This is a genomic window from Serratia sp. OLAL2 (assembly GCF_002752475.1).
Lineage (GTDB): Bacteria > Pseudomonadota > Gammaproteobacteria > Enterobacterales > Enterobacteriaceae > Serratia > Serratia bockelmannii.
The window spans coordinates 283,109-325,316 of sequence record NZ_MSTL01000002.1 but is presented as its reverse complement, the minus strand read 5'-3'; the positions used below and the strand labels follow the sequence as shown (position 1 = coordinate 325,316).

At 57.6% G+C, this 42,208-nt stretch carries 35 protein-coding genes (1 of these 35 only partly in view); 5 read left to right on the top strand and 30 right to left on the bottom strand.

Going from position 1 to position 42,208, the window contains the following annotated elements; all coding sequences use genetic code 11:
• Positions 1-120: 120 nt before the first annotated feature.
• From BVU99_RS03565 to BVU99_RS03505, 13 genes are all read right to left on the bottom strand, one after another.
• Positions 121-1,989 (bottom strand): carbohydrate-binding protein CenC, encoded by a 1,869-nt coding sequence (locus BVU99_RS03565; protein ID WP_227255701.1) that lies wholly within the window; start codon positions 1,987-1,989, stop codon positions 121-123.
• Positions 1,990-1,991: 2 nt separating this feature from the next.
• Positions 1,992-2,735: a glycosyltransferase family 2 protein gene (locus tag BVU99_RS03560; RefSeq protein WP_038876984.1), complete on the bottom strand. Its 744-nt coding sequence runs from the start codon at positions 2,733-2,735 to the stop codon at positions 1,992-1,994.
• A 7-nt stretch (positions 2,736-2,742) separates the two neighbouring features.
• A complete protein-coding gene (locus tag BVU99_RS03555) occupies positions 2,743-3,798 on the bottom strand; it encodes a glycosyltransferase family 4 protein (protein ID WP_043138535.1) in 1,056 nt (351 codons plus the stop codon).
• A 1-nt stretch (position 3,799) separates the two neighbouring features.
• Positions 3,800-4,705, bottom strand: coding sequence for a glycosyltransferase family A protein (locus BVU99_RS03550; protein WP_025303206.1), 906 nt, complete (start codon positions 4,703-4,705; stop codon positions 3,800-3,802).
• 3 nt (positions 4,706-4,708) lie between these two features.
• Positions 4,709-5,863, bottom strand: coding sequence for a hypothetical protein (locus BVU99_RS03545; RefSeq protein WP_043138539.1), 1,155 nt, complete (start codon positions 5,861-5,863; stop codon positions 4,709-4,711).
• Between the two features lie 6 nt (positions 5,864-5,869).
• Positions 5,870-6,718 carry an ATP-grasp fold amidoligase family protein gene (locus BVU99_RS03540; protein WP_025303208.1) on the bottom strand — a complete coding sequence of 283 codons (849 nt, stop codon included), beginning with the start codon at positions 6,716-6,718 and terminating at the stop codon, positions 5,870-5,872.
• Positions 6,699-7,997, bottom strand: a complete 1,299-nt coding sequence (locus BVU99_RS03535; protein WP_043138544.1) for a flippase — start codon at positions 7,995-7,997, stop codon at positions 6,699-6,701. Before BVU99_RS03535 ends, BVU99_RS03540 begins: the two co-directional genes overlap by 20 nt.
• Positions 7,998-8,001: 4 nt before the next feature.
• Entirely contained in the window at positions 8,002-10,185 is a 2,184-nt protein-coding gene (locus BVU99_RS03530; protein ID WP_043138547.1) for a polysaccharide biosynthesis tyrosine autokinase, read from the bottom strand.
• Between the two features lie 27 nt (positions 10,186-10,212).
• The gene (locus BVU99_RS03525) at positions 10,213-11,346 is read right to left on the bottom strand and encodes a polysaccharide export protein (RefSeq protein ID WP_043138552.1); all 1,134 of its coding nucleotides are present in this window, start codon (positions 11,344-11,346) and stop codon (positions 10,213-10,215) included.
• A gap of 45 nt (positions 11,347-11,391) precedes the next feature.
• Entirely contained in the window at positions 11,392-12,441 is a 1,050-nt protein-coding gene (gene wecA / locus BVU99_RS03520) for a UDP-N-acetylglucosamine--undecaprenyl-phosphate N-acetylglucosaminephosphotransferase (protein ID WP_025303212.1), read from the bottom strand.
• A gap of 174 nt (positions 12,442-12,615) precedes the next feature.
• Positions 12,616-13,578, bottom strand: a complete 963-nt coding sequence (locus BVU99_RS03515; protein WP_025303213.1) for an NAD-dependent epimerase/dehydratase family protein — start codon at positions 13,576-13,578, stop codon at positions 12,616-12,618.
• Positions 13,579-13,758: 180 nt separating this feature from the next.
• Positions 13,759-14,658 (bottom strand): helix-turn-helix domain-containing protein, encoded by a 900-nt coding sequence (locus BVU99_RS03510; RefSeq protein WP_043138557.1) that lies wholly within the window; start codon positions 14,656-14,658, stop codon positions 13,759-13,761.
• A gap of 772 nt (positions 14,659-15,430) precedes the next feature.
• Positions 15,431-16,825 carry a NarK family nitrate/nitrite MFS transporter gene (locus tag BVU99_RS03505; RefSeq protein WP_025303214.1) on the bottom strand — a complete coding sequence of 465 codons (1,395 nt, stop codon included), beginning with the start codon at positions 16,823-16,825 and terminating at the stop codon, positions 15,431-15,433.
• A gap of 350 nt (positions 16,826-17,175) precedes the next feature.
• On the opposite strand from BVU99_RS03505, the gene narX reads away from it, so the two are divergent.
• Both narX and narL read left to right on the top strand, forming a co-directional pair.
• Positions 17,176-18,960 carry a nitrate/nitrite two-component system sensor histidine kinase NarX gene (narX, locus tag BVU99_RS03500; protein WP_043138561.1) on the top strand — a complete coding sequence of 595 codons (1,785 nt, stop codon included), beginning with the start codon at positions 17,176-17,178 and terminating at the stop codon, positions 18,958-18,960.
• 10 nt (positions 18,961-18,970) lie between these two features.
• Positions 18,971-19,621: a two-component system response regulator NarL gene (gene narL, locus BVU99_RS03495; RefSeq protein ID WP_043138564.1), complete on the top strand. Its 651-nt coding sequence runs from the start codon at positions 18,971-18,973 to the stop codon at positions 19,619-19,621.
• Here the strand turns inward: narL and BVU99_RS03490 are convergent.
• Positions 19,618-21,129 (bottom strand): YchO/YchP family invasin, encoded by a 1,512-nt coding sequence (locus BVU99_RS03490; RefSeq protein ID WP_099817148.1) that lies wholly within the window; start codon positions 21,127-21,129, stop codon positions 19,618-19,620. The genes narL and BVU99_RS03490 overlap by 4 nt on opposite strands.
• Positions 21,130-21,559: 430 nt before the next feature.
• Here BVU99_RS03490 and BVU99_RS03485 point away from each other — a divergent pair, with 430 nt between their 5' ends.
• Positions 21,560-22,228, top strand: a complete 669-nt coding sequence (locus BVU99_RS03485; protein WP_025303218.1) for an A24 family peptidase — start codon at positions 21,560-21,562, stop codon at positions 22,226-22,228.
• Here the strand turns inward: BVU99_RS03485 and BVU99_RS03480 are convergent.
• From BVU99_RS03480 to chaB, 10 genes are all read right to left on the bottom strand, one after another.
• The gene (locus BVU99_RS03480) at positions 22,225-23,835 is read right to left on the bottom strand and encodes a hypothetical protein (RefSeq protein ID WP_049204109.1); all 1,611 of its coding nucleotides are present in this window, start codon (positions 23,833-23,835) and stop codon (positions 22,225-22,227) included. The two genes, BVU99_RS03485 and BVU99_RS03480, sit on opposite strands and share 4 nt — an antisense overlap.
• A 231-nt stretch (positions 23,836-24,066) precedes the next feature.
• A complete protein-coding gene (locus BVU99_RS03475) occupies positions 24,067-25,641 on the bottom strand; it encodes an ABC transporter substrate-binding protein (RefSeq protein WP_099817147.1) in 1,575 nt (524 codons plus the stop codon).
• A gap of 132 nt (positions 25,642-25,773) precedes the next feature.
• Entirely contained in the window at positions 25,774-26,445 is a 672-nt protein-coding gene (locus tag BVU99_RS03470; RefSeq protein WP_099817146.1) for an ATP-binding cassette domain-containing protein, read from the bottom strand.
• The gene (locus BVU99_RS03465; RefSeq protein WP_025303222.1) at positions 26,442-27,284 is read right to left on the bottom strand and encodes an ABC transporter ATP-binding protein; all 843 of its coding nucleotides are present in this window, start codon (positions 27,282-27,284) and stop codon (positions 26,442-26,444) included. Before BVU99_RS03465 ends, BVU99_RS03470 begins: the two co-directional genes overlap by 4 nt.
• Positions 27,274-28,143, bottom strand: coding sequence for an ABC transporter permease (locus BVU99_RS03460; RefSeq protein ID WP_016927339.1), 870 nt, complete (start codon positions 28,141-28,143; stop codon positions 27,274-27,276). Before BVU99_RS03460 ends, BVU99_RS03465 begins: the two co-directional genes overlap by 11 nt.
• The gene (locus BVU99_RS03455; RefSeq protein WP_049204111.1) at positions 28,140-29,195 is read right to left on the bottom strand and encodes an ABC transporter permease; all 1,056 of its coding nucleotides are present in this window, start codon (positions 29,193-29,195) and stop codon (positions 28,140-28,142) included. The genes BVU99_RS03460 and BVU99_RS03455 overlap by 4 nt, the downstream gene beginning before the upstream one ends.
• Positions 29,195-30,763, bottom strand: a complete 1,569-nt coding sequence (locus BVU99_RS03450) for an ABC transporter substrate-binding protein (protein ID WP_099817145.1) — start codon at positions 30,761-30,763, stop codon at positions 29,195-29,197. Before BVU99_RS03450 ends, BVU99_RS03455 begins: the two co-directional genes overlap by 1 nt.
• A gap of 175 nt (positions 30,764-30,938) precedes the next feature.
• Positions 30,939-31,892: an HTH-type transcriptional regulator Cbl gene (gene cbl / locus BVU99_RS03445; RefSeq protein ID WP_025303225.1), complete on the bottom strand. Its 954-nt coding sequence runs from the start codon at positions 31,890-31,892 to the stop codon at positions 30,939-30,941.
• Positions 31,893-32,192: 300 nt separating this feature from the next.
• Positions 32,193-32,888 carry a gamma-glutamylcyclotransferase gene (locus tag BVU99_RS03440; protein ID WP_099817144.1) on the bottom strand — a complete coding sequence of 232 codons (696 nt, stop codon included), beginning with the start codon at positions 32,886-32,888 and terminating at the stop codon, positions 32,193-32,195.
• A 251-nt stretch (positions 32,889-33,139) separates the two neighbouring features.
• Positions 33,140-33,367: a putative cation transport regulator ChaB gene (chaB, locus tag BVU99_RS03435; protein ID WP_025303227.1), complete on the bottom strand. Its 228-nt coding sequence runs from the start codon at positions 33,365-33,367 to the stop codon at positions 33,140-33,142.
• Between the two features lie 130 nt (positions 33,368-33,497).
• Between chaB and BVU99_RS03430 the strand changes: the two genes are divergently transcribed.
• On the top strand, positions 33,498-34,316 hold the full coding sequence (locus tag BVU99_RS03430) for a siderophore-interacting protein (RefSeq protein ID WP_025303228.1): 819 nt from the start codon (positions 33,498-33,500) through the stop codon (positions 34,314-34,316).
• A 294-nt stretch (positions 34,317-34,610) separates the two neighbouring features.
• A complete protein-coding gene (gene chaA, locus BVU99_RS03425) occupies positions 34,611-35,714 on the top strand; it encodes a sodium-potassium/proton antiporter ChaA (protein WP_025303229.1) in 1,104 nt (367 codons plus the stop codon).
• A gap of 36 nt (positions 35,715-35,750) precedes the next feature.
• On the opposite strand, the gene lpxO is transcribed toward chaA, so the two are convergent.
• The 6 genes from lpxO to putP form a co-directional block, all read right to left on the bottom strand.
• A complete protein-coding gene (gene lpxO / locus BVU99_RS03420) occupies positions 35,751-36,653 on the bottom strand; it encodes a lipid A hydroxylase LpxO (RefSeq protein WP_025303230.1) in 903 nt (300 codons plus the stop codon).
• Between the two features lie 234 nt (positions 36,654-36,887).
• On the bottom strand, positions 36,888-37,676 hold the full coding sequence (phoH, locus tag BVU99_RS03415; RefSeq protein WP_015378226.1) for a phosphate starvation-inducible protein PhoH: 789 nt from the start codon (positions 37,674-37,676) through the stop codon (positions 36,888-36,890).
• Between the two features lie 716 nt (positions 37,677-38,392).
• Positions 38,393-39,691, bottom strand: a complete 1,299-nt coding sequence (gene efeB / locus BVU99_RS03410) for an iron uptake transporter deferrochelatase/peroxidase subunit (protein WP_060433341.1) — start codon at positions 39,689-39,691, stop codon at positions 38,393-38,395.
• Between the two features lie 11 nt (positions 39,692-39,702).
• The gene (efeO, locus tag BVU99_RS03405) at positions 39,703-40,839 is read right to left on the bottom strand and encodes an iron uptake system protein EfeO (protein WP_043138585.1); all 1,137 of its coding nucleotides are present in this window, start codon (positions 40,837-40,839) and stop codon (positions 39,703-39,705) included.
• Between the two features lie 20 nt (positions 40,840-40,859).
• A complete protein-coding gene (gene efeU / locus BVU99_RS03400) occupies positions 40,860-41,705 on the bottom strand; it encodes an iron uptake transporter permease EfeU (protein ID WP_049209047.1) in 846 nt (281 codons plus the stop codon).
• A 245-nt stretch (positions 41,706-41,950) separates the two neighbouring features.
• Positions 41,951-42,208: the end of a sodium/proline symporter PutP gene (gene putP / locus BVU99_RS03395; RefSeq protein WP_025303234.1), read on the bottom strand. 1,227 nt of this gene lie beyond the right edge of the window; 258 of the gene's 1,485 nt are visible here — the last part of the coding sequence; its start codon lies beyond the right edge, outside the window; its stop codon occupies positions 41,951-41,953.

The window sequence follows — 42,208 nt, the reverse complement described above, 5'->3', positions numbered from 1 at the left end:
ATCTTTGAGCACTCAAGAATTTGTACTGTCCTCTTCGTCGGCAGAGTGAGATGTGTATAAGAGACGTATTTGGGGGTAGGACGCGGGAGAAACCTCCCGCGTGATGCTAACTCGTCGCTTTCAGCGTTGAAGCCACAGCGTCGCGGTGCCCACGGCGGGCAACGCCAGCTTGACCTCCGTGCCCTCTCCCTGCTGCCGCCAGCCCGCCGGAAGGCGCAAGCGGGTGCTTCCCTCTCGATAGTAGGGGTTGGCTACCAGCAGCAAGGCGCGATCGCCCAGAATAAACATCCGCGCCGGCATTTGCGGGTCGCTTCCCGCCAGCGGCGTCGATTTTCCCGTCAGCAGATAAGGGGTGAAAGCGGCAATTTGCTGCGACACGGCAGCCACGCCACGCCAGGTGGCGTCAAACTCCCGTTGGTCGAAGCGGCCGGTTTTACGCTTGTAAAACAGATCGGTATAAGAATAAAACAACAGCCCCTTAGCGCCGCCGATCAGCGCCTGCCAGGCCTGGTTGCGGATTTCCGCCTCTGACGGCGGATGTGGCTTGCGGCGAGCGTCATAAGCGGCGTGATCCATGATTTGCATCACCACCCAGGCCCCGCGTGCCTGGCGGGCGGCCTGCACCGTCAGTTCGGTATAACGCGTAGTGCGCGTCAGATCGCGATCGTTCCCCACCGGGTAAGGGTCGGTCGCCAAAATGTCGCTGCTGTTAAAGTAGGCGTCTAACTCCCCGGTTTTGTTCAACACCTGGAAGGTGGGGTGATCGCCGTCAAGCCGCTTTATTTGCAGGTTTTTTTCCTCGATCTTATCGAGATATTCCGGCCCCAGTTCATCGTTGATGTACCAGGCGAGCAGGTTGGGCTGAGAGCGCAAGCGCTGCACGTACCAGGCCGTCATCGCCGCGTAGTCGCCACCGCGCACGGCCGGCGCGAAACGGCTGCCGCGGTACTGATCTTTGACGGAGTAAATGACCAGCAGCCCGCGCTTGCGTGCGTTGCGGAAAAAGGCGTAAGGATCTTTCTTTTCCCCATAATCATAGTTCAGCACCGTGTTGAATCCCGCCGAGGCGATACGCGCCAAATGTTCATCGGTAGCCACGTTGGCGTAAATGCCCAACGGGAAAAGCCGTTGACCATCGCGCAGGGTAAAGCCTTTGCTGTCGATCGCCACTTTGGCCGCAGGCTGGCCAACGCGAAAAGACAGCTCGCTGCCCTGTGCCGGCTGGGATTGCTGACCGGTGACCTGCTGACGCAGGCGGTACTCTCCCTGGGCCAGGCCGGTCGGCAGTGGGTATTCGATACGGCGCTGCCCTTCAACTTGATAACGGTCGCGGCTACGGTGAACAACCTGCCCCTCGGCATTAAGCAATTCGCTATCGACCTGCAAATGCTGCGGCTGCGCAGTGACTATCAGCGTGTCGACCTTTCCCTGCGCCGACGCGCCGAGCTGATACAATGCCGGCTTAGGCGCTCGAGTACACGCATAGGCGTCGTCAAACCAGACGGTACCGGTGCTCCCCTTACGCAGGTAAACGCCAAAAGTGATTCGCGCCGCCTGCGGCGGCACGGTATAGCTGGCGTTCACCTGCCGCCAACCGCTGTCGCCGGTCACGCCAGCCGGATAGCTGCCTTCCAGAAAGCGCCCCTGCGCATCAAAGCTTTGCAGATAAACCCCGGCGCCGCCGTCGCGGCTTTGCCCGCGTACGCCGCGGGTCTTGAGCCAGACGCCGAAATCGATCGTCTGCCCGGGTACAACCTGCAGCGCCTGGTTGAAGGTACGGTACTGCGCTGCATCTGCATTGTCATAACGCAGACTGCCACGGCCGCTGTGCGTATCGCCGTCGCCCTGTGCGCCCTGCGCGCGCCAGCCGCTGAGCCCCTGCTCAAAGCCGGGGTTGGCCAACAGATTGGGTTGGCAGCTCTGCGCCAGAGCCGAAGCGCTCCACAAGGCGCAACAGCCCAGAGCCACCCTCTGATACATCCCCCTCATGGTCACTTCCTTTTCACCACGGCATTGAACAGATAGGTGGCGAACAGATAGCAGGATTTCTGGTAAGACAGCCCCAAATGCTGACGGTAAATCCGCCATTGCCAATCCGCGGCGCGGATTTTGTTGCCCGACAGCGAATGGGTAGACAATCGGTAACAGGCCAGCGGTTCGGGAATGCAGTAGGCCAGGCCGTTACGCGCCTTCTGCAGCACCGCCAGCCACATCAAATAGTCCTCATGGCCCACTTTTTGCTGATACACCTTACCGATGCGCTTCTGGTTGTAGATGCCGGTGAGATTGCCAATCCAGTTGCTTTTCAACATATCCTGATAGCCAATAAGCTCATCCGCACCACGGGTGTTTTTGATCAATTTCAGGTCGTCTTCGAAGGTGTAATAATGGGAGCACACCACGTCGTAGCGGCGGGTTTGCAAAATGCTCGCCTGGCGCGACAGCTTGTTGGGCAGCCATACGTCATCACTGTCGCAGAAGGCGATATAGTCGCCTTTCGCCGCCTCAATGCCGATGTTGCGCGTTTCCGCCACGCCCTGGTTATGCTCATTACGGATATAGGTGAGGCGATCGTGGATGAACGGCCGTACCACCTCGGCAGTATCGTCGGTAGACGCATCATCGATCACATACAGGTGATAATCGGTAAATCGCTGATTCAGCACGCCTAGAATCGACTCTTTAATAGAGTTCGCAGCATTGTAGGCCGGCATTATCACGGATATCTTTTCCATTCTGTCCTCACTCGGTGAGCTGTTGCCACTGGGGATAAATACGTTCGGGAGAAAAACGACGAGACTTCTCTAACGCGGCGATAGAGAAGTGCTCGCGCAAACCCGGATCGAGCATCAGTTTGATCACCCCTTCGCTGAAGGCGGCGGCGTCGTCATCGGGCACCAGATAGCCGTTGACGCCATCGTCTATCAACTCGGCCGGGCCGGTCTTGCAGTCGTAGGCCACCAGCGGCAGGCCGAAACTCATGGCTTCGATCAGCACCATCGGCAATCCCTCATAGCGAGAGGTCATCAAATACAGGCTGGCCTGGCGATAATAGTCCGCCACGTTAGCGGTGGCCGGCAGCAGACTCACCTGCCGCTCCAGCCCGGCGTCTTCAATCTGTCGCCGCAATGCGTCGCGCTCCGGACCGTCGCCAATAATCAGCAGACGCCAATCCGGCGCCTGCGCCACCACCCCTCGCCACAGTGCGATCAGTCGATCGAAGCCTTTCTGATTGCTCAATCGCCCCACCGCCAGCGCCACCTTTTTTTGCAGCGCCGGCGTCGGCGCCTGTGCGCCGAATGGCGAAACGTTCTCGATCACCCGACATTTTCCGGCCCCCACCCAGCGAGCGATGGCGTCGCTATCTTGCCGTGTCAGGAAAATCACGCGATCGCTCAGCCGGTAAACCAGCAACTTCAGCCACTTAAATACGCGCGGATACTGGTGAAAGCTGACGTGCTCACTTAATAGCAACCGGCTGCGGGCACAGAACAAACGCAGAAAAGGCGTCATCACCACCGACAGTTTTCCCATAGAAACGGTAATGATCACGTCCGCGCGTTCACGCCGCAGCGCCAATGCCAGCCGCCATGGCCAGAACAGCGAATCGCCACCGCCGCAGCGCAACCGGACGTCACTCGCCAGCGGAAAGAAGCTCCGCTCGCCAAACAGCGAAAACACCGCCACCTCATAGCCCGGCAGACGCGCCAGCGCGTTGGCCAAACCGCTGGCGACCCGTTCAGTACCGCCCTTGCCCGCGATATTTTCGATAACGATGATTACCTTGCGTGCTTGCATATCATCTCCTGAATCCCTGGCGCACATTGCGCAGCAGCCGGCCGCCAACCGAGAACAACCCCAACCGCGCCAGACAATCGCCATACCATTTGATCACCTTGAACTTGCCGCTCAGGCTGTGCCGCACGATGCGCGACGAGTAATAATTGAACGCCTGGGCGTTTTCCGAATACAGCGAGGCCAGCAGATGCTTGCAGGCGAATCCGCTGATATGGCGATCGCTGGGGCTGAGGAAGGTATTGATAAAGCGGTCGCTGGCCTCCAGATTGAGCTTCGCCGTCATGCGCCCATAGCGCCCTACGTCGAGAAACACCCCTCCGCCGGCGTCGTGCGCCACATGCGCGCCCAAATTGGTCGCATTGACCAAAAAACCCCAGTCCTGATGCTTATTGAGGAACTCGGGAAATAAAAAGCGGCGATCGCTTTTTTTACGGATGCTGATGGTGGATGAACGAATATCGCCCATTTCCAGAAAAAGAAAATCCTCGCCGGAGGAACCGGATTTATAATGGAAGTTGAAATCACGCACCGAATCGCCGCTCACCTCCGCATAGTTGCCGAAGATAATATCAATATGGCGATCCTCATGTTTATTCATGCGACGAATAATATAGTTGGTCGTGAAGTAATCATCAGAGTCGAGGAAAAACACGATCTCCGATTGCGCTAACTTGGTACCTAAGTTGCGCGACACCGCCGCATTGCTCTTCTGTTTTTTCTCATGCAGCATCACATTGCTATTCGTCGCCGCTATCTGACGAATATACTTGATATCATCCTCGTCAGAGCAATCATCAACCAAAATCACCTGATAGTCGAAGCCTTGGCAAGCGTTGAAAATCCGCTTCAGCGTTTTCGGCAGGTAGCGTGCACTATTATAAATAGGGATAACGATCGAGAAATCCATTTCTTAACCCTCCAACTTAGAATTTATCATTTCTTTTCCACGGCAAAGCAACAATAACGACACGTTAAATACCGGGACCAAAAAATAGGTTTCCGTAAAGGTTGTCAGCAGGAAAACAACCACCACCCAGCGCATGAACCGACTCAGCCTGCGCATATTGCCCAACAGGTGAAAATAACAAAAAAGCATGACGACAGAAGCGATGCCACCGGCCGAATAAAACATGGCGATGAAGAAGAAATCGACGGGCTTATAAGGCTCTATATTCATGCCGAACAGCGGATTGGGTAGCCCCACCGCCTGAAACATCTGCCAGGAGAACCAGATTCGCCCGGTCAACGCCTGGTTCAAGAGGACGTCCAAGGCCGGATTACTCCCCCAGCGTATAACGCTGGCGAATTGAAAGCCTACAATGGCCAACGTCAGCGCGATGCAGACTTTTCTGTTCGGCGCGACACGCAGCAGCGGCGCCAGCCAAAACAGCAACAACATCAACAGCGCCAACATAAAACAGGTGCGAGAATAGGAATACATCAGCACCGGGAGAATTAACGCCGATACCGCCAGCGAAGCGATATTTTTCACTCCTCGCGTTAATTTCGCATGGTCGATCAGGCACAGCAGTGTGGCGAACAAGGCAAAAGAATAATACGCCAGGGTATTCGGATTATCGAACCCCAGCGTTAATCGATTGCCGTAACGCTCATCAAGGTAAACAAACCCATCGGTGTAAAAGATATAGGGAATAACCACCAGTAACCCTGCCACCACAAAGGTGATGGCAAACATTTCAGCGCCACGCCCCATGTCTATGCGGCGAAATAAAATGATCACCGCCGTGCTGAATACCGCACCAAACAGATAATCACCATGACCGGTGGCAATATTAACAAGAAACAGCAGAACCAAAAAACCCGCAACCGCCTTTTCCGCCAGCGTAGCGATAAAAAATGCATAGCCAACATAGAGCAACATCAAGCCATTAAGCCCCATGACCGCTTTATTAATCAGCTCGCTATTGAACGATCCCGAGGTCAGGAACGTTTTCACGAAAAACATCAGCAGGAAGGTCAATACAATTGATTGATTGACTAAATCTCGCGACTGATTATAACCCGCATTGGCATGCATTTGAAAATTGGAGGCGACTCTTTGCATAAGCGTTTACTCAGTAAAATAACTGCCCCATTCCTGCTCAATGTTTTTCGGCATCAGCTTGCTTAACCCCGCGCCAGGCGTAAACGTCAACTCACCGAAATACACCTTCTCACCGACCTGGTAGAAATCCACACGGACATAAGAGAACTGCTGCGCGGTCTGGCGAGCCAAACGTATCATTTCCTCCAGCCGTGTAGGACGCGGCATCGGTTCGTCTGCATTCGGCAAGTTGATACGAATTTCGGTGCGGTTCCAGTCGATATCAAAAATATCGCGCCGATGGGTGCCGAAACGCTGGTAATCCACCTGGATGAACATACGAATTTCATGATTGTCGTTGAAACAATGAAACTTGATATCGTTCGGCACCTGTTCGCCATCCAGCAACAGGCGCTCCACCATGATGCAGGGTTCGATATCCAGATAATGCTTTTCGCGGCTCTGCTCATAAAAGTTGCTGCGCATCCACGCGTTGCTGAGATCGTACAACTCCGCGTAGCTAATCTGCTGCTTGTCGAACACCAAGCGGTTATAGCCGCTGCCGTGGTTGGCCTTCAGCACAAAGGCGTTAGGCAATTGCCTGAACATGTCGTAGCTAAGTTCAGTGCCATGCGCATACAGCTCCACCAGATACTCCTCGCCCCACAGGCCGGCGATAAATTCACGCACCTTGAACTTGTCCGACAAAGTGGTGTAGATGCTGCGCGGATAAATTTTGCGGCGCATGATCTTTTCGCTGAAGCCGGTCGGTTTTGACAGGTGCGGCAGCTTCTTGAAATAGAGCGCGTATTTAACCTGATGGTGCCAGGCATCGGGCAGGCGCTTGGAAATATTTTTAACCAGGATGTTTAACATGCTCTCTCCTTAATTTGCTGACAAGACGCGGCAGGCAGTAAAAACAGGTCAGCTGCAGTCGGGTAATTTTTCCGCCACGGAATAAACTGTTCAGCACGAAGAACGAAATGAACTCCGCCAACAGCGTAGATACCGCCGCACCGATCAGGCCGTAGCGCGGGATCAGCAGCAGATTCATCACCACGTTCGCCACCGCCACCAACGGCATCTTGATGGCGATAAAACGATAGCCGGCGAACAGCACGATGCTGCGGTACGAAACCGTCCCCATTACCGAGAACAGCGAGGTCAGCGTGCAAATAGCCAGGATATTGGCGGCCGGTTGGAAAGCGGCGCCGTACAGCAGCGCAATCGCCGGGTGGGCGAACCACCATAGGCCCAGCAACACCGGCAACGACAGGCCCAAGACCACCAGATAAAGCACCCGAATACGGTACTCCTGCTCCAACGGATCGCGACAGCTAGCAATGCCCGGCATCAACGAAGTGATCAGCGCCATCGGCACGAAAACCCAGCCTTGGCTGAGGGTGGTGGCGGCACTGAACCAGCCTACCGCCTGCTCGCCGACCAGATTGCCCAGCATGATTTGATCGATGCGGGTATAGATCACTATCGACAGGCTGGAGATGGCCAACGGCAGGCCCACCTTTAGCAAATAACGGCCATAGCGCCTGGCCTGGCGCGGCGTAACCCGCGGCGAGGCCGCCGCTTCCGCACGGAATAACCAGAGGCGCGCCAGGTAAGGTACGGCGCTGCTGAGGATGTAGGGTATCGCGAACCACACCAGCGGCAGCGCCGCGCTCACCAGCGCCAGCCGCAGCCCGATCGACAGCAGCAGCGCCAGGTTGTTGATCAGCGTATTGCGTTTCGACTGCAGGCGGGCATCGTAATAAATTTTGTACACGTCCTGAATCGAGAAATAGGCGCTGATAAGCAGCAACAGCGTCATCAGTTGGCTGGCGGGCGATTGGCTGAAATAGCTCCATATCAGCATCGGCAGCGCCACCACCAGGAACAGCCAACGACGCAGGCGTATTGACGCCAGCATCAGGCGAATGCCGCTCGGCTGTCGGCGGGCGACGCGGTTGAAAATGATGCTGTCGGCGCCCAATTGCACCAGTGGCACTACGATGGCGATCGTCGCCAACAGATAGTTGAGGGTGCCAAACTGCGCGGGCCCCAGATAGCGCGCAACGTAAATGGAGACGAAGATGCCGGACAGGCTGAGCGAAACGCGTTCAAGCATCAGCCACAGGGCATTGGTGATAATGGCCTTCACCCGCTTATTCCCCTGCCTGCGGGTGATCTTCCCGATGGCTTGGGTAGGCGAAGTTGTAATAGCTCATGTCGGTTGCCGCCTTCTTCACCATCCCGTTGAGGATCACGCCCTTGATCGCCACGCCATTCTGTTCGAAACGACGCATGCTGGTTTCGATCTGCTTGACGGTATTCACCTCAAAGCGCACCACCAGCAGTGAGGTACCCGCGTGATTGCCGACGATCGCCGCGTCCGTCACCGCCAGAATCGGCGGCGTGTCGATCAGCACCAGATCGTAGTTCTGCCCGGCCCAGCGCAGGAAGTCGGCGAAGCGGCGGTGCATCAGCAGTTCGGACGGGTTCGGCGGCACCTGACCGCGCGGCACGAAGTCCAGATTGGCGATGGCGGTTTTCCGCACCGCCTGTTCCGCCATCACGTTGCCCACCAGCATGTCGGACAGCCCCTGATGCCCATCATCCGCCAGCCAGCGGTGCAGGAAGCCTTTGCGCATATCGGCGTCGATCAACAGCACCCGCTGCCCGGCCTGCGCCACCACCACCGCCAGGTTGGTGCTGGTAAAGCTCTTGCCGCTTTCCGGGCTGGCGCCGGAGACCATCAGAATGTTGTTCTTGGCCTCCATCATGGCGAAATGCAGGCTGGTGCGCAGGCTGCGGATCGCTTCCACCGACAGGTCCGTCGGTTCGGCCACCGCCAGGATCGGCAAGCGCCGCCCCCCGGACCTTGGCAGCAGCTGACGTTGCTCGCGGTTGCGCTTCACCTGCCACGGCGACAGCGGCACGGTGGCGTAGACGTTGATGCCCCGCTTCTCCAGGGTATCGATGTCATTGATGCCGCGATGGAAGGCCGCACGCAGCAGCACTACGATGGCGCCGCCCCCGGCGCCAAGCAGCAGCGCCAACAATACGATCAGCATCTTTTGCGGCTTAATCGGCCGCAGCGCGGTTTCCGCTTCGTCGATGATGCGCACATTGCCCACCGTGCCGGCCTTGCTGATGCTCAGTTCCTGCTGCTTGTTCATCAGCTGCATGTAAACCTGCTGATCCACCTGCACGTCGCGGGTAAGACGCAGGATCTCCTGCTGCATTTTCGGCAACGTCTGCACCTGTTTACCCAGCCGTGCCTTTTCCGCCTCCAGCGTGGCGCGCTTCTCCAGCAGCGCCCGGTAAGCCGGGTGCGCGCGGGTGTAGAGTTTGGAGATTTCCGCTTCCTTGAAGGTCAGCTCGTTGAGCTGGGCCTCGAGCTGCACTTGAGTATCCAGCACCGATTTGGCTTCAAGCGACAGATCCACCGAGTCATTTTGCTGGCGGAACTGATTAAGTTGGGTTTCGGCGTTGTTCAACGAGGTTTGCGTTTGCGGCAGCTGCTCTTGCAGGAACGCCAGCATTCGCTGAGCTTCTTCCGTTTTGCGATCCACGTTCTGCTGCAGGTAGTTGTCGGTGATGTTCTTCAGCATTGCCTCGGCGCTCTGCGGATCTTCGCTCGGCAGCGTAAAGGTCATGATGCCGCTGTCCTTGCCACTCGGCACCACGTCCAGGTATTTACGCAGATCGTCCACCGCTTCTTGACGCGCGACTTTGACCACGGTAAAGCTGGCGCCCGGCGAAGCGTCCAGCGCCGAGACGGTCATGTTCCAACCGCCTTGCGCCACCGGCTGCCCGACCACGCCGCTGAACAGTTTGCTGCCGTCATAACTCAGCTCGTAATGCTGCCCATCGCGCACCGTCAGCGTCAGCGCTTCGCCCTCCATGTCCGCCGGCGTCGTCAGCGTGGCAATGCTCAGCACCGGCGGCTTTTCACCGCTCAAGCGGGCAAAGCCTTTGCCGAACACAGGGAAATAGTCCGGGCTGACGCGCACCGTCAGACCGAGGGTGTCCACCGTTTTTCCCAGCACGTAGCGCGACTTAGCCAGCGTCACCTCATCCTGTGTCGCCGAATTTTGCCCCATCATTGAACTGTCCAACGTTTCACGCAGCAGCGAATCGCCGGACAGCTGCTTCTCCACCTGCACCACCGCCGTAGCCTGGTACACCGGGGTGGCCAACAGGGCGTAGGCGACGCCCAACATGCCTGCCACGCCGGTCACGACGGCGATCCGCCAGCGGTTATCCCACAGCGGCCCAATCAGGCGTTCCCACTCCAGCTTTTCGTCTTGTTCGGCCACCATCACGGACAGCGCATTATTTTTCATCTTCTGTTCCTTATTCACCCTGCGGAGTTACCAGTTGCGCACGCGCAAGGTCGCCTCGCTGAGATCGTTAAAGCTGCTGATGGTCGGCACCAGCTGGCTGATCAAACGGTTCCAGCGCGCGACCGGCGCCGCAGTGACGTACACGACGTCGTAAGGTTGCAGCTGAAATTCAGCGCCCATCGCCAGCGCGCTGGCGTCGGAGAGATCGAACTGATACAGCGTCGCCAGTCGCTGCGGTGTTTTACCGCCGCTCGGCCGGATCACGAACACCCCGGTCGCATCCGCCACCGTCTGGCTGATCCCTTCGGAAGATCCGAGGGCCTCGGTCAGGGTCATGCCGCTGCGATCCATCTTCAGCGTCGCTTGCTTGCCCACCTCGCCCATCACGAACACTTTCAATTCGTCATTGCGCGGGATGTAGAGGATGTCGCCCGGCTGCAGCAGCGCGTTCTGGCTGATGTCGCCGCGCTGCATCAGCGCCTGCAGCGAGATAGCCCGCTCTTTGCCCTGATGGGTCAGCACCACGTTGCGCCAATCGGCGTTGTCCGTCAGGCCGCCGGCGGCGTTAATCGCATCCAGAATGGTCAACGGCACGTTGGTGATCGCCTGTTGGCCGGAGGTTTTCACTTCGCCGGTCACGTAAGCCTTCTGCGAACGGAAAGCGGCAATACTGACGTCTACCTGAGGGCTTTCCACATACTGCGCCAGACGGCCGGCGATCAGGCTGCGCACTTCGGTGACGGTCTTGCCCACTACCGCCACTCGCCCGATATAGGGATAAAAAATCGTGCCATCCGCATGCACCCAGTTGCCGGTGTCGCTGGCGCTGCGGTATTGCCCGGCCGGCGTGGTCAACTCGGGGTGATCCCAGACGGTGACGTTCAACACGTCGCCGACGCCGATGCGGTATTGATAGCTCTGCAATCGCTGATCCAGCGCCGGGTTCGGCCGGGCGACCGGTTCTACGCGCCGCATTTTCTGCAGCAGCATCGGCGACATGCGATAAACCTGTATCTGGTCATTCAAATCGAAATCGTCGTCCTGTTGCACGACGATGGCTTTTCCGCTGGTCGGTAAATGTGAACCGGGAACCACCGTACATCCACTCAACAGCGCGGAGGTGAAGGCCAATGGCATCAAAAGAGGCAAATGAAAATTCATGGAAGTACCGTGATAAACGGGCTGCTGCCGCAGCCCGTGAGGGGATTAACGGCCGACGGTCGGATTATCGCTGAACACCGTCGCCTGACGCGGTTCGCGCAACATGACGAAATAACCGCAAAAACAGAACAGAAACGCCACCAACATTTGGCTTTCCTGCAGCTGCAACACTTCACTGCAAATGCCAATGCAGGCCAACGTCACCGCCAGCATGGTGCTCATCGCCAGCGCCTGACGCGCATTGAGCCCGCGACGCATCAGAATATGGTGCAAATGATCGCGGCCCGCTTTGAAGGGGCTTTGGCGACGCAACAGGCGACGCACCATCACAGTCACCATGTCCATCAGAGGAATGGCGATCAGCCACAGCGCGGTGACCGGACGCATTACCGCCTGTGGCCCCTGCGTCGCCAGCAACACCAGCCACAGCACGCTGAAGCCGATCACCATGCTGCCGGCGTCCCCCATAAAGATCTTGTTGCGCGCGCCGAACAGGCTCAGGTTGAACAACAGATAGGCCGCCAGCGCGACGATCAGGCCCAGGCACCACAGCGCCAGATCTTCCCTGCCGCCCAATCCGAACACGATAGCCAACGCGACGAAGGTCACGCAGGACAAGGCGCCCAGTTGCCCATCGATGCCATCCACCATGTTGTAGGCGTTGATCGCTCCCCATACCGCCAGCGGCGTGAGCAGCAACGCGCCATAACCGAGCATCACTTCCTGATGCCCCCAAACATAGCCCAATGAGGAAAGCTGCATCCCTGCCGCCAGCATCATCGCCAGCGCGATCCCTCCCTGCACCATGACGCGTGGCGCCACGGGCAGATCAAAGCGGTCATCCAGCACGCCCAACACCACCAGCGCCGTAATGCACAGCAGATAGACGGTGCTGTCAGGCAGCCAGGCGGGTTGCCACAGCGTCATCAGCATCAGCGTCAGGTACACGGCGATACCGCCGACCAGCGGAATGTGTCCCAGATGTTGCTTACGCGCATTGGGCTTATCCACTAATCCCACCGTTAAGGCGGCCCGGCGGGCAATAAGGACCCACGCTACCGCCAGCACAAATATCACGCTCAGTTGATATAACATCGTTCCTCCAGCGAATAAGCACGCTACCGCCCTTGAGTTACAGCTCCCAATGCGCTATTAACAAAAACAAAATTGATCCTGCCAGGATATAAGTCAGCATGAATTAATCCTGAAAAATACAGATTTATCCGCTTGTCGGCGGAAATAAGTAAATAACGTCAGCGTGCGGTTAAGTTATCTATCAGAAAACTCATGTTTAATGGTTCTTTCGATTGCCGAATCAAGTTCAACCGGCGCCACGAAATTATTTTGCACATTACTTTTAAATTGCGTTCTGGCGCAGAATTTCTGCACTCTGACGCGACTGATTGGGAATTTTTTACGACTTATTTTACTCACGACATCCAATGCGGTCGCCCCGCATATTCCCACCACATAAGGAATGCGAATCGTCTTATTTTCTCTGCCCAGCGAGGAGGAAATAACGTCGACCAATTGATTCATCGTAAAGTCCGGTTTATCGACGTAGTTGCTGACCTGATAACTTGACTGCTGGTCCAACGCATGCTCCAGCCGCGCGGCAATATTTTCAACGTAAGCCATCGACTTCATATTATTGCCACTGCCAATCATCACGAATCGGCCGCTGGCGATCTGGCGGAACAGGTTATACACATTGCCGCGGTTGCCTTCACCGAATACCACCGTCGGGCGAATGATGGTCAATTTGTTGGCGCTATCCGCCTTGCGCCACGCTTCATAAACGTATTCCGCTTCGAGCTTGGATTTGCCGTAATGATTGAAAGGATCGAAACGCCCTCCTTCATCGGTTTCCTGCTCGACGAACCCATAAACGGCAACCGAGGAAGTGAAAATGACTTGGTGGATATTCAACGCGGAGGCGGTCATGCAGACATGCCGTGCACCTTCTACATTGACCTGATAATAGAGCGAAATGGGATCGACGTTGTCCTGATGTTCCGCCGCCAGATTAATGATGGCGTCGCAGCCCGCCAGCGGCTCTTGCAGGGTCTCGGGTTGCGTCACGTCGCCATACTGATAGAGCGCCGGAAAATGTGCGCTAGGTTGTTTATCAACGATGACCAACGTCAGATCATCGCGCACACTGAGACGTTTCGCCAGGCGTGTTCCGATAAAACCGGAACCCCCGATAATAGCTACTTTACGCTTATCCATAATTTGTCACTCAGCAGGTTCTCATTATTCCTGTCACCTCGATGGAAACAGGACGCTAATATGCGTTAGGTAATGAGTTCCAGACTGGACAAATCGAACCCGGCTTTCAAATAACAAATAATGAAATAAAATATTTCATCAAATGTAAAATTATCGCTAAAGATAAAACCTCATTTAGCACTAATTTTTAACATCGTAAGCAACTTGATATTGCAAGGTTTTATTCGGCAATATGAGATTAATCCGACCTTTACCCGGCGTAGAAGAGGTCTCATATTTTACCGGTAATTTAAGCTGCCCCTGCTTAGGGTCGACACATTCGATGGTCGCCTGCTCCATGCTCTCCCCCTGGTACAGGCAGAACAGGGTTTGTGGGCTGTTGGTATGGGGGTTATTCAACGTCAGCGTCAACACGACGCGCGTATTGTTCTGAATATCATTGATCACCGGCGGGCGAGTTTGGTTGCCGAGCACATATGAAAAATGTGAAATAACCAGCAAAGAAGCAAATGCCGTCAGGTATTTCACTACGCGACTGGCGGGCATGCTGAAAAATCGGCGCACCGTCGCCGACTTTTTATCACGAGTGGGTTCCTGGGAGGGTTCTACCGTTGCAACAGGCGCTGCAACAAGCGTCGTTTTACGCGGCTTATCTATTTTTTCATCGTGTGCCTCAGGGGACTCACTTTCACTTTCAGAAAGTTCCGCTTGAATATTAACGCCAATATCCTCACCGCCATTTAATATATCATCATCAGCGTAGTCTTCATCCTCGGATATAAAGTGAAAAGCCGCTTGATTTTCCACCTTGTAACCCAGCCGAGGAATGGTTCTGATAAGCGTATGTTCCGAGTCGCTGATTTTTTGGCGAATAGATTTAATTGTTTGATTTATCGTTGAATCTGAGCAGTAAGTTCCTTTCCAGATATTTTCTATAATTTCCGTTCGGGTTACCAGTTCTGGTGATCTGGCGACAAGCAGCGAAAGAATTTGATACTCCTTCCAACGCAGACGAAATTTCTCCCCGGCAGGAGTCAGAACATCGAGATTCCTAATCTTTATTCTTCTATCAAGATTCACTTTTAATTTCCTTAGCGTGCCTGTCCTGCACACTTTGTATAGAAATATCAAAAAATGTTCAAGAAATTAAATGTAAACTCAACAGGTTGCATTCATCGGATATTGGCCTTTATAAAAATTTTCTGATTTCATTTTTTACATTAGGCCTTATTAAGGATGTTCCGTTTATCCAAATGACTCTTTTTCCCTGCTGGCAACATGGATTTCCTTCATGACTACCGTAAAGTTCAAATGATCACCTCATTGATTTAAAAAGAAAAAAATAACAACCCTGTTCAGTTGTTAACCGAATGAAATTGTGAAATTTCATTCTTCTCCGTGAGTTCATTGTGTTTTTCCACCTAATCGGATTGTCAGATAGACTACAAAAAGCCGGAAAAAACAGAATGAGAGTTATCTGATTTAACCCTGTCACACATTCCACACGGCGCGTGCAGCATCTAAGACAAAACCCTATTGCTGATTTTATAACAATCGCACTAATTATGCCTTACCCTCCCAGAAATTTCATTTAACCTGCGGGAAAGACATTAATCTTTTAATGTAAGAATACTCTCAACAAAACGAAAAAACCGTGCAAATAATATAATACGCTTGGGAGAAGACATTCCCATATTGAGAGATATAACTATAAAAAAAGAAAAAAACGGCAAACGGAGATGAGAATTTTACCTAAAGGCAGAAAATTTCACTGAGAGAGCGAGGAGAGATGACTCGGAATGAGCGAAATATCCCTCCCCTGTCGGGAGGGATTGAGAAAATCGTTTGATACTCAGGCCTTTTTCTTGCGGCCATACACCGCCCAAGTGATGACCACACACAAGATATAGAACACCAGGAATACTTTCATTGCCCCCGCCGGGGAACCGGTCAGCGCCAGCGAAGTGCCGAATGCCTGGGGAATGAAGAAGCCGCCTGCGGCACCGATCGCCGAGATAAAACCCAATGCGGCGGCGGAGTCCGTCACCGCTTCACGCTGCGCGCTCTCGTCGCTGCCGCCGGCCGCTTTCACGCGATCGACAGTGATTTTACGGAAAATGACGGCGATCATTTGGAAAGTCGACCCGCTGCCCAGCCCCGCCGTGAGAAACAGCACCATAAAGATACCGTAGAAGGCGATGAACGAACCGCCCTCACCCGCCATCGGCAAGGTCAGGAACAACAGCGCGGCGAACACGGCCATCACTACAAAGTTGATCAACGTCACCCGCACGCCGCCGAAACGGTCAGACAGCGCGCCGCCGACTGGCCGTGCCAGCGCACCGAGGAATGGCCCAAAGAAGGCGTAATGCAGGATCACTACGTCCGGAAATTGCGTCTTCGACAGCATGGCGAAACCGGCGGAGAAACCGATGAAAGAACCAAAGGTCGCGAGGTACAGCAAACTCAGCATCCATAAATGCCCACGCTTGAGCACCGGCAGTTGCTGGCGCAGCGATGCCTTGGCCGCGGCCAGATCGTTCATGCCGAACCAGGCCGCCAGGGTGGCAACCAGCAGGAACGGTACCCAGATCCAGGCGGCGTTTTCCAGCCACAGCTGCCCCCCCTCTGCCTGATTTTGCGCCGTGCCGCCAAACAGGCCAAACAGGCTGAAAGAAATCGCCAGCGGCGCGACCAGTTGCATGACGCTGACGCCCAGATTTCCCAGACCGCCGTTGAGCCCCAACGCACCGCCCTGACGCGCTTTCGGGAAGAAGAAGCTGATATTGGCCATGCTGGAGGCAAAGTTCGCGCCGGCGAAACCGCACAGCAGGGAAATAATGACGAACACGCTGTACGGCGTGCTGCTGTCCTGCACCGCGAACCCCAGCCACAGGCACGGCACCAGCAGGAAGCAGGTGCTGATGGCGGTCCAGCGACGGCCACCAAACAGCGGGATCACGAAGGAATACGGCACGCGTAAAATAGCGCCCGAGACCGACGGCAGCGCGGTCAACAGGAACAGTTGGTCGGTGGTGAAGTTGAAACCGACCTTGTTCAGGTTGACCGCAACGGCGCTGAACAGCATCCAGACGCAGAAGGCCAGCAGCAGGCAGGGAATGGAAATCCACAGGTTGCGGGTGGCGATGCGATGGCCACGCTGCTGCCAAAAGGCGCTGTCTTCAGGACGCCAGTCCTGAATCAGCGCACCGGTTTTCTTTGATGAAGGCGTTGCAAGTTGCGACATAAAAACCTCAGACACGGGGGATCATTCCGCACACCCTAGGGGGCGGCCCCGGCGGCAAAGTTGATGTATATCAACCCGAATGCAAGTAGTTGGCGGCACAAATAGCGCCTTCATCCCCTTAGGGGTACACCCCGAATAAAAATTAAATCACTTTTAATCAATGCATTAGAAAGCATCACTCCGTCATTTTTACCGCTTCACCGTCCTGCTGGAAACTAATGGGTACTTCATTCGAGGTATGGGGTTATGCTCAGGGATAATCAAAAATACGGCTGAATCGTTACTTATTTACCTCGTCGCCGCCTTCGCCCCTGAGCTTCATCGGCGCCAAATGCCAGGAACCCGCGCTTATGAAACGCCTGTTGGCCCCGCTTTCGATCGTGAATCAGGTCGCCCTGCTGATGTTGCTGTCGGGCATTCTGGGCGTGGCCGGCATGGGGATTTCCGCCTGGATGTCGCAAAGCATTCAGGGCAACGCGCACGCCATCAACAAAGCCGGCTCGCTGCGTATGCAAAGCTACCGACTGCTGGCGCAGGTGCCGCTGGATGAACGGCATGAAACGTTGATCCGCGAACTGGAGCGCGACGAAAACAGCCCCGATCTGCAGCGTTCGGTGGAGCAGGAAGGGTTGACCCAACCGTTCGACGCCTTGCGTGATTACTGGCAACAGACTCTGCAACCTCGCCTGCGCAGCGCGCAGCGCCCGGCCGATGCCGCCCCGCAGGTGGCGCACTTCGTGCAGCTGCTGGACAAGCTGGTCTCGGATATCGACAGGCAAACCGAGCGCCGCCTGCTGATGGTGACGCTGGTGCAGGCCGGCTTCATCGCGCTGACCCTGCTGCTGTTGTTCGGCACCACCTGCTACCTGCGGCGCCGGTTGCTGCATCCGTGGCGGCAACTGGTGGAGATGGCCTTGGCGGTAGGCCGCGGCGATTTTAGCCGCCGCTATGCACAACGCGGCCACCAGGATGAAATGGCGTCGCTTGGCGGCGCATTGAACACCATGTCCGACGAGCTGTCGGCGACCTACAGTGGGCTGGAGCAGCGCGTGGCCGAGAAGACCGCCGACCTGCAGCAGAAAAATCAGGTGCTGAGCTTCCTCTACCGCGCCAGCCGCCAGCTGCACGCCAGCGAGCCGTTGTGCAGCCGCCTGACGCCGCTGCTCAACCAACTGCAAACCCTGACGCCGTTGCGCGCCATTCAGGTGCGGCTGTATGAAAACGACAGCCGGGAACCGCTGCTGCAGCTGAGCGGCAACCAACCGCTAAGGCCGGAGCATTGCCATAACCCGGTGTGCAGCGCCTGCCTGAACGACAGCCACCGCCAGCATCCCGACAATCCGTCGCTGAGCTGGAGCCTGAGCGACAAGCTCGGCGACTACGGCGTGATCGTGGCACAGCATGCGCCGCAGCAACCGCTGAACGATGAACATCGCCAACTGATCAATACCCTGGTGGAACAGCTGACCAGCGTGCTGGCCATCGAGCGTCAGGTCGACCACCAACAGCAGCTGATGCTGATGGAGGAGCGGGCGGCGATCGCCCGCGAGCTGCACGACTCCATCGCCCAATCGCTCTCCTGCCTGAAAATGCAGATCGCCTGTCTGCAGATGCAGGGCGAAACGCTCTCTTCGGCCAGCCAGGCACTGGTGCAACAGATGCGTGAAGAGCTGAACGGCGCCTATCGCCAGCTGCGCGAGTTGTTGACCACCTTCCGCCTGCAGCTGACCGAACCGGGCCTGCTGGCGGCGCTGCAATCGACGGTGGCGGAGTTCAATCCCAAGCTGGGCCTGACCATCAGCCTCGATTACCAGCTGGGGCCACGCACGGTTCCGGCCTATCAGGCCATTCACCTGCTGCAGATCGCCCGCGAGGCGCTCAGCAACATCCTTAAGCATGCCGCCGCCAGTGAGGTGAGCATTCAGGTCATCAATAAACGGGGCGAAGTGACCCTAAGCGTCTGCGACAACGGACGCGGCCTGCCGGCCGAGACGTCTCGCCCCGACCATTACGGCTTGATCATCATGCGCGATCGCGCCAAGAGCCTGCACGGCCGCTGCGACATTTTACCGCGCAGCGGCGGCGGCACTGAGGTGCGGGTCAGCTTCACGCCAGATAACCACGCCATCGACTAACGGAGACACCATGACGACAGACACCGCCGCCACCATCTTACTGATCGACGACCACCCGATGCTGCGCAACGGCGTAAAACAGCTGATTGGCATGGACGCTCGTCTGCAGGTCATTGCCGAAGCCAGCAACGGTGAACAAGGGGTCACGCTGGCGGAGCAGCACGATCCGGATCTGATCCTGCTCGACCTGAACATGCCCGGCATCAACGGGCTGGAAACGCTGGATCGTCTGCGCCAAACCGACCTGTCAGGGCGCATCGTGGTGTTCAGCGTGTCCAACCATGAAGATGACGTCGTCAGCGCGCTCAAACGCGGCGCCGACGGCTATCTGTTGAAAGACATGGAGCCGGAGGATCTGCTGAAGGCGCTGCATCAGGCGGCAGCCGGGCAGATGGTACTGAGCGAAGCGCTGACGCCGATCCTCGCCGCCAGCCTGCGGGAAAACCGCCCCAGCGCCGATCGTGATATTCAGCAACTAACGCCGCGGGAACGAGATATCCTGAAGCTGATCGCCCAAGGGCTGCCAAACAAGCTGATCGCCCGTCGCCTGACCATCACTGAAAGCACCGTCAAGGTACACGTCAAACACCTGCTGAAAAAGATGAAGCTAAAATCCCGCGTCGAGGCCGCCGTATGGGTGCTGCAGGGCAAAAACGGTTAATCGCCGCCGTACAGCGGCCCGGTTTGCGCCGGGATCGGCGGTGGCGTCAGGGTTTTGATCGGCGGCAGGCCCGCGTCATCGCCGGCGGTTGCCGTCAGCGGCGGCGCCACTTTCAGCTCTATCCAGTTGGACGTCACGCGCTGCTGTTTATCATCCTCCAGCGTGACCGATAGCCGGTAGCTGTTGGCGGCGTCCGGCGCGTCGTCCCACGGCGGCACGATCGCTGTCCAGCCCTGCGGATCGTTGGCGTTGTGCGGCGGCGTCAGGCTCAGCGCCTGCGTATCCCCCTGCCAACTGACGTGAGTGATGCCGTTCAGCGCCTTGATTTCCAGCACCAGCGGCACGGTTTCCCCCGCCTGCAGGCTCCACGGCGGCGTAGCCAGGAACACCTGCAGCGACTTGCGCTGACGGAACTCCAGCACCGGCACGTTCTTGCGTTCGATAGGATCGTAGCGGCTGCCGCGCAGCGACTTGGCCTGCGCCACATACTCCGGCGAAATCTGCTTCACCAGCGGTACCCCGAGCCGATAGCTCAGCGCCAGTTCGACCTGATCCTGGCTCTGCCCGCCCGCGCCAATCTTATGCAGTGCCTTCATCGTCACCAGCGGCACCGGAGTGTAATTGAGCCCCAGCTGCATCGCGCGCGGATCGCTTTGTTTTTTGCCGCTGCCGAACAGATCGACATTATCGCCCAGATACTGCTCATAACTGAGCGAACCGCCGATCTGGCGATAAAACGGCAGATAACCTTGCGTCGTGATGTCGTAACCGCGCGCCGGACGGCTGAAAAATACCCCATCGCCGGGCTGTTGCGACAACGCCGACAGCGGGTAGTAATAGTTGGTGGAGAAACGCAGATAATCCCCCCAGGCTTCCGCACCGACGCTGCCTCTATTGCGCTGCCGAGCAAAATCGCTGTCGAGCGCCGTGTTGTACCCCAGCAGCCAGTCGCCGGCGATCCAGCGTTGCCCCAGCGCGAAATTGCCAAGCGCCCCGGCGCTTTGCTGCAGCCAGCCGATCTGGCTGTAGGTCAACAATCCGTCGACGTCGTACAGCGGGCTGAATAACTGCCCGTTGCTGCCGGTAAAGTCCCCCTCGCCGCTCATCTTCAGCGATAGCCTGGCGGTACCCAACGGCGACAACAGCTCCTGCGCCTGTTGCTGCAGCGCACCGGTCGCCTGGCCCAGCAAATAATCTTCGGCGCGGCTGCGCATCTGTTGACGTGAAACGTTGTTCAACTCTTTTTCGCCGAGTTGCTTGGCCATCTCGGCCCACTGCTTCTCGCGCGCGGCATCGTCGGGCGCACCGCCCAACTCCGGCAAATTCGCGGCCGGGTCCGCGGCGGCCTGTTCAGAAGAGATGACGCTGTCCGGCGCCGGCGGGGATTCGGCGCACGCGGCCGCTGCGCCGGCCAGCCACACCAGTGGCCCGGCCAGCCACGCCGTCTGGCGTCGGCGCCAGAATCGTTTTTTGGTCTTGATAAGTATTGCCTGAATCACGTCTTTCATGACACCGTTGGCCTCCCTCCCTCCTGGAGCATGCCAACCCACTGCTTTGCTGCCGCCTTTCCCACGGCAGATCTGAAAAACCTTACGTCCCGGCCTGGCGGGGACGCCTCTCTCTTAAAGCCTAACGGCTTGACGAGCAGAAACAATAGGATAAACCCCAATCGCGCTTCAGTGACAGCGTCACTTGCACCATTTACCGATCCATTCCCGCCGCCAAATGAATTCACCGCATTTTAGCGTCGATTTTGCCGATAAAAAGCACAGCACACCACTGCTGAGCGCCACCGCGCAAGGCATTGTATCACTCTGCAATACGTAAAGTGGCGATGCGTACGACTGCGCATTCCTCACAATCCACCGCATTTCACCCCGATGAAATATGCATTTTGCCGTTATTTTAAACATCTGTTTCACGACTGGCGGAGCCTTGATGTTTATTTCCTCACTGTGGCACGCGCTGTTTTTCACCGCGCTGCTGTCGGCGGGTCTGGTCGCCTTCGCGCTCATCACCCGCTTGGAGCGAACGGCGGCCGTGCGCGCCAGCCCGCCGAGATTGCGCCGCCGCAGCCTGCTGCTAACGGCCCTGGGTTTGGCGTTGACGGCGTTGCCCTTCGACCTGCCGGCAGCACACCGGCTGTGGTTACCGCCGGCCGCGGCACTGCTGATCGCCCTGGCCTGGCTAGACGGGCGTCACCGGTGGCTGCCGGACCGGCTAACCCAGCCGCTGCTGTGGGGCGGGCTGCTGTGCAATCTTGACGCTCGCTGGGCAACGCTTGACGACGCGGTTCTCGGCGCCGTGGCCGGTTACGGGGCATTGTGGCTGCTCAACGCGCTTTATCGGCAGGTGCGGCGGCGTAACGGCATCGGACAGGGCGATTTCAAACTGTTGGCCGCGCTGGGCGCCTGGCTCGGTTGGACAATATTGCCGCTGCTGGTCTGCCTGGCGGCAATGTTCGGATTAGGCATGGCATTGGCGCGCGGCAGACGCAACCGTCGCGCCTGGCGAACGCCGCAGCCTTTCGGCATCGCCTTGGCGGCCGCCGGCTGGTTGCTGCTCTTGCTGGACGCCGGCCAGAACGCGCCGGCGTTATTCGGTTAATTCTTCAGTGTCTCGATCAGCCGATTGAGCAATCCGGCCACTTCCGCCGTGCTGGCCGTTGTCGGATTGGCCAGTGGTTGGATCACCGCGAGTCTGGTCGTGGATAACACCTCATCGCTGCGGATTTCCAACGCATCGGAGGGCGGCGTGCTCAACGAAACGCCGTCCGGCCGCCAGTAGCTGCCGCGTGTAGTCTGCACCTGATAACTGCCAAAGCCGAAATCTTTCTCGACACGGTAATATATTTCGCAGCTCAACGGCCCAGTGCGCCGCAACATAAAGGCGCCTTTCGCGCTATAGCTGCCTTTATTGACGACAAAGGCGGTCGCCTGCGAGGTCAGATCGAACGTGATATATAAATCGCACGCCAGCACCTTGGTGCTTACGCCCTGTTGAAGAGTAATGCGCGTTGTAGGTTGCCGATCCGGCGCAGTCAGGGTGCCTAAAAAAGTCCACGATGGCTGTTTCGATATATTGCGCGGCAAATGGTTGCTGGAGGCGGAAGGGGCAATACCCCGCTCGCCCAGACTGTACATCGCTTCAACCCCGCTTAAAAACGACGTCACATCGACGGTGCTTTTGCCGGCCACCGGGACGCCGCCGTTGTATACGTTACTGAAGGTTACCTCGGTATTGTTGCTGCAGGCAGCGATCGCCACCGGGAAAGGCGTCTTAGAACCGCTGTAAAGAGTCAACTGACCGATATCCCAACGAGATTCGTTGATGAATCGGCACAACACGCCCCCGCTCTCCACATTCTGCGCGTCCTGGATATTGATATTGCCTATCGTGCCTTGGGCAAAGTTGGTGGACAGCACGCTGACATTGGCGGCGCGCCGCGTGTTGCGGTTCTCGCAACCCAACGAATTGATCGTGCCGTTAAAATCTTTGAAAGAGTAGATATCGCCGATGCAGTCATCCGCAGCCAACGAGCCGATAGTAGAGTAAAACCCTGAAATTCTGAACGCCGTACCCTTGGCGCGAGCGGCGTAGAGGCCGTCTATAAAATTGGTGGTGCCAGACTTGTCCATCCACAGCACCCCATCGCCCGGTCGATTGGCGTTTGCCTCCATCTGCACGTTCACCAGCCAGTTGATGAACATGTCGCCCGAGACAAACAGCGAATAACCGCCGACCTTGGTGTAAATGTCGCGAATATCAAACTTCGTCATATTGCGGTCGCTGAACCACACGCCGTGGGTGTCGTCTACGCCGGTATCATCCCGCAACGTCAAGCCGTGCAGCGTCAGATTGGCGAAGCCTTTCACCACGATCACCGCTTTCTTCGTTTCGCCCTGCTCGTTGGTGTAACTGCTGTCCGCCGTCTTGACAATTTTGGTCGCCCGCCCCAATCCGACCACCCGTAAACCGATGCCGCCGTAGATGTCCGTTGTCGTCTGAATGAGTACGTGTCCGGCTACCGTATACACCCGCTTCCCCAGGGACAACGTACCGCCGGCTTGCAGCGCCGCCGCCGCCGCTTTGTTGATCGCCGGCCCCCAGTTGCTTCCGTCGCTGTCCTGATAAAACTGTTCCGGCGTAACCACCTCACCGGTGGCAAGCAAGGTTGCTGCGCGCGCTGCTGAAGCCTTTTCGTTATTGTCCATAATCTCTCCTGACGTGATGTGTCCGCATCATTGCGGACGACCGCGGTGAAAGGCGTAAACAACGCCGCCTTTCGAAGCCAATCTATCACCGTCATATGAGCACGTTATGAAATTTCATTTTATTTCACCCTGACACAACATTTCACGATTCGTGGTGGCAACAGCAAGCGATTTCACGCGCTGTCGGCCTATGGCGCGACAGAAAGCTCGGCCAGGCGCACGGCGTTGCCGTCACTTACTGACCCGATCCAGATACAACATGCTGTTGGCGATATCCAGCCGGGCACCTTCGACATTGTCCCGCAATGCCACCAGCGTTTGCCCCTGCAGCGCCACCACATAGGGCGAACTGGCCTGTAATTCCCGTTGCAACGTGACGTAGCGTGCGCTGCGCGCGGCGCTATTCCCTTCCGCAGCCGCGGCACGCGTTTCCGCGCTGATGGCGGGAATGCCCCACTGGGTGCGCCAGGCCAAGGTTTTCGGCCCGCCTGACACGTTGTAAGCAAAGGCACTGGCGTTGGTGTTCGGATCCAGGTAGTCGGCGCCCCAGTAGGTGAAGATCGCCTGAAAATCGCGGCCGCGCATCTTGCCCCACAGATCGCTTTCCACCACCGGATGGATATCCAACCGCAGTCCGGCCTGCGCAAAACTGGCCTGCAGCGCCTGCGCGATGTCGGTATACGGCGGTTGGTTGATGACGATAAGATCGATGCGCGTACCTTCAGCGATGCCGGCCTCGCGCAGGATCTGTTTGGCTTTGTCTACGTCGAGCTTAAATGGCCGATCGTCGAGCGCGCCGTCCAATCCCTGCGGCAAGAAGGCCTGATGCACGCGATATTGCCCTTTCAGCAGCTGCTCGGCGATGCTCTGATAATCCACCAGCCAGCGCGCGGCCTGCCACAACGCCGGATTGCCCAGCGCCGGATTGTCTTTGCTGCCGGTGTTGAAACCGAGGTAATAGATCCGGGGCGCATCGGCCTGTTCGATGCGCACGCCCGGCGCGTTGCGCAGCGAGTCGAACTGGTCGGCGCCCAGATCGTAGGCCACGTCGGCATCCCCCTTCAGCAACAGCAAACGGCGGGTGCCGGCGTCGCTGACGTTCTTGAATAGCACCGTTTTCAACCTTGCCGGCGACGGCGCGTAATCGTTGCGGCCAAACAGCAGCGCCTCATGCGGCACATAGTTATTTACCCGATACGGGCCGCCGCCGGCGGAATGGCTGCGCAGCCAGGCGTTACCGTAGTCCCCCTGCTGCGCGTGCTCGTTCAGCAGCTTCTCATCCACGATCGAAGCCACGTTCGCCGTCAGCAGCCGCAGCGCCAGCTCGCTGCCGATGTTGGCGGGCCAAGTGAGTTGCACCTGGTTATCCCCCACCTTCTTCAGCTGCTGCTCAACGTTATCCGGCGTCCAGCCAAACTCACCGAGAATAAACGACGGCGCCTTGTTCAGCTTTACCGCACGCACCAGCGAGAAAATCACGTCTTCAGGCCGCAGCGGATTGCCGGAAGCAAAACGTTGCTGCGGTTTCAGGGTAAAGGTCAGGCTGTGGCCATCGGCGCCCGCCTGCCAACTGCCTGCGGCGTCCGGCGCCAGCTTTTGCGGCGCGGCGCGATCCGGCGCCACCAGGCGCTGATAGAGGTTGACCAGATTGGCCGAGCTGACGGTTTCAAAGCTCTCCGCCGGATCGAGGCTGATAATGCCCTCCAGCGAACTGACCACCACCAAGGTATCCTGCGGGGTGGCGGCCTGCGCACCGAAAGCGGCCGCCAGCGCGCCATACAACAAGGTTGGGATTAACCGTTTCATCGATACACTCTCCACAATCACGCGGTTGCGCTGTTTGACGAGTGTAGAGGGTAAGAATTAACAGAAGAACGACGATAAATTGCTTTATTTATTACCAAGATGGATATGCCCGCCACGTTGGCGGGCATAGGGTCAAACGATGATGCGGCCGTGCGCCATTGCCACCGAACGATCGCACATGTGGTCAATCACGTCCGCATCGTGGCTGACCAGCACCATAGTCAGTTCGCCCGCCTGTTTCAGCTCGTTAAGCAGGTTAAGGATTTCCGCCTGCACCGACATGTCCAGCGCCGAGGTCGGCTCATCCAGCAGCAACAGCTTCGGCCGCAGCAGCAATGCGCGCACGATCGCCACGCGCTGCCGCTGCCCGCCCGACAGCTGATGCGGATAGCGATCCAGCAGGCGCGGATCCAACCCCACCTGGCGAAAGCCCGCGCCGATTTTGCGTTCGATGTCGCTTTCCTGCAGCAGTTTTAGCGGTTCCGACAGCGTACGCAACAGCCGGTGTTTAGGGTGTAGCGAAGCATAGGGATCTTGAAACACCATCTGCACCTCGCGCCGCAGTTCGCCGGTAAATGCCTGCCCCGGTTGTAGCTGCCGCCCGAGCAGTTCAAAACCGCCGCGCCAGCTGTCGTTCAGCCCGGCCAGCACCCACAGCAACGAGGACTTGCCGCAGCCGGAAGGCCCCACCAGGCCGAAACACTCGCCCGGTTCGATGCGCAGGTTAACGTCGTGCACCACGGTGCGCTGTTCATAGCCCTGACGGTGACTGACGCTGAGGTTCTCCAGTGCAATTACGCTCATTTCAACGTCTCCAACAGCGCGCGGTCCAGTACCGGCAGCGGTTTGCCGCGCGTCTCGCGGCTCGGCCGACACGCCCACAGCGTGCGAGTATAAGGGTGCGTGGCCTGCGCCAGCTCTGCTGCCGGCAGTTGATCCAACAGCTCGCCTTTGTACATCACCAGCACCCGCTCGCAGTGGTGCGCCACCTGCTGCAAATCGTGGCTGATCAGGATCAGCCCCATGTTGCGTTGCGCCACCAGATTGTCTATCAGTTGCAGCACCTGATCGCGCATCTGGTGATCCAGCGCCGACGTGGGTTCATCGGCAATCAACAGCTGCGGATCGTTGATCAACGCAATGGCCAGCATCACCCGCTGCCCCATCCCGCCGGAGAGCTGATGCGGATAACGGCCGCACAGCGCCGCCGGATCGGGCAAACCCACCGCCGCCAACATATCCAGCACTTTTTCACGCCGCTCGGCGCGGCTTAGCTTGGCATGCAGCACCAGCGGTTCCTCCACCTGACGGCCGATCGGCTGATTGGGATTCAGCGCATGTTTGGGATCTTGCATCACCATCGCCACCCGGTCGCCGCGCAGGCGGCTCCACTGGCGTTCGCTCAGGCGCGTCAAGTCTTCATCGCCCAACGTCAGGCGCTGCGCCTGCAGCTGCAACGGCGGCGGCAATAGCCCCATCAGCGCACGCGCGGTCAACGATTTGCCGGAGCCGGACTCACCGACCAGCGCCAGTCGCTCCCGCCCCATGCTGAACGAAATATTCTTCACCAGCGCCACCGGCTGCGGCCCCGGCACGCCGATCGCCAAACGTTCAACGGTCAATAAGGTGTTATCAGTGCCCATGACGAGGATCCATTTTGTCGCGCAGGCCATCGCCCAGCAGGTTAAACGCCAGGCTGGCGAACAGGATCGCCCCGCCCGGTGCGGCGGCGACCCACCATTGGTCGAAAATCACTTTACTGCCTTCGGCCACCATCGATCCCCATTCGGCGGTCGGCGGCGCGACGCCCATGCCGAGGAACCCCAGACCGGCGGCGGACAAGATGATGCCGCCCAGACTCAACGCCGCGCGCACCACCGCGCTCGGCAGACATAAAGGCAAAATGTGGCCGACCATCAGCCGCAGCCCGTTGATGCCCTGCATGCGCGCTGCCGCCAGGTAGTCGCTGCGGCGCAGCGCCAGGGTTTCGGCCCGCGCTTGGCGGGCAAAGGCCGGCCAGCTGGTCAATGCCAACGCCAGCGCGCCGTTCATCAGCCCCGGCCCCATGACCGCCACGAACGCCAGCGCGATCACCAGGCTCGGCAACGACAGGAAAATGTCGGTCAGACGCATCAAAATACGCTCTACCCAGCCGCCGAGATAACCGGCGCAAATGCCGACCAGCAGACCAATGGGAATGGTCAACACCAGAATCAACGACACCAGGATCAACGTCGGCCGTGCGCCGTAAATCACGCGGGAGAGCAAGTCGCGGCCGAAGCCGTCGGTGCCCAGCCAATGTGCGGCGGAAGGCGGCAGTAACCGCAGCTCGATATGCTGCAGATTGGGATCGAAAGGCGCCAGCCACGGAGCCAGCAGCGCGGTGACGATCAGGATCGCCACCAGCGCCGCGCCCAGCGTCAGCGTGGTCAGGCGCCGACCGCGGCGGTAACCGACGGCCGGCTCGCTTTGCGGTTCGTGTTCAGAGAGATATTGGCTCATCGGGTTCGCGGATCCACTAAATAGGTCAAGGCGTCAGCCAGCGCATTCAACAGCACGAAACAGGTGCCGATCAGCAGCGTGGCGCCGAGGATCGCCGGCGTGTCGGCGGCAAACAGCGCCGAGGTCAGGTAACGCCCGACGCCGGGCCAGGCGAACACCGTTTCGGTCAATACCGCGCCCTCGAGCAGGCTGGCGTAGGAGAGAGACAGTACGGTGATCAGCGTGCCCAGCACGTTGGGGAACACATGACGCAGCAGAATGCGCAGGCGGCCGGCGCCCTTGGAGCGCGCCAGCGTCACGTATTCCTTGTTGCATTCTTCCAGCATCGCCGCGCGCAGCAGCCGGGTGATACCCGCCATCGACAGCAGCGCCAGCGCCACCACCGGCAGCCACAGGTGGCTGATGGCGTTGTAGAACATTTCGCGATCGCCGGACAGCCAGCTGTCAATCAACACGAAACCCGTACGCGGCTCCATGCTGTACAAGTAAATGTCATCCAGCCGCCCCGGCCCCGCCGACCAGTGCAGCGTGGCGTAGAACAGCAGTAGCCCGAGCAGGCTCAACCAGAAAATCGGCACCGAATAACCGATCAGCGACAGCAAGCGCGCCGCGTTATCCAGCCAACTGCCCGGTTTGAGCACCGCCAGAAACGCCAGCGTAATGCCGCCGAGAGCGCCGAGGATAATGGCGCAGGTGGCCAGTTCCACCGTCGCCGGGAAGGTACGCAGCAGATCGCTCAACACCGGCTGGGCGGTGATGCGCGAAATGCCCAGATCGCCATGCGCCAGGTGCACCAGATAGCGCCAAAATTGCACCGGCAGAGGCTGATCCAGCCCCAGCTCGTGCCGCACCTGCGCATAGGTGGCTTCGCTGGCGTGATCGCCCGCCACCTGCAGCGCCGGATCGATCGGCGCCAGGTGCGACAGCATGAAGGTGAACAGCAGCAGACCGAGCAGCGTTAACGCCAGCGACAGCGCGCCGCCGAGCAGCCGCCCGCCCCTGCGCCAATACCGCCGGGCCGCCCCGGCGCTGGCGGACAGGTCAGCAGCCATTACTTGCTGACCTTGCTGTAGAACACCATGTCAGGGTTGATGCCCTGCACATAGCCCTTAAGGTTGTCACGCACCGCAATCAGGCTGCGCGCCTGCAGGCCGATGACAAACGGCGAGCTCTGCTGCACCTCTTTCTGCAGTTGCTGGTAGTCGGCCACCCGTTTGGCGGTGTCGTTTTCTGCAGTGGCGGCCAGCGTCAACTTGCTCAGCGCCGGGATCTGCCAGTTGGCTCGCCAGGCCAGTGTCTTGCTGCCGTCCTCAGGGTTGTAGGCAAAGGCGGCCGCGTTGGTGTTAGGATCGAAGTAATCCGGCCCCCAGGAGGTCAGCGTCGCATCGTAGTTAAGCGCTTTCACCTTGGTGGAGACCTGTGAGCTGATGCCCGGCACCAGTTCGACCTTCACGCCGCCCTGAGCAAAACTGGCCTGCAGCGCCTGAGCGATATCCAGATACGGCGGCTGGTTGTTGACGTCCAGACGGAAACTGACGTTGCTCAGCCCCGCTTTGGCCAGTATTTCTTTGGCTTTCTGTGGATTGAAGCTGTACGGCTGATCCTTGAGCGCGCCCAGATAACCGTCCGGCAGGAATGCCTGATGGCTCTGGAACTGCCCTTTCAGCAGATCGTCGGCGATGCCTTGGTAATCGAACAGCCAGCGCGCCGCCTCCCAAAACGCCGGGTTGCCGAGCACCGGCGACGCCTTGGCGTTGAACTGCAGGTAATAAAGCGAGGCGTAAGGAATGGCCAACGGTTTGACGCCCGGCTTGCCCTTCAGGGCCGCCATCTGGTCCGCCCCCAGGTTGCGGGCGATATCGGCATCGCCCTGCTCAATCAGCAAACGGCGCGCGGCCGGATCGGGCACGTTTTTGATCAGGATGGTTTTCAACGTCGGCGCCCCTTCCGGCGACCCGGGGTTCGCGTCCAGCACCACCACTTCGTGCGGCACATAGGTGCGAATTTTGTAAGGGCCGCTGCCGGCGGAATGGCTGTTCAACCATTGGTGCCCCAGATCGTCGCCCTGCTGGTGCGCCAGCGCCTCTTTGGCGTCGACAATCGAGGATACCGGCGCCGACAGCAGGCTGAGCACGAAGGCCGGGCTGACGTTTTCATCCCAGCTGATTTTTACCGTATGGTCATCCACCTTGGTCAGGTGTTGATCCACGTTCTTCGCGTTCCAGCCCAGCTGCGTCAGGATAAACGACGGCTCCAGATTCAATTTCACCACCCGTGAAAGCGAAAAGATCACGTCCTCCGGCCGCAGCGGGTTACCGCTGGCGAATTTAGCGTCCGGGCGCAGGCTGAAAGTCAGGCTGCGGTTATCGGCGCCGGCCTGCCAACTGCTGGCCAGAGTCGGCTTGAGATCGATGGGGTTGTGCGGATCGGACTGGATCAAACGTTGATACAGGCTGTTGAACGACTGCACCGTGGTTAACTCAAATCCCTGGGCCGGGTCAAAGCTGACCACGTCATCGATAGACTGTGCGATCACCAACGTGTTGGCCGGCGTCGCCGCCTGTGCGTTAACGCTGGCCGCCACGGCCAAAAACAGCAAAGAAGGAACGAGCGCTTTCATCTGAAACTCTCCAAGCGGATGGAATTTATAATAATTTTTCGAGTGTATGCGAGCGCGATCGGCAGCTGAAGGTACTTAAATCACTATAGATATTCTTTTTATGTATATAGATGGGGTTTTGATTATTAGGCGGGCAATGCAGAATGCGCGGCAGGAATTGCCTGCCGCTTATCGGTTAAATCTGGTAATCAATCACCGCGTCCAGCTGCGACGAGAAGACCTTGTCTTTGATTTCGGTCAGCGACAGCGTCGGGTTGCACAGTTGGATAAAGCGCCAGGCATAGTTGCGCTGCAGCTGGCTGCGTTTCAGGCCCAGCCATACCGTATTGGGTTCAAACAAATGCTCGGCGTTGAGGCTGACCAACCCGCGATCGCGCTCTTTTTCATACGACATGTCCGCCAGCACGCCCACGCCCAATCCCAGTTCGACATAGGTTTTAATCACGTCGGAGTCTTGTGCGCTGAGCGCGATGTCCGGGGTCAGGCCCGCCGCTTTGAACGCCGCATCCAGCTTCGCGCGCCCGGTAATGCCCTGCCGGTAAGTGATCAGCGGCAAAGTGCTGAGCATCTCCAGCGTCACCTGCGGCTGACGCGTCAACTCGTGCCCTTCCGGCACCAGAATGGTGTGATGCCAGCGGTAATATGGGAACGACGCCAGCGATTCGTCGCTCATCAGCCGTTCGCTGGCAATGCCGATATCGGCTTCGCCGGCGGCCAACATCGAGACGATCTCTTCAGGGCTGCCCTGATTGAGCACCACCCGCACCCGCGGATAAAGCGCGCGAAACTCTTTGATCACCCCCGGCAGGCTATAGCGCGCCTGGGTGTGCGTCGTCGCGATATGCAGCTGGCCCGAGTCGTTGCTGCTGAAGACATCCGCCAGGCGACGGATGTTATTGGCGTCGTTGAGAATGCGCTCCGCCACCACCAGCAGCTCTTTGCCGGGCTCGGTCATGCCCAGCAGCCGTTTGCCCCGGCGAATGAATATTTCGATGCCCAGCTCTTCTTCCAGCTCGCGAATATGCCGACTGACGCCGGACTGCGAGGTAAATAACGTATTGGCGACCTCGGTCAGGTTGTAGTTGCAGCGCGCCGATTCACGAATAATTTTTAATTGTTGAAAGTTCATCCCCGTCTCCCTGTTTCTTCCAGTAGCGTTAGCCATATTGATACGGAGTCCCGCGGGGCTGAACAAATAAGAAATAACCTTTACTTATGCAATTTAATACTAAGTCGATCATTCTGCTTCGCATTGGGGATGGGAAACTGACAAAAAACAGCGAATGACTTTAAAAATAAAGGGATAGATAACCACAATAAAAACATGCCTTCAATCACTGTGCAAATTAAAGTTATTAAATATAGGCATTAGATATAAAAAAGGGCTCAGCATGCTGAGCCCCTCACCGTTCGCATTCCCGCAGCAGCCTCAGGCGGTGGCCTCACTGCCGATGCCGCCGGGGCGGTTCTGCTGCAGCCATTGCTGCACGCAGCGCACCAGATCGCCGATGCAATCATCCTGCATGCCGTGGTGCTTCAACTCGTTATCCAGCGCAAACAGATATTGCGCGTTGGTGCCCAGCGGGCCGCTGGCGCTGGCGATCAATGGCGCGATCACCTGGTAGCTGGTGTCTTCTTCAAACAGCGGATGCTGCGGGTTCATCACGAATACCAACGCAGTAACCTTCTCGCCGCCATCCAACTCCAGCTCGCACCAGGTCGGCACGTAGCAATCGGTCACCATTTCGCGCTTCCAAAGCAGCTCCAACTCTTCACGCAGTTTGCTTTCCGGCAAGCGAAAGGCCAGGCCCGTAGTGTGGCCGCCGGCCTTCAACGCCAGCATGCGCCCCGGCTGATGCAGCGTGCCGCGCCCGGCGGTCAAGCGCATACAGAACGCCCGGTGCCAACCCTGCAGCTTGGCCGGCCGCACTTCTTCCGATTCGAAAACCGGGTTCCACATCAGCGAACCGTAACCGAATATCCATACGGGGCTGTGACCCGGCCGGCGCGATAAGGTGCAATCCAACGAGGCTGCACGCTGTTCAGGCGTCAGCAACAACGACTCCTCAATAGCGCCGAATGCAGTTTTGCAATCCGCTTTTTGCAGAAAATCTCGCGTTAACACTGATATTACCTCCCGGGAATACGATTTCTCGCCTTCCCTCGCCACTGCTGAACCTTTGATGTTTTATTTTCGGCTGCGGATTTTTATTAATTCAATCACCGCGCCTTATAAGAATGACCTTATTCTTTTCCTGACGTGCAATCAAGTTACAAAGCGGCGTTAAAGTGAAAAAGTATTTGTACTGAGCAGCAATAATATTAATTGCCGGGCTCCACATAATGTCTGCGCGATTTTTACTGCGTGATAATTCGTTACTTTTTATGCCAACGTTCGTCATCGCCCTTACGATAGCTTTGCTTGACCGCCGCCCAAGCCACCTTATGCGCCGTCTCTTCCCGGCTGTCGTCACCGCGCCGGTCATCGGGATCGCGGTATTGTTGCCAGGCGCTGTTGAACGCTTCTTTATAGATCGCCTGCGCATGTTCCGGCAGCACATGCTTCACATTGTCCGGCAAGTCGTTCGTGCTGTGGTAGGGCATATGGCCTCCCCTTTCAGGATGAGTGAACCTTAAGCCTAGCCCACATGCGGTTTCGTCTCAATTAGCAAACAATTCTCATTATCAAACGACATGTTATAATCACCGCCAAACGAACTATAAGGAGATCCCCGTGACTACCGAAGCCCCTCGCTCACGCGCCCCCTACCTGATCGCCGTCAGCCGCGTACAGGACATTACGCCGCACCTGCGCCGCATTACCTTTACCGCCCCCGATCTGCGTTACTACCCGGCCAATGCCGCCGCTGCACACATCAAAGTCTTTTTGCCGCTCGCCGGCCAGACGCAGCCGGACCTGCCGACGCTGACCGAAAACGGCCCGCGTTGGGCCGCAGATGCCGTACGCCCGATCGTGCGCACCTATTCCATCCGCGCCGTGCGCCCGGAACTGGCGGAAGTGGACATCGAGTTCGCCATTCATGACCATCAGGGCCCGGCGGTCGACTTTGCGCGCCAGGCGAAAGCCGGCGATAAAATCGGCATCAGCAACCCAGGCGGCCCCAAACCGATGCTGCCGGCCGCCGATTTCTACTCCCTGGCGGGCGATCCCTCCTCACTGCCTGCGCTGGCCGCGCTGTTGGAAAACCTGCCGCCGCACAGCGCCGGACGCGCTTTCGTCCGCGTCGACAGCAACGCTGACGTCATTGACCTGAAAAAGCCTGCCGGCGTTGAGGTGAATTGGGTTGTCGGCGGCACAGAGAAAACCGACGAATTGGTCGCTCGGTTCCGCGCGCAATCCGTGCCGCAGAGCGATACCCACTTCTGGCTCGCCGGTGAAGATCGCCTGGTGGTAGAGCTGCGCCGCTACCTACGCCGTGAACGTCAATGCGATCGTAATCGTCTTTATGCTGTGCCTTACTGGCGTGAGGGGCTAAATGAAGAGGGTTACCACAATAAACGGCATGAAATCATGGATAATATTGACGACTGATCGTCTCATTTTCCTTGATTAACCGAGTACTAAACAAGTAAACATCACTTTTCTCAAATCTAACGTTAAAACTTGGCGTTATTGCGTAAAAGTAAGTAAATAAAACCGCACCCCGTGCGGTTTTTTTGCTACCCTGATCACATAAAGCAAGCAATTGCTTTCTCAGATAAAAACAACATCACACCGGCGCCGTGGGTGTATCCTAATATAAAATACCTACTGGAAACGCAGAGTTGCCGTATCACGGCAACCGGCGCTGACGGGCTACGCTGTTTGAGAAGGAGTGCCACCCTCATGAAGTCGCAACACGATCCTGGCCGATCCACCAAATCTCGCCACACCGAATACTCTCTGATCTTCCCTATCGCCGCGTTGGTAGTGCTAAATCTATGGGGTAGCACCGATAACTTTCCGCTAATCGTCGGCATCAATATTCTCGCGCTGGTGGGGATCCTCAGCAGCGCCTTCAGCGTGGTGCGCCACGCCGACGTGCTGGCCCACCGATTGGGCGAACCCTACGGCTCGCTGATCCTCAGTTTGTCGGTGGTGATCCTCGAGGTCAGCCTGATTTCCGCGCTGATGGCCACCGGCGACGCCGCACCGGCGCTGATGCGCGACACGCTGTATTCCATCATTATGATCGTTTCCGCCGGCCTGGTCGGTTTCGCGCTGCTGCTCGGCGGGCGCAAGTTCGCCACCCAGTACGTCAACCTCGGCGGCATCAAACAGTATCTGATGGCGATTTTCCCGTTGGCGGTGATCGTGCTGGTGTTCCCGAGCGCGCTGCCTGGCGGCAACTTCAGCACCGGGCAAGCGCTGCTGGTGGCGTTGATCTCCGCCGCCATGTATGGCGTGTTCCTGGTGATCCAGACCAAAACCCATCAGAGCCTGTTCGTGTACGAGCATGAAGACGACGATGGCGATCCGCATCACGGCAAGCCCTCTTCGCACAGCAGCGCCTGGCACGCCGCCTGGCTCATCGTGCACCTAATCGCAGTGATCGCCGTCACCAAGTTCAACGCCAATCCGCTGGAAGGCCTGCTGACCAAGATGAATGCACCGGCGCAGTTCACCGGTTTCCTGGTGGCGCTGTTGATCCTGTCGCCGGAAGGTCTGGGCGCGCTGCGCGCCGTGTTGAACAATCAGGTGCAACGCGCCATGAACCTGTTCTTCGGTTCGGTGCTGGCGACCATCTCCCTGACCGTGCCGGCGGTGACCATCATCGCCACCCTGACCGGGCAGACGCTGATCTTCGGCCTGCAAACGCCGCATATCGTGGTGATGCTGACGGTGCTGCTGCTGTGCCAGCTGTCGTTCTCGACCGGCCGCACCAACGTGCTGAACGGCACCGCCCACCTGGCGCTGTTCGCCGCCTACATGATGACTATCTTCGCCTGATCAAAAAGGGGCGCACTCTGTGCGCCCCTGCCTTCGTTATACCGAGAAGAATATCGCCGCGGCGATCCCCCCGAACAAAATCCACTTGATGATGTAATAACCGGTGCGGTTCCAGGCCTTCAAGCGTTTCCCCACCCGGCGTATCGCATAGATGTATTTGAACATCTTGTTGACGCCGCCGGTACGATCGCCCTCTTCGTTCGGCGCGGTGGCGGCGCTCATCAGATTGCGCCCCAGCCAGTGGTTAACCGCCTGTGCCCAGCGGTAGCGCATCGGCCGTTCGATGTCGCAGAACAGGATCAGACGATTCTGCCCGCTCTGATTTTCCGCATAGTGCAGATAGGTTTCATCGAACATCACGCCTTCACCGTCGCGCCAGCTGTAGCGTTCGCCGTCCACCTCAATGAAGCAGCGGTCATCGTTGGGAGTAATCAGCCCCAGGTGATAACGCAGCGAACCGGCGTAAGGATCGCGGTGGCGCGGCAACCGGCTGCCGTCCGGCAGTTCGGCGAACATCGCCGCCTTGACCGAAGGCAGGCTGCGCAGCAGTTCCGTGGTCTGCGGGCACAGGGTCATGGCGGAAGGATGGCTGTCTTCATACCATTTAAGATAAAAGCGTTTCCAACCAGTCTTGAAGAATGAGTTGAAACCGGCGTCGTTGAATTGATCGGACGCCTTGATCTGCTGGATCTCCATCAGCTTCTGTCCTTCGTCGCGGATGGTTTCCCAGTTCTCCCGCAGTACCGCCAACTCAGGGAACTGCTCCGGCTTCAGGTACGGCGTAGTCGGCACACGGGAAAACAGATACATGAAAACGTTCAACGGTGCGGTAAAAGTGGAATGGTCAGACAGCTGTCGCCACACGTTGTAGCGCACCCGTCCGCGGTAATGCACATAGACGACGCATAAAATAAGCAAAATCAGAATGATGTATTTCATGTTTGAATCGCATCAAGGAACCCACACGCTATGCGCCGCGCGGCGCACACCCCAGATAATGTCCTTTTGGCGGCACAGGCAAATTGCGCGCCAATCTGGAACCCATTAATCATTAACGCTAACTCAACGAAAATCTATACAGAAAACCACAATAATTTACACAAAGGTTAAACGAGAGAGGAAATTGCGGAGATAAAAAAGGCCGCCGAAGCGGCCTTTCCATTAGCGGATAGGTTAACTGTAAGCGTTGAGCGTGCGCTGGCACAAAGCGGAGCGTACGCAGTCCTGTTTTTCAAAGCGGATAACGCCGATCATCTCGTCCTCTTCGAAGCGTTCCAGGGCATCGCTGAGGCCGGATTTCACGCCGCGCGGCAGGTCGCACTGGGTCACGTCACCGTTAACGATAACCGTCACGTTTTCTCCCAGGCGGGTCAGGAACATTTTCATCTGGCTGGCGGTCACGTTCTGGGCTTCATCCAGGATAACGACCGCATTTTCGAAGGTGCGTCCGCGCATATAAGCGAACGGCGCAATCTCTACCTTGCCGATTTCCGGCCGCAGGCAGTACTGCATAAAGGAGGAACCCAAACGGCGCACCAGAATGTCATACACCGGGCGGAAATAAGGCGCGAATTTCTCGGAGATATCACCCGGCAAGAAGCCGAGGTCTTCATCCGCCTGCAAAACAGGACGGGTAACGATAATCCGATCCACCTCTTTATGGATCAGCGCCTCCGCCGCCTTGGCGGCGCTGATGAATGTTTTGCCACAGCCGGCTTCGCCGGTGGCGAAGATCAGCTGCTTATTCTCTATGGCTGATAAGTAATGACCCTGAGCTTCGGTTCTAGCCTCGATGGGTGAGCTATCGCGCTTGTCTCGCGCCATGCCGATAGACTCGACTCCCCCCATTTGCACCAGCGAGGTCACAGACTCTTCTTCCAGCTGGCGATGACTACGAGCGTCACGACGAATAACGCGTTTCGCTTCACGACGTGCTTTGATCACTGCTTTCTGTCTACCCATAGTGGCACCTTACAGTTTGTTTCACCTACCGCAACGGCCAGGCCGTGCGATTATGTTTCACACACGTATTAGGTTTTGGCCTCCTCCGAGCCAATAAGAGCCAAGGGACAATGTGAATTGACGGCAACGCTTAAGCGCCGTTTTTTCACGGGACAACGCGGACTGCATCAATAAACGTGGAGTAAAAAGTGGTGAGATTCGGTAGCGGTAAGAGTGCGGAGTTGCCGGTAAAAGAGAGTCGGAGAGAGAACCCTCGTTACAACGAGAAATCAGGGGAGATGTGTTATTTTTTCTTTCCAGCCCAACCAAGGACTTTACCATTAGCGATCCCCGCAGTGATATTTACAGCTTCAAGCTGTGCACCGTGTGAAAACTACCGCCAGATGATTACAGTATAATGACATTCAATCCTGTCGCGTTACTAAAATGTAAAAAAATTTATATTTTTTGTTTTTAGTTATCGCTAAAACACTATATCACGCACGACACGTCATTCCACAAGAATTTATAATCTATAAATATCAATAAATTATAATTAAACAGTGCGAATGACACTTTGGTTTCCTGATTAAATTTTGCACACCACAAAAGCACACGCGGTGCGTGCTTTTTAATCCATAGGCCAGGTGTTGAATTGAGTTTCGACGCTCAATCTTCCGTACGGCAGGCAAAACAAAGTAAAACGAGGCAGGCGATCCCGCCTCGTCATTCCGGGTTCAGGCCTTAAGCAGGCCGCTGGCCAGATAGTCACCGTTCTCTTTCACGCCCGGCAGCACGAAGAAATATCCGCCGCCAATCGGCTTGATGTATTCCTCCAACGCTTCGCCGTTCAGCCTTTTTTGCACCGTCAGGAAGCCTTTCTCCAGATCGGCCTGATAACAGACGAACAGCAGCCCCATTTCCAACTGCCCGGCATTGGAGACGCCAAGGGAATAGCTGTAGCCGCGCCGCAGCATCAGGTTGCTTTGGCTTTCCGGCGTGCGTGGGTTAGCCAAGCGAATGTGCGCGTCCATCGGGATCACCTTACCGTCGGGATCGTTCGCGTAATTCGGCTCGTCATGTTCATGCTTCATGCCGAGCGGCGCACCGCTGTGCTTCTCGCGGCCGAAAATGGTTTCCTGCTCCTGCAGCGGCGTGCGATCCCAAAACTCGACGCGGAAACGAATAATACGCGCCGCCTGATAGCTGCCGCCCGCCGTCCACGCCGGTTCGCCGACGCTGTCGCCGACCCAGACCACTTTATCCATCAGCGATTTGTCGTCGGTCTTCGGGTTGGCGGTGCCGTCTTTGAACCCCAACAGGTTAATCGGCGTCTCTTTGCCTTTGCTGCGCGCCGCGTGCGCGGAGATGAACCCTTCCCGCTTCCAGCGCACGCTGAGCAGATCCGGCGAGTGCTTGATGATGTCACGCAGCGCGTGGAGAGCGGTTTCGTTGGTGTTGGCGCAGATCTGCAGCAGCAGGTCGCCGTGGCAAAGCCCGGCGTCCAACGCATCGTTGGGGAAGCGGGTCATTTTCTGCAATTTCAGCGGTTTGTGCGCCTGCAGACCAAAGCGTTCGTCGAACAGCGATGCGCCGACCGAGACGGTGATGGTCAGGTTGTCCGGGTAAATCTCCGGCCCCATGATGCCGGAATCGAGCGGTGGTAGTTTGGCGTCCACCTCCGGCGCCTTGCCGCCGTGAGTCAGGAAGGCGATGCGATCGGTCAGTAGCCGGAACAGGCGCTCCAGCCCCGCTTTGTCGGTCGCCAGCACATCGAACGCCACCAGCATCATCGCCGCCTGTTGCGGCGTCAGCACCCCGGCCTGATGGCGGCCATAAAACGGCTGCTTCTGCCAGCGCTCATCCTGCGGCGTCGCCAACGGCTCCGCCGCTTTGTCCGCCGCCTGCACCAGACGGGTGCCGCCCAGTGCCAGTGCGCCCAGCCCCAGCCCTTGCAGCAAACGGCGCCGCGAAGGCGATGCCGCCCCCTGAGAGTGCGGATGAGGCCCGTTATTCGGGCCTGCCTTGTTGCTCATAACCTTATGCCTCAGTCCAGACCCAACACGCCGCGCAGTTGGGAAAGATCTTCCGCCAGCGTGGTGATCGGCCCTTTCAACGCATTGCGATCGGCATCGGTCAGCTTCTCATAGGACTCATAGCCGTCTTTGGTTTGGTACTTCGCCAAGATGGTGTCCACGGTTTTGAAGTTGGCGTCGATCTTGTCCAGCAGCGGCTTATTGGCCTTGACCAGCAAAGGACGCAGCAGGTTGACTATCTTCTGTGCGCCGTCGACGTTGGCCTGGAAGTCCCACAGGTCGGTGCGGCTGTAGCGGTCTTCTTCACCGCTGATCTTGCTGGCTGCCACCTCTTCGATCAGCCCGGCTGCGCCGCCCACCACCTTGCTCGGCGGGAAGGTCAGTTCACTCACGCGCTTTTGCAGCTCGACGGTGTCGTGGTACAGGCGATCGGCGTAGGCGCCCATGTCTTTGGTTGAGTTGTCGGCAAACAGCGCCTTCTCCAGACGGTGGAAACCGGTGAAGTTAGGGTCCGCCGATTTCTTCTCGTAGTCGTCTTCGCGGGCGTCGATGCTGCCGTCCAGATCGGAGAACAGCTCGGCGATCGGCTCGATGCGCTCATAGTGCTGGCGGGTCGGCGCGTACAGCTTGCGCGCTTGCTCCACGTTACCGGCCTTCACCGCGTCGGTGAACAGCTTGGTCTGTTTCACCAGCCCATCGACTTCTTTGGTGACGTAGACTTTGTATTCGGCGATCGGGCCAACCAGATCCAGCGCGCTCGGCTTGCCGTCGGTAGCGCCGTTGGCCGCCGCAGTGACAATCAGTTTGCCTTTCGGATTGCTCAGCAGCCCGCAGGTCATGTCATATTCGCCCGCTTCCAGCGTGGCGGTCATTTTCTGGGTGAAGCCCGGCGCGATGTTTTCGCGCTCTTCCACCACCATCACCCCTTTCAGGATTTCCCATTCGACATTTTTCTGGCTGGTGTTATGCACCACAAACTGCGTTTTGCCGGCTGGCACCGTCAGCTGCATCGGTTCGCACTGCTTGTCGTTGACCGTGACCTTGACCTGCGGCACGTCCGCCGCCAAGGCGTCGATGCTCAGCGCAAACGCCGGGATAGCCAGTAATGCTGCGTGCAACGCCTTGCGGCGAAATAACGGAGTAGACATACGAGATTCCCTATTAAACATTAATGATTGATTTTACGTTGCGCCGGGGCCGCTGCCGGCTCCGCGCGCTGCGGCAGGAAAAAGAAAATCAGCGCCGGGATCAGATACAGGAAGTAGACCGCCACTTCGCTGACCGTCGGGGCTTCCTGATAACCGAGAATGCCTTCCAGCAGGGTGCCGAACAGCGAATGGGTCGACAGGGTGTTGCTGAAATCGAAGGCGATGTCCTGGAAATGGTTCCACAGACCGGCTTCGTGGAAGGCGCGGATCGCCCCGGCGGCCAGGCCGGCGGCGACGAACAAAATGAACAGGCTGGTCCATTTGAAGAATTTGGCCAGGTGCAGCTTCACACCGCCCCAGTAAATCATCATGCCCAGCACGATGGCGGCAACCAGCCCGAGCACCGCACCGATCGGCGCCGCGGCGCCCACGTCTTGCTGAAACGCCGCCAACAGGAAGAACACTGACTCCAGCCCTTCTCGCGCTACGGCGAAGAACACCATCGCCACCAGCGCCCAACCCTGCCCTTTACCGGCGTTAAGCGCCTGATCGATCGCGCCTTCCAGATGCACCTTGACCGATTTGGACACCTTACGCATCCAGAACACCATATAGGTGAGGATCAGCACCGCCACCACCGCCACGATGCCTTCAAACAGCTCCTGCTGTTTTTGCGGGAACTCGCCGGTGGTCTCATTGATGAAGATGCCGAGCGCCAGACACAGCGCCGCGGCGACAATCACGCCGATCCACACCGCACCGAGCCATTGGCTGCGCTGCGTGCGTTTCAGGTAGCTGGCGATCAGGCTGACGATCAGCGCAGCCTCCAGCCCCTCGCGGAACATGATAAGAAAGGGAACAAACATAAATAAACACCCCTGAAAAGACCGCGGCGGCAGAGAAAACTGACTCAAAATGAGCGGCGGCAACTCTGTAAAGAAACGTAAAATACAACGAGAGTGATTATCATTCTGCCAAGAAGAAATACAAGAGGCGCAAGCGTGATTTTTTCTAATCAAATGTCGCCAGGTGTTACAGCTGAGTGACAGTGGCGAACAGGCAAAAAGAAGGGGCGCTCTGCGCGCCCCTTGCTGACTGACATCGAACAGCGTTATACCGTTTTGTACTCGGCTTCCGCCTGATCGAAACGTTCGGTCATGGTGGCGGAAGGTTGGCGGCCCATCAGGCTCACAACCACGATGGCGAAACAGCCCAGAATAAAGCCCGGGATGATTTCATACAGGCCCAGCCATTCATACTGTTTCCAGACGATCACCGTCACAGCACCGACCAGCATCCCGGCCAGCGCGCCGTTGCGGGTCATGCGCGACCACATCACCGAAATCAGCACCACCGGGCCAAAGGCGGC

Excerpts from the sequence above, each read along its gene's own strand:
- BVU99_RS03565 (WP_227255701.1), bottom strand. The coding sequence starts at position 1,989 with ATGAGGGGGATGTATCAGAGGGTGGCTCTGGGCTGTTGCGCCTTGTGG.
- BVU99_RS03560 (WP_038876984.1), bottom strand. The coding sequence starts at position 2,735 with ATGGAAAAGATATCCGTGATAATGCCGGCCTACAATGCTGCGAACTCT.
- BVU99_RS03555 (WP_043138535.1), bottom strand. The coding sequence starts at position 3,798 with ATGCAAGCACGCAAGGTAATCATCGTTATCGAAAATATCGCGGGCAAG.
- BVU99_RS03550 (WP_025303206.1), bottom strand. The coding sequence starts at position 4,705 with ATGGATTTCTCGATCGTTATCCCTATTTATAATAGTGCACGCTACCTG.
- BVU99_RS03545 (WP_043138539.1), bottom strand. The coding sequence starts at position 5,863 with ATGCAAAGAGTCGCCTCCAATTTTCAAATGCATGCCAATGCGGGTTAT.
- BVU99_RS03540 (WP_025303208.1), bottom strand. The coding sequence starts at position 6,718 with ATGTTAAACATCCTGGTTAAAAATATTTCCAAGCGCCTGCCCGATGCC.
- BVU99_RS03530 (WP_043138547.1), bottom strand. The coding sequence starts at position 10,185 with ATGAAAAATAATGCGCTGTCCGTGATGGTGGCCGAACAAGACGAAAAG.
- BVU99_RS03525 (WP_043138552.1), bottom strand. The coding sequence starts at position 11,346 with ATGAATTTTCATTTGCCTCTTTTGATGCCATTGGCCTTCACCTCCGCG.
- wecA (WP_025303212.1), bottom strand. The coding sequence starts at position 12,441 with ATGTTATATCAACTGAGCGTGATATTTGTGCTGGCGGTAGCGTGGGTC.
- BVU99_RS03515 (WP_025303213.1), bottom strand. The coding sequence starts at position 13,578 with ATGGATAAGCGTAAAGTAGCTATTATCGGGGGTTCCGGTTTTATCGGA.
- BVU99_RS03505 (WP_025303214.1), bottom strand. The coding sequence starts at position 16,825 with ATGTCGCAACTTGCAACGCCTTCATCAAAGAAAACCGGTGCGCTGATT.
- narX (WP_043138561.1), top strand. The coding sequence starts at position 17,176 with ATGAAACGCCTGTTGGCCCCGCTTTCGATCGTGAATCAGGTCGCCCTG.
- narL (WP_043138564.1), top strand. The coding sequence starts at position 18,971 with ATGACGACAGACACCGCCGCCACCATCTTACTGATCGACGACCACCCG.
- BVU99_RS03490 (WP_099817148.1), bottom strand. The coding sequence starts at position 21,129 with ATGAAAGACGTGATTCAGGCAATACTTATCAAGACCAAAAAACGATTC.
- BVU99_RS03485 (WP_025303218.1), top strand. The coding sequence starts at position 21,560 with ATGTTTATTTCCTCACTGTGGCACGCGCTGTTTTTCACCGCGCTGCTG.
- BVU99_RS03480 (WP_049204109.1), bottom strand. The coding sequence starts at position 23,835 with ATGGACAATAACGAAAAGGCTTCAGCAGCGCGCGCAGCAACCTTGCTT.
- BVU99_RS03475 (WP_099817147.1), bottom strand. The coding sequence starts at position 25,641 with ATGAAACGGTTAATCCCAACCTTGTTGTATGGCGCGCTGGCGGCCGCT.
- BVU99_RS03470 (WP_099817146.1), bottom strand. The coding sequence starts at position 26,445 with ATGAGCGTAATTGCACTGGAGAACCTCAGCGTCAGTCACCGTCAGGGC.
- BVU99_RS03465 (WP_025303222.1), bottom strand. The coding sequence starts at position 27,284 with ATGGGCACTGATAACACCTTATTGACCGTTGAACGTTTGGCGATCGGC.
- BVU99_RS03460 (WP_016927339.1), bottom strand. The coding sequence starts at position 28,143 with ATGAGCCAATATCTCTCTGAACACGAACCGCAAAGCGAGCCGGCCGTC.
- BVU99_RS03455 (WP_049204111.1), bottom strand. The coding sequence starts at position 29,195 with ATGGCTGCTGACCTGTCCGCCAGCGCCGGGGCGGCCCGGCGGTATTGG.
- BVU99_RS03450 (WP_099817145.1), bottom strand. The coding sequence starts at position 30,763 with ATGAAAGCGCTCGTTCCTTCTTTGCTGTTTTTGGCCGTGGCGGCCAGC.
- cbl (WP_025303225.1), bottom strand. The coding sequence starts at position 31,892 with ATGAACTTTCAACAATTAAAAATTATTCGTGAATCGGCGCGCTGCAAC.
- chaB (WP_025303227.1), bottom strand. The coding sequence starts at position 33,367 with ATGCCCTACCACAGCACGAACGACTTGCCGGACAATGTGAAGCATGTG.
- chaA (WP_025303229.1), top strand. The coding sequence starts at position 34,611 with ATGAAGTCGCAACACGATCCTGGCCGATCCACCAAATCTCGCCACACC.
- lpxO (WP_025303230.1), bottom strand. The coding sequence starts at position 36,653 with ATGAAATACATCATTCTGATTTTGCTTATTTTATGCGTCGTCTATGTG.
- phoH (WP_015378226.1), bottom strand. The coding sequence starts at position 37,676 with ATGGGTAGACAGAAAGCAGTGATCAAAGCACGTCGTGAAGCGAAACGC.
- efeB (WP_060433341.1), bottom strand. The coding sequence starts at position 39,691 with ATGAGCAACAAGGCAGGCCCGAATAACGGGCCTCATCCGCACTCTCAG.
- efeO (WP_043138585.1), bottom strand. The coding sequence starts at position 40,839 with ATGTCTACTCCGTTATTTCGCCGCAAGGCGTTGCACGCAGCATTACTG.
- efeU (WP_049209047.1), bottom strand. The coding sequence starts at position 41,705 with ATGTTTGTTCCCTTTCTTATCATGTTCCGCGAGGGGCTGGAGGCTGCG.